37 protein-coding genes and 1 pseudogene are annotated in these 49,605 nt (G+C 43.0%); 31 read left to right on the top strand and 7 right to left on the bottom strand.

Annotated elements, in window-relative coordinates; all coding sequences use genetic code 11:
• A pseudogene (locus G630_RS0104880) lies at positions 1–281 on the top strand (IS1634 family transposase); the annotation flags it as partial.
• 137 nt (positions 282–418) lie between these two features.
• On the opposite strand, the gene rpsT reads toward G630_RS0104880, so the two are convergent.
• Positions 419–682 (bottom strand): 30S ribosomal protein S20, encoded by a 264-nt coding sequence (gene rpsT, locus G630_RS0104875; RefSeq protein WP_022760763.1) that lies wholly within the window; start codon positions 680–682, stop codon positions 419–421.
• 308 nt (positions 683–990) lie between these two features.
• On the opposite strand from rpsT, the gene G630_RS23370 reads away from it, so the two are divergent.
• The 4 genes from G630_RS23370 to G630_RS0104855 all read left to right on the top strand — a co-directional run bounded on the left by G630_RS23370 (position 991) and on the right by G630_RS0104855 (position 10,874).
• Entirely contained in the window at positions 991–3,906 is a 2,916-nt protein-coding gene (locus G630_RS23370; protein ID WP_049946094.1) for an InlB B-repeat-containing protein, read from the top strand.
• Between the two features lie 30 nt (positions 3,907–3,936).
• Positions 3,937–5,895, top strand: a complete 1,959-nt coding sequence (locus G630_RS0104865) for a leucine-rich repeat protein (protein WP_026497927.1) — start codon at positions 3,937–3,939, stop codon at positions 5,893–5,895.
• A gap of 44 nt (positions 5,896–5,939) precedes the next feature.
• Positions 5,940–9,710 carry an InlB B-repeat-containing protein gene (locus tag G630_RS0104860; RefSeq protein WP_026497926.1) on the top strand — a complete coding sequence of 1,257 codons (3,771 nt, stop codon included), beginning with the start codon at positions 5,940–5,942 and terminating at the stop codon, positions 9,708–9,710.
• A 138-nt stretch (positions 9,711–9,848) separates the two neighbouring features.
• Positions 9,849–10,874, top strand: a complete 1,026-nt coding sequence (locus tag G630_RS0104855) for a fibronectin type III domain-containing protein (RefSeq protein ID WP_026497925.1) — start codon at positions 9,849–9,851, stop codon at positions 10,872–10,874.
• Positions 10,875–11,020: 146 nt separating this feature from the next.
• Here the strand turns inward: G630_RS0104855 and G630_RS0104850 are convergent, their stop codons facing one another.
• Positions 11,021–11,869, bottom strand: coding sequence for an alpha/beta hydrolase (locus G630_RS0104850; protein ID WP_026497924.1), 849 nt, complete (start codon positions 11,867–11,869; stop codon positions 11,021–11,023).
• A gap of 156 nt (positions 11,870–12,025) precedes the next feature.
• Between G630_RS0104850 and G630_RS0104845 the strand changes: the two genes are divergently transcribed.
• The 10 genes from G630_RS0104845 to fucO all read left to right on the top strand — a co-directional run bounded on the left by G630_RS0104845 (position 12,026) and on the right by fucO (position 22,966).
• Positions 12,026–12,688, top strand: coding sequence for a DUF4230 domain-containing protein (locus G630_RS0104845; RefSeq protein ID WP_026497923.1), 663 nt, complete (start codon positions 12,026–12,028; stop codon positions 12,686–12,688).
• Between the two features lie 11 nt (positions 12,689–12,699).
• Positions 12,700–13,476, top strand: a complete 777-nt coding sequence (locus tag G630_RS0104840) for a hypothetical protein (RefSeq protein ID WP_026497922.1) — start codon at positions 12,700–12,702, stop codon at positions 13,474–13,476.
• A 71-nt stretch (positions 13,477–13,547) separates the two neighbouring features.
• A complete protein-coding gene (locus G630_RS0104835) occupies positions 13,548–14,615 on the top strand; it encodes an NAD(P)-dependent alcohol dehydrogenase (protein WP_022760755.1) in 1,068 nt (355 codons plus the stop codon).
• A gap of 75 nt (positions 14,616–14,690) precedes the next feature.
• The gene (locus tag G630_RS20740; protein WP_022760754.1) at positions 14,691–15,665 is read left to right on the top strand and encodes a CobW family GTP-binding protein; all 975 of its coding nucleotides are present in this window, start codon (positions 14,691–14,693) and stop codon (positions 15,663–15,665) included.
• 74 nt (positions 15,666–15,739) lie between these two features.
• Positions 15,740–17,557 carry a translation elongation factor 4 gene (gene lepA, locus G630_RS0104825; protein WP_022760753.1) on the top strand — a complete coding sequence of 606 codons (1,818 nt, stop codon included), beginning with the start codon at positions 15,740–15,742 and terminating at the stop codon, positions 17,555–17,557.
• Positions 17,557–18,780, top strand: coding sequence for a radical SAM family heme chaperone HemW (gene hemW / locus G630_RS0104820; protein WP_044958688.1), 1,224 nt, complete (start codon positions 17,557–17,559; stop codon positions 18,778–18,780). Before lepA ends, hemW begins: the two co-directional genes overlap by 1 nt.
• A 75-nt stretch (positions 18,781–18,855) precedes the next feature.
• A complete protein-coding gene (locus tag G630_RS0104815; protein WP_026497920.1) occupies positions 18,856–19,686 on the top strand; it encodes a metallophosphoesterase in 831 nt (276 codons plus the stop codon).
• Between the two features lie 59 nt (positions 19,687–19,745).
• Positions 19,746–21,122, top strand: coding sequence for an MATE family efflux transporter (locus G630_RS0104810; RefSeq protein WP_022760750.1), 1,377 nt, complete (start codon positions 19,746–19,748; stop codon positions 21,120–21,122).
• A 26-nt stretch (positions 21,123–21,148) separates the two neighbouring features.
• Complete coding sequence (locus G630_RS0104805; protein ID WP_026497919.1) at positions 21,149–21,721, top strand: TetR/AcrR family transcriptional regulator C-terminal domain-containing protein; 573 nt, start codon at positions 21,149–21,151, stop codon at positions 21,719–21,721.
• 96 nt (positions 21,722–21,817) lie between these two features.
• Entirely contained in the window at positions 21,818–22,966 is a 1,149-nt protein-coding gene (fucO, locus tag G630_RS0104800; RefSeq protein ID WP_026497918.1) for a lactaldehyde reductase, read from the top strand.
• Between the two features lie 229 nt (positions 22,967–23,195).
• Here the strand turns inward: fucO and dprA are convergent, their stop codons facing one another.
• Both dprA and G630_RS0104790 read right to left on the bottom strand, forming a co-directional pair.
• The gene (gene dprA, locus G630_RS0104795; RefSeq protein WP_049946093.1) at positions 23,196–24,344 is read right to left on the bottom strand and encodes a DNA-processing protein DprA; all 1,149 of its coding nucleotides are present in this window, start codon (positions 24,342–24,344) and stop codon (positions 23,196–23,198) included.
• A complete protein-coding gene (locus tag G630_RS0104790) occupies positions 24,341–25,930 on the bottom strand; it encodes a YifB family Mg chelatase-like AAA ATPase (protein ID WP_026497916.1) in 1,590 nt (529 codons plus the stop codon). Before G630_RS0104790 ends, dprA begins: the two co-directional genes overlap by 4 nt.
• Before the next feature lie 254 nt (positions 25,931–26,184).
• On the opposite strand from G630_RS0104790, the gene G630_RS0104785 reads away from it, so the two are divergent.
• From G630_RS0104785 to G630_RS0104740, 10 genes are all read left to right on the top strand, one after another.
• Positions 26,185–27,246 carry a type IV pilus twitching motility protein PilT gene (locus G630_RS0104785; RefSeq protein WP_022760745.1) on the top strand — a complete coding sequence of 354 codons (1,062 nt, stop codon included), beginning with the start codon at positions 26,185–26,187 and terminating at the stop codon, positions 27,244–27,246.
• Positions 27,247–27,656: 410 nt separating this feature from the next.
• Complete coding sequence (locus tag G630_RS0104780; protein ID WP_026497915.1) at positions 27,657–29,039, top strand: extracellular solute-binding protein; 1,383 nt, start codon at positions 27,657–27,659, stop codon at positions 29,037–29,039.
• Between the two features lie 115 nt (positions 29,040–29,154).
• Positions 29,155–30,552 carry a carbohydrate ABC transporter permease gene (locus G630_RS0104775; protein WP_022760743.1) on the top strand — a complete coding sequence of 466 codons (1,398 nt, stop codon included), beginning with the start codon at positions 29,155–29,157 and terminating at the stop codon, positions 30,550–30,552.
• Positions 30,552–31,412 (top strand): sugar ABC transporter permease, encoded by an 861-nt coding sequence (locus G630_RS0104770; RefSeq protein WP_022760742.1) that lies wholly within the window; start codon positions 30,552–30,554, stop codon positions 31,410–31,412. The genes G630_RS0104775 and G630_RS0104770 overlap by 1 nt, the downstream gene beginning before the upstream one ends.
• A gap of 39 nt (positions 31,413–31,451) precedes the next feature.
• Positions 31,452–32,453, top strand: a complete 1,002-nt coding sequence (locus tag G630_RS0104765) for a LacI family DNA-binding transcriptional regulator (RefSeq protein WP_242829904.1) — start codon at positions 31,452–31,454, stop codon at positions 32,451–32,453.
• 31 nt (positions 32,454–32,484) lie between these two features.
• Positions 32,485–34,779 (top strand): beta-galactosidase, encoded by a 2,295-nt coding sequence (locus tag G630_RS0104760; RefSeq protein ID WP_044958686.1) that lies wholly within the window; start codon positions 32,485–32,487, stop codon positions 34,777–34,779.
• 245 nt (positions 34,780–35,024) lie between these two features.
• Entirely contained in the window at positions 35,025–36,407 is a 1,383-nt protein-coding gene (locus G630_RS0104755) for a TldD/PmbA family protein (RefSeq protein WP_026497911.1), read from the top strand.
• Positions 36,407–37,705: a TldD/PmbA family protein gene (locus tag G630_RS23365; protein ID WP_049946092.1), complete on the top strand. Its 1,299-nt coding sequence runs from the start codon at positions 36,407–36,409 to the stop codon at positions 37,703–37,705. The genes G630_RS0104755 and G630_RS23365 overlap by 1 nt, the downstream gene beginning before the upstream one ends.
• Positions 37,706–37,748: 43 nt before the next feature.
• Positions 37,749–39,143 (top strand): sodium-dependent transporter, encoded by a 1,395-nt coding sequence (locus G630_RS0104745; RefSeq protein WP_044958685.1) that lies wholly within the window; start codon positions 37,749–37,751, stop codon positions 39,141–39,143.
• Between the two features lie 185 nt (positions 39,144–39,328).
• Positions 39,329–40,138, top strand: a complete 810-nt coding sequence (locus tag G630_RS0104740) for a YlmH/Sll1252 family protein (protein WP_044958682.1) — start codon at positions 39,329–39,331, stop codon at positions 40,136–40,138.
• Between the two features lie 72 nt (positions 40,139–40,210).
• On the opposite strand, the gene G630_RS0104735 is transcribed toward G630_RS0104740, so the two are convergent.
• Entirely contained in the window at positions 40,211–40,855 is a 645-nt protein-coding gene (locus tag G630_RS0104735; protein WP_022760735.1) for a YkgJ family cysteine cluster protein, read from the bottom strand.
• Positions 40,856–41,326: 471 nt separating this feature from the next.
• Between G630_RS0104735 and G630_RS0104730 the strand changes: the two genes are divergently transcribed.
• Positions 41,327–43,153, top strand: a complete 1,827-nt coding sequence (locus tag G630_RS0104730; RefSeq protein WP_026497908.1) for a carboxylesterase/lipase family protein — start codon at positions 41,327–41,329, stop codon at positions 43,151–43,153.
• 173 nt (positions 43,154–43,326) lie between these two features.
• Here G630_RS0104730 and G630_RS20730 read toward each other — a convergent pair whose 3' ends face one another.
• A complete protein-coding gene (locus tag G630_RS20730) occupies positions 43,327–43,674 on the bottom strand; it encodes a helix-turn-helix domain-containing protein (RefSeq protein WP_044958680.1) in 348 nt (115 codons plus the stop codon).
• A gap of 467 nt (positions 43,675–44,141) precedes the next feature.
• On the opposite strand from G630_RS20730, the gene G630_RS20725 reads away from it, so the two are divergent.
• From G630_RS20725 to G630_RS20715, 4 genes are all read left to right on the top strand, one after another.
• Positions 44,142–44,348, top strand: a complete 207-nt coding sequence (locus G630_RS20725) for an AAA family ATPase (protein WP_196805751.1) — start codon at positions 44,142–44,144, stop codon at positions 44,346–44,348.
• A gap of 253 nt (positions 44,349–44,601) precedes the next feature.
• Positions 44,602–47,067: an IS1096 element passenger TnpR family protein gene (locus tag G630_RS25665; protein WP_049946091.1), complete on the top strand. Its 2,466-nt coding sequence runs from the start codon at positions 44,602–44,604 to the stop codon at positions 47,065–47,067.
• The gene (locus G630_RS25660) at positions 46,988–47,260 is read left to right on the top strand and encodes a hypothetical protein (RefSeq protein WP_155831937.1); all 273 of its coding nucleotides are present in this window, start codon (positions 46,988–46,990) and stop codon (positions 47,258–47,260) included. Before G630_RS25665 ends, G630_RS25660 begins: the two co-directional genes overlap by 80 nt.
• Positions 47,261–47,491: 231 nt before the next feature.
• A complete protein-coding gene (locus G630_RS20715) occupies positions 47,492–48,229 on the top strand; it encodes an ion transporter (protein ID WP_049946090.1) in 738 nt (245 codons plus the stop codon).
• Positions 48,230–48,270: 41 nt separating this feature from the next.
• On the opposite strand, the gene G630_RS0104700 is transcribed toward G630_RS20715, so the two are convergent.
• Positions 48,271–48,690 (bottom strand): hypothetical protein, encoded by a 420-nt coding sequence (locus G630_RS0104700; protein ID WP_026497907.1) that lies wholly within the window; start codon positions 48,688–48,690, stop codon positions 48,271–48,273.
• A 42-nt stretch (positions 48,691–48,732) separates the two neighbouring features.
• Between G630_RS0104700 and G630_RS0104695 the strand changes: the two genes are divergently transcribed.
• A complete protein-coding gene (locus G630_RS0104695; RefSeq protein ID WP_026497906.1) occupies positions 48,733–49,500 on the top strand; it encodes a hypothetical protein in 768 nt (255 codons plus the stop codon).
• Positions 49,501–49,605: the final 105 nt, after the last annotated feature.

Genomic DNA, 49,605 nt, shown 5'->3' with positions numbered 1-49,605 from the left:
ACCTCAAGGAGAGGCTTTCAATGCGGCGGATGTCAGTCGCTTCCGAGGAAAACTTCGAAGGCAAGCTGTTTGTCCAGTTCATAGCGCTTCAGATGGTGTCTTATATCAAAAAGCAGATGGATGAGAACGGCCTGTTCAGCAACTATACAATACAGTCACTGCTGGACGAGCTAGATACAATTGAGTATTACCAGCAGCCTGGCAAGGCGCATCATCTGTCTGAGGTAACTGCAAAACAGCGTGAGCTCTATAAGCTCATTGGAGTCGATGCCCCGACATGATCAAACCTTGGTATAAAATGACGGGACTTTAGGTTTTTAGGGGGAAGGTGGCACGAAGTGCCGGATGAGGGAAAAAAATACCTCAGATATCGGTGAGAAGATATCTGAGGTATTTTTATTATTCATATAAATAAATCTTACTGAATCTTGTTAACAGCCTGAGCAAGACGTGAAACTTTTCTTGAAGCTGTGTTCTTCTTGAATACGCCCTTTGACTCAGCCTTGTCGATTGCTGATGTAGCAGCAAGAAGTGCCTTAGCAGCCTCTTCCTTGTTGCCAGCCTCGATTGCTGTTCTAACCTTCTTGATTGCTGTCTTAACGCCAGACTTTACAGCCTGATTTCTAGCAGCCTTCTTCTGATTTGTAAGAATTCTCTTCTTGGCAGATTTGATATTAGCCATAATTTCCTCCATATTGTTACTAAATTGAAAATTTGATACGTTATCATTAGGTAATATGGCTATGAAACCGGACACGGACAGTCAATGCCACATACACCCAAATATTTTAGCGATTAACTACCGCAATGTCAAGGGCAATTTATTATGTCCTTTACAGGGACTATGAAAAAATATATAATTGTAGTTGAAATAAATCACAAATAGGATTATAATTGCAAAATGTGCATAACATATGATTATACATGACGCTATGTTTTTGGGGTTCAAAAGACACTTAATTTGTTTTTTTTATGAGGTCGCATTATTATATGAAGCGCAAATTAAAGCTGGTCACAGAACTTTTCATATTTCTCTTTGCACTGACCTTTAATAGTAATTTAAAGGTTCAGGCAGAGAATTTCAACTACATATCTAATGATTACGTTACTCCGCCGTTACCTGAAGTTGGTGAGCTTGAGCCGATTATCTACAATGGGGTAGGGCTTAGGGTTCGAAATGCAGCTAATCTGAACATGGATGCTGACACAGGAATCCACTACAGATATCTCGATGATACTTCGAAGAAGATGTACAGGGCATTATACAAGGCGGCTCTTAATGTATATCCCCATGATACAGCAAGCTTTCTTATAACAGATTCCCATATGATTGGAGTCGCGTATGGTGATACTGAGGAGTTCGCATTCACAGCTGACCAGTATCAGGCTGCATACGAGGCTGTTAGATACGATCACCCTGATATGGTGCAGTTTAACGCATGCGTAGTTAAGATGTGGTCAGGCTATACCTCATATACTTCTTCTGATGTAAAGGTGTATAACACTTATTTGTGTCTTATTGCGAACGAAGGATATGACCAGGCCAAATTCGACGAGATTACAGCGGAGATTCAGCAGGGACGCACAAGGTTTCTTAATGATTCTTCCATAACAAATGCAACGGGCAAATATGCAAAGGAGCTTGCTATTCATGACTTGCTTCTTAATATAACAACCTACGACTATGATTGTTTTGCGGAAAACACTGTGTATAATATGGGACACAGTGTTTATGGCATTGTAAAAGACGGAAAAGCCGTATGTGACGGATATGCTATGGCATTTTCATATCTTCTTGAAGGCATCGGCATAAACTCTGTGATTGTATCAAGCCAGAGTCATGCCTGGAATGTTGTTCAGCTTGGATATGAATGGTATGAGGTTGATGTCACATGGGATGATGTTAATTCAACCGATGAAGGAACTCTGCACAAGTATTACAACTTGTCGACAGAGCAGATAAGCGATGGCTCGGCTACAAGGACAAGGACAGATGCTTCGGCAAAATTCCCTATAGCTTACGGAACTACATATAATTATACATATGTAAAAGAGCTTATTTTCAAAAACTCAGAAGCGGCGCTGGTTCCTGTTACGGGTCTTACATTGGCCCCGCAGCAGCTAACGGGAAAAACCGGAGACAGTGGGCGCTTTACACTGACCTATAGTCCTGAAAATGCTAACAATAGAAGTGTTTTATGGGAAAGTTCTAACACGGATGTAATTCTGGTAGACGATTATGGCTATTACATTCTTAAAGGCCCGGGAAGTGCTACTGTTACGGCTATGACAGCTAACGGTACAGTAAAAAGCAGTGCATCCGTATATGTCACAGATGAAAACGACAATATTTTCGTAGGAAATATTACTTTATCTGATACTTTGCTTGAATGTGAATACGGAGATACCGGAATCATAACTTACACAGTTGCTCCTGCTAATGCTACAAATAAGAATATCATCTGGGAAAGCAGTAACAAGTATGTTGTAACAGTAGAGGATAAAGGAACTGAGGGTATAGTATATACTGTTACAGGCCCCGGAAAAGCGATTATAACAGCTAAATCAGAAGATGGATCCTGCGAAACAGCATGCGAAATAAATGTACCTTATGTAAATATTAAGGTGACCTATGATCTGGCCGGAGGAACCGGTGATGTTGAGGATAATATCTGGCAGATATGCGGAAGAAGATACAGTCTTCCGACGGAAGTTACCAGAGAAGGATATGAGTTTGCCGGCTGGTATACAGCTAAAGAAGGCGGAGATAAAGTAAACTACTGGACTGTAGTTACTGCAAAAGAAGACCATACTCTCTATGCACATTGGAATGCTATAAAATACACGGTTACTTTTGATGCAAACGGTGGAAGTGTTGCATATGCCGATGCTCAAAGAGAAGTGGCTTATGGTGATGCTATAGGAGAACTCCCGGAGGCTGCATTTGAGGGATATACCTTTGACGGATGGTTTGATGCTGCTGAAGGCGGAAACGAAGTTACAGCTACGGCAATAGTGACCGGAGACATGACTCTCTATGCGCATTGGACAATTATACCGCCGGAAGATCCCGATCCTGAACCTGCAGATCCGGAACCTGAACAGCCCACAGATCCTGATCCGGAACCTGAACAGCCCACAGATCCTGATCCGGAACCTGAACAGCCTGCAGATCCGGAACCTGAACAGCCTGCAGATCCTGATCCGGAGCCTGAACAACCGGCAGATCCCGATCCGGAACCTGAACAGCCTGAGCAGCTCGTGAATCCTGAACCTGAACAGTCTGAGGAACTCGTGACTCCTGAGCCAGAACAGTCTGAGCAGATTGTGAATCCTGAAGCCGAACAGTCTGTGAATAATGAAGCAGAACAGCAGAAGGAGGAAGTCTCCGAGACCGAGACCGGTACTGCAATTTCTAAGAATGATGTAAATGATTCAGCACAGACAACAGCCAATGAGGCAGTGTTACCTGCAGACGGTAATATTGAGGTTGCGGGTAAGGAATATCACGTAGATGAGACCGGTAATGCAACTGTGATGGTGGCTGAGAATAAGGATGTCACATCAGTTAAAATAGGCGATACAATCAACTACAACGGTGAAAGCTACAAGGTTACCGTTGTTCAAAGCAAGGCCTACAAGAACTGTAAAAAGCTTAAGAGCCTTACACTTGGCTCCAATATCGAGAAGATAGGCTCGGGCGCTTTTAGCGGCTGTAAGAACCTCGGTAAGATAACAATCAAGGCAAACAATCTTAAAACTGTCGGTGGTGGCAGCTTTAAGGGCATAAAAAACGGCGCGAAGATTACCGTTGTATGTAAGGATAAAAAGACCTACGATAAGGTGGTTAAGAAGCTTAAGAAAGCCGGAGCAAAGACGGCAAAGTTTAAATTCAAAAAGGGTTAAGGTTTTTAGAAGTTAATGAGCGAAAAACAAATGAAAAGAATATATTCGCTTATGTTGTCTGTATTTGTGGCAGTGTCCATCCTGGGTGGAATACCGTTCACAAATATAGATGTTAATGCCGCGCCTAAAAATCAATATTTGAGGAAGACCAATGACCTTGTAAAGCTTCGCATGCCGGAAAGTGTAGAGTTGGCAGAACGAACTGTAACAGGGACGAAGTCGAATGTCCTTGGCAGTACCAATTACAATACCGGGGTCGCAACGGGCACACATTATAATTACCTGAGTGATAAGGCCAGGATTATCTACAGAGCCTTTATGGCAGCAAGCAGTCATGTCTTTGCTTTTGGAACAGATTTAGACAATGTAAGCTACACCGAGCTTGCGCCTCTTGCAAAAGATGAGACTTCTATTTTTTCAATCCCCGACCAGGATTTACAGGATGCATATGAAGCCGTCAGATATGATCATCCGGATTTGCTGCAGCTTACGATGTCTGATATTCAGCTAGCCTATGAGCCGGTTAATTACGGAAATGAAATAAGATATAACACATATCTTTTTTTGGTTTCTTCCGATCCTGCTTATAATCAGGCTTGGTTTGATCAGACTACAAGTTCAATGAAAGCTAAGAGAACAGAGTTTCTCTCTGATCAGAGCATAACAAGTGCGAGCGGAGTGTTGGGAAAAGAGCTTGCAATTCACGACAAGCTCATGTCAATCACTACATATGATTTTGCTTGTGCAAAAAACACAACTAATCCTGCTCAGTTAGGCCACACTGCTTATGGTGCGCTTTTTAGAGGCCTATCAGTTTGCGACGGATACTCCATGGCTTATGAATATTTGCTGGAAGGGGTGGGAATCCATTCTATGGTTATAGGCGGAATGGCTGATGGCGGCGGCCATGCCTGGAATATCGTCAAGCAGTCAGGCCAGTGGTACGAGGTTGATGTCACCTGGGATGACGACGATACGATCAGCGGAGTGTCTGCGGAAACAGAGTATGAGGAAAGGCATCGTTTTTATCATCTGACAACGGCTCAGATATCTAATTATTCATATACTAATGGTTCTACGCAGGTAACAATTACCAGATACAGGGATGGTTTTTCAACAAATTCTCCAAAAGCGACGTCAACACAGTATAGCTGGGAGAATGTTAAAACGCTGCTTGCTTCCGGTGGTGACGTTCAGTATGTGGAAGTTACAGGTATATCTGTTGATCCTCAGACTGTGAAAGCTACGGGAGCTGACATTGGCACCGAAGGGGCTCTTACAGTGACGATAACTCCTGCAAATGCAACGAATAAGACGCTTGTCTTTTCAAGTAAAAATGAACAGGTTGTCACGGTGGATGAAAACGGTCGCTACAGGATTGTAGGCACAGGCAGCGCATATGTCACGGTTTCGACTTACGATGGAGAATATGAGGCTTCCTGTCTGTTTACAGTAAGCGCTGATGATAATGCTGCAAAAGATGATAATATCGACTATACTGGGATTTTTGACGGCGATGGAGATAATGCCGAAAATAACGAGCAGGAGACTGCTATCGGAGATAATATCAGCAGTAGTGACAAGAACTATCTGGTAGTCTCTTCTGACAGTGTTGCTGTTACAAAGCAGAGCAACAAGAAGGTCAAGAAGGTGAAAATTGGCGATAGCATCACCTACAACGGCAAAACCTATAAAATCGTTGAAATCAAGGCGAATTCCTATAAAAAATGCAAGAAATTAAAGACTCTCAGCCTGGGTAGAAATATTACCAAAATTGGCAAGGGCGCCTTTAGGGGCTGCAAGAATCTCGATAAGATTACAGTAAGGGGCAACAGCCTAAGTACAATCGAGTCCGGCAGTTTTGCGGGCATAAAGGATGGAGCCAGGATCACAATTATTTGCAAGAACAGGAAGATGTTTGAAAAGCTTGTAAAGAAATTCAAACAGGCTGGAGCGAATAAGGCTGTTTTCATCTATAAAAAGGGATGATAAAAATAAAATTTTTGTATATGTTTCTGGAGGGTATTTAAGAAATGAACAAGAGATTTTCCAATGCTTTGACTGCGGTGGCAGGTTTGATGATTGGAAGTACTATATTAACAGCTTCTGGCATGGGTGTACATGCATCAGAGGCTGTTAATTTTATGCAGACAGAACCTGAAGAAGTTTTCATAACTGATAATGCGGGCGAATCTGAAGAACTTCTTGAAGGCTTCATGCATAAGCAGGCTTATTCGAAGTCTTCAGTAAAAACCAGAAACAGTAAGAGAAGATCAACGCTTAGCGGAGTGAATGTATATATTTACGATGAATTAAAGAAGTCAATTGAAAAAATAGCAAATGGTGAACTTGCTTCTTCTAAAATGACAGTGTCAATTTCTCTAAAAGATTACTTTGGAGATAACTGGAAAGACAAATATACTCCGGCGGACTTTGGCCTTTCGAGTTTTAGAGATAGCGATGGATATCTTTCAGCAGAAGTGACTAAGACTTTGACAGGGTATTTGGGGTATGAGCCTTCAAAAATAACGAAAGCGCTTCGCTTTGATTCACCTTATGAGATGTACTGGTTCGGAAACAGTACATCTCATTCTACGGGGTTTTCCTGTCAAATTTACGGAGATGGTACCACAACTTGGTTAGAGTTGGATGAGGTTCAGAATTATACATTTTCTTTTACTGTATCTGCTAATTATAGTGTATCCGGGGAAAAGGACACATTTGATGTAGATACTAATAAGTGTAAGGCAGTAAAGACTGCTGCAGCTAATGCTAATGCTATCATAAGAGCCAATGCAGCGAAGAATGACTACGAAAAGCTTAAGGCATATAACGATGCTATTTGTGAACTGAATACTTATAACAAGCAAGCTGCAAAAGATGACAGCACTCCCTATGGAAATCCCTGGCAAATGATATATGTTTTTGATGAAGATCCCACTACAAATGTTGTATGTGAAGGGTATGCGAAGGCCTTCAAGTATCTTTGTGATGGCAGTACATTTGAAAACAGTTTGATTGAATGCTACATCATAACGGGAACAATGAGTGATGGCAAGGAATCTGAAGGCCACATGTGGAATCATGTGCGTATGGATGATGGAAAAATCTATCTTGTTGATGTCACCAACTGTGATTCAAACAGTGTAGGATATCCTTATAAACTGTTCCTGGCGGGCGGAAAGAAGGTAGGCTCTACAACATGGCTTAAGCCCAATAAAGTAAATGTTTATTATACCTGCGATACGGATACTATAAGCACCTATTCTGTCACCGAAAGGACATGGTCTGAAACAGATTACAATGCTGCTGATGCCCAGGATGCCCAAAAGGTTACTGTAACTTTTGATCCCAACGGGGGACAACTGGAGACCAATACAAGAGTGGTAAGTGCCGGAATAAATATAGGCACATTACCTACTCCTACAAGGACTAATTATATTTTCGACGGATGGTATACCGAAAAAACCGGTGGAAGGCAGATTGGTACTGCCGAAACATTTGATGCGGATACGACTGTTTATGCGCATTGGACCGGAGTGAACGTAAGCGTAATATATAAAAATAATGATGGCACCAATAATAATACTCAGAAAATCGTAAGATATGGTGAAGCATACGGAACCATGCCGCAGATAACAAGAACAGGCTATACTCTTGATGGCTGGTATACAGAAAAAGACGGCGGAGTTAAGGTAACTGTGGATACTGTTATATCCAATCCCAATACGCATACACTCTATGCTCATTGGAATGCTAATGCTTGTACCATAATCTTCGATGCAAATGGTGGACAGGTAGGAGAAACTAGCAGAAACAGGAATTATGATGCGCAGTATGGCGAATTGCCTGTTCCTACACGTGCATACTATAGTTTTGACGGATGGTATGATGCACCTGAAGGTGGAAAAAATGTTTTGGATACATACGCTGTTAAGGGCGACATAACACTCTATGCTCATTGGAAAAAAATTGAGTTAACTGCCAGCTTCGACAGTAATGATGGAAGCGGAAAAATAACAAGAAAAGCAGTAACATATGGCGAAACCTACGGAGAATTATCCGTACCTTCCAGAACAGGATATGCCTTTGAGGGCTGGTATACTTCCGAACAGGGTGGAAGCCGAATCACAGCAGATACAATAGTTAGTTATTCATCAGATCATACACTTTACGCACATTGGAAAGTTAATACTTATACCGTAACCTTCGATGCAAATGGCGGACAGGCTGAAGAAGTAAGCAGAACCAGGAATTATGGTGAGGCATATGGAGCTTTCCCTGAAGCTACCAACGGATATTTGAAGCTTGAGGGATGGTATGATGCGCGTGAGGGCGGAAATCAGATAAATATCTCCGATAAGGTTAAGGGAGATATAACACTTTATGCTCACTGGTATGAACTTGGTTTGAACGCTACTTTTGTAAAAAATGATGGCTCAGGGAAGACAACTATCATAAGAGTAATATATGGAAAACCTTACGGGGAGCTTCCTATAGTTACGAATGAGGGCTATACATTTGAGGGCTGGTACATTGAGGACCAGGGAGAGCCTATCACTGCGGATACACTGGTATTAACAGATAAGTCGCACAAGATATATGCTCGCTGGGCTACTATCCAGGAACCACAGGATGAAAATGCCGAGTACAGCCTCAGTACTATTCCAAATAAAAGTATTCGCATCTTTGAGAAAAATACGGTTGAAGCTACACTGTTGAAAAACGGAAGCGTAGTTCAGGATCTGACTGATTATAGGTTTGAATGGGGAAATTATGCGAGTGATAGTGGGAACTATTGTGAAATAAAACCTTTATCTCAAAGACAGGATTCCGTGGTTATTGAGTTTTTTAACAAATATTCCAATGCGGATAAAGGACAATTTTATCTTAAGGTATATGAAGGAACTAATCCTGAACCGATTGCTACAACAAAATTTACATTCTTCTATAAGATATATAACATGACCGTGTCCTTCGACTATAACGGCGGAACAGGATCAGCGTCCCCTATTCATGTTACTGAGGGTAAGCCTTACGGTCCGCTTCCTACGAATGCGTACAGAGAAGGATGCAATTTTGATGGATGGTTCACAGCGCCAGACGGAGGATATGAAGTTACTGAAGACTATGTTGTTGGGGAAACTCAGGATCATACGCTCTATGCACATTGGTCATGGGATGTATCGAAGCAGCAGGGGCAGAACCAGAATCAGCAACAGGAACAGAATCGGCAGGCAGATGAACCTGATGCAAACGAAAATGGCGGACAGGCTCAGAATAACGAAAGCCAGGATAGAACACCTGAAGAACCTGTACAGGATACGATTGTTGCGATTGATAATAATGATCAAAACGCACAGCTGCCTGAAGGCGGAATGGTAGAGAACGGCGGAAATGAGTATCAGCTTTCTGAATCCGGCACTGCTTCTGTTGCTGCGGCAAATGATAAAAATGTTACTTCCGTAAATATCGGCAGCGAGGTTTCCTACGGCGGCCAGACTTACAAGGTAACTGAGATTAAGAGCAGCGCCTATAAGAACTGTAAAAAGCTAAAGAGTGTTACTATCGGTTCTAATATTGTGAAGATAGGCTCAAATGCGTTTAACGGCTGCAAGAACCTTAAGAATATTACTATTAAAGCAAATAACCTTAAGTCTGTCGGAGGAGGCAGCTTTAAGGGAATTAAGAACGGAGCGAAGATCACAGTAATCTGTAAGGATAAGAAGACTTATAACAAGATTGTGAAAAAGCTCAAGAAGGCCGGAGCCAAGAAGGCTAAGTTCAAATTTAAAAAAGGGTGAAAATTTTTTTCGGGGATAAAAGAAATACTTGAAATTAATAATGAAAAACTGTTATGATAAGGAACTGGTAACTTTCAGAGGGAACGTTATCATCGATACTATCAATTTTTGTTTTATATTTTAGGGAGGAAAAGGGGAATGAAAGAAAAGTTCTTCAAATTCTCGCAGATGCTTGTTGCAATGGCAGCATTTGCAATTGTATTCACCATGGGTGGGGATTCCACCAAGGCTGCTAGTTATGGCTATGTTAGTAATATAATGCAAACAGCCCAGACAGAGACTTCTGTTACAATATCATGGACTCATACAGGACCGGGTGTGGACTATATTGGTTATAGTACTGATCCTGATAGCGGTAATGCCGGAAAACAGGCCAAGGCTATGGCTGAAAGCAGACAGATAGCAGTTCCGAAGGGACAGACTTCATATACTATCAGTAATCTTGCGCCTCACAGCACAGTTTGTTTTGCTATAGGAACTCCCGGATATAAGAATAGCATGTACGCTTCAACAAAGCATTGCAAAACTCAGCCCGGAGTTGCAATACCCAGACAGAAAGAGTGGTATAGAGCAGCTCTTACATGTTGGATTGAGTGGGATAAGCAGGCTTGTGCAGATGGATATGAGTATATCTTCACAGATTCAAGAGGCAATGTTATCGACCAGGGAACTTGTACAGGTGGAACTTTCAGTGAGTCTGTAAAGAACAACAAGATTTATAAGGTACAGATAAGAGCTTATTCTGATATAAATAATAGACAGGAGCAGAGAGTTTATTCTGAATGGTCACCCTGGACTTACCTTATGACTCAGCCGGGCGCTAAGCCGAGGAGAGGACAGACTCAGCTTGGCCTTGATGTACATGTATCAGGCGGAAAGCTTATCGTTGACTGGGAAAAGGTTGATGATGTATCAGGATACTACATTTATATTGCAACCAAGAAGGGCGGCAAGTTTACAAAGGTTAAGACCTGTAAGGCAAGCACCGGCAGAGCAGTAATCAAGAAGTTTAAGAAAAAGAAGTTTAAGTCAAACAAAAAGTACTATGTATTTGTTCAGTCCTTCAAGGATGTAAACGGTCAGAGATATAATTCCGGTATGAACTACATCTCATATAATAATGGCAGATACAGTAGCTTCATATATGCTCAAAGTTGGAATTAAAAAAATATGAAACCTTTAGGAGGCTCATGCCACACCTGGGATTTTGAAAATAATAAGCAGCGGCTTTGTCTGCTAAAAGAACTTACAAATTAAAAAATAAGCGCTTCAGAGAAGTATATAAAACTCTCTGAGGCGCTTTAATATTTTTATTTAAAGAATACCTGAAGTGCGTGGTACAGGTGAAGCTGCCATGCCTTGATGTCATGAACTCCGCCGGGGATGATGTAGAAATCATAGTTCTGTCCCTGAATGAGAAGGTCTGACTTGGCGACAGCCTTTTCCATGATATCCTTGTGCTCTTCGAAGGCGATGTCCTTATCGCCGTTGCAGCAAAGCATGTATTTGAGATCGAAGCCGTTTGCCTTTCCGTCAGCCAGAGTCTTGCAGATTCTCTCTACCTCAACCGCGTGATCGCCGAATGGTCCGCAGCATCCGGAGAAGGGGCCATACCATGCAAACAGATCGAAGTTGTTATAAAAAGCAGCGCGATAGGTGGTCATGGAACCGAGGGAAAGACCAGCAAAAGCTCGGTGGTCTCTGGTTTTTATCAAGTTTTCTTCCGAAACATTTTTATCCGAAAAACAGGAATACTTACCCTCGACAGCAGGAATCAGATCATTTCTGATCTCATATCTGAAGTTCTCACATCTGGATTCATCATGCGTGTGCTGGTCCTCTTCATCATGGTAGAAAGTGGGAGTTACTATGATGCTGGGATCACATATTTTCTCTGCAAACATGTTATCCAGAATCGTAACCGTCTCAGGAAAATCCTTGAACCAGTAATTATGATTGCAGGCGCCGCCGTGCAGCAAGTAGAGAATGTTGTACTTCTTTGATTCATCATATCCGCAGGGCAGATATACAAGCGCTTTTTTGTGCAGAATGCGCGCCTCGTCATCATAGGTCTGCGAATCATATTCCAGAACTTCTATGCGTCCTTTGTTAGGTTGTTCAGAAAGCATTTTTGAGGGCATTTCGTATATAAAGTCCATTTGTCATCCTCCTTATAATTGTTAATACATATTATAGAGAAAGATAGAGGAATAAACCTATCGGAAATTGCGAAATCGGCAATATATTTTTGCAAAAAACCGTTTTACAATGATAATGTGAGATACCCCACATTCAGGAAAAACGGAGGGCAAAGTATGAACTTTTCAGATCAGACAAAGAAAAACATCTATTTGGTAATTATCGGTTTATCGGTTGTTGTAATGATCATACTGGTGTGCGGATATATCAGGGATAAAAAGACCTCCCCGGATGAGATTCAGGGGGGAACACCGATAGCACAGATGAAACCTCAAAAGGATAAGGTCCTGGTGTCAATAAGTACCGAGACGATACAGGACGGACTTTCAAATATGGGGATACTGCTGACGCAGGAGTACTATTTTACGCAGGTTGAGAAGTACACCAAGGAAAAGAAAATTCTGAGCGTGCTGCCTACATCCTCTGAGTTCATGTACAGCTATGATGGGGCGGTCATGGCGGGTATTGATTTTGAGAAAATCGAGATCACTAAGGATGAGAAAGAAAAGAAGCTCATGGTCCATATGCCGGAGTCTGAAATACAGACGGTGAACGTGAATAAGGATACATTCAAGATATACTCGGAGAAGGACTCCCTTTGGAATCCTCTTAAGCTTGAGGATTATAATATTTCTCTTGCTGAGTTTGAAAACACAGCGAAACAGAAGGCGCTTGACAGCGGAATTCTTGAAAGATCCGATGAGCAGGCAAAGAATTTGGTGATGAATTTTATAAAGAATTTCCCTTCTGCATCGGACTACGAAATTGTATTTGAATAAGGAGCGCGGCTATGACATTAAAGAAATTTACATGGATTGTTGTTCTTATACTTGTGGCAGTTATATCTTTTACAAAGGTTGCACCCTGGGCGGTGAAACCTGAAAATCATACGCATACGATGGAGCAGACAGAGGAAAAGATAAACACGGTTCTTACTCTTTCCGGCGGTGCAGCGGCAACAGCGGCGACTCTTTCTCTGCTTCCCGGGGATATGTGCACACCGATAGCAGAACAGCTTTCGGAACTTGCAAAGTATTTTCTGCTTATTCTTAGTGCCCTCTATCTGGAAAAATTTCTTATAAGCATCTCGGGATATATCGCGTTTTCAGTATTTATCCCACTAGCATGCCTCGTTTTATGCGGAGTGGTTATATTCGGAAAAAAGAGCTGGATAGCTGTTGCAGGCAAAATAGCCCTCATCGGGCTCGTAATTTATATGATTGTTCCCGCCAGTGTAAAACTCTCCGACATGGTGTATCAGACACAGGTTTCAAGGGTTAATGAGACAGTTGAAGAGTATAATGAGCTTGATATTGAGTCGGATTCCGAGGGCGGAATTTTGGATGAGCTCACGACACTTACAAGTGATACGGTGGACAGGGTGACGAAATTTTTAAGCGGCCTTTTGGAGTCTCTGGCGGTTATGATCGTTACGGCCTGCGTTATTCCTATACTTGTCTTTGTGTTCCTTGTACTCCTTGTGAAAATGATTTTTACATCAAATGTGATGACGCTTGATTCCGGAGTGATTGATTTAATTGCGGAAAAGGTTTCGAAGAAACGATAGATTTGTTATAATGGTTAAGTCACTAACTGTTTCGGGGGAAACAAAAAACTCATAAAGGAGGAGAAGGTATAATGAAAGGTTTTGCAATGCTCAAAATCGGCGAAGTGGGCTGGATCGAGAAGGAACGCCCTGCTTGCGGACCCATGGATGCTATCTGTCGTCCGCTCGCTATCGCTATCTGTACTTCAGACGTTCACACAGTCTGGGAAGGTGCGGTAGGTGATCGCCACAACATGATTCTCGGCCACGAGGGATGTGCTGAGGTCGTTGAAGTTGGTAGTATGGTTAAGGATTTCAAACCCGGTGACAAGGTTCTGGTACCTGCTATCACACCTGACTGGAATTCACTTGAAGCACAGGCAGGCTATTCCATGCACTCCGGCGGAATGCTGGCAGGATGGAAGTTCTCTAATTTCAAGGATGGTCTTGATTCCGAATTCTTCCATGTAAATGATGCTGACGGTAACCTTGCACACATGCCTGAAGGTATGTCACTTGAGGATGCCTGCATGCTTTCAGACATGGTTCCTACAGGATTCCACGGCGTTGAGCTGGCAGATATCCAGTTTGGTGATACTGTTCTTGTTATCGGTATCGGACCTGTTGGTCTTATGAGTGTTGCCGGTGCACACATGCGCGGCGCATCAAGAATCATCGCAGTAGGAACACGTCCGAAGTGCGTTGAAGTTGCTAAGGCTTATGGCGCTGATGAATTCATCAGCTACAAGAACGGCACAATCGAGGATCAGGTTCTTGCAATGACAGACGGACAGGGTGTTGACAGAGTCGTTGTAGCAGGCGGCGGTGTTCAGACCTTTGAATCAGCTGTTAAGTCACTCAAGCCCGGCGGAAAGATCGGTAATGTCAACTATCTTGGAAGCGGCGACTATATCACAATCCCCAGAGTAGAGTGGGGCGTAGGTATGGGACACAAGCAGCTTGCAGGCGGACTTATGCCCGGTGGAAGACTTCGTATGGAAAAACTCGGAGCTCTTGTTTCTTCAGGAAAACTTGATGTAAGCAAGCTTTCAACACATGTATTCCACGGCTGGGAGCATATTCCGGAGGCATTACAGCTTATGAAGGATAAGCCCGCCGAACTTATTAAACCTGTTGTAATTCTTGATAATCAGCCATAATAAAGGATTTTCCGGGGCGGTCATCTGACCGCCCTGTTTTTAAGTAGACTTTGAATTGTTAGGAGCATTAAAGATATGCAGATTTTACTTATATCCGGCTTTCTCGGAGCAGGTAAAACCACGTTTATAAAGGAACTGATTAAAAGGACGGATAAGCGCCCTGTCATAATGGAAAATGAATATGGTGCGAATAACCTGGATTCACTCGAACTTCAGAATGCATCATCAAAAGAATCAGATATAAAGGTATTGGAGTTTATGGAGGGATGCGTGTGCTGCACCATGAAGGACAGCTTCGTCAATTCGGTGCTTGCGATCTTTTCATCCCTTGATCCCGAGTACTTGATAATAGAGCCTACAGGTGTAGGAAAGCTTAGCAGCATTATTGAGAACCTGAAGCCGGTTCTGAACAAAGTGATATTCCTGCTTCAGCCGACGGTGGTGATTTCACCTCTTTCCTTCAGGCAGAATATGAAGGAGTGGCCGGAGCTTTATACAGATCAGATTGCTAATGCGGGCAGAGTTGTCTTTTCAAAATGCGAAAATGCGGATCCGGATGAAATAAAGAAGGTTACGGAAGAAATCAGGCAAATAAATCCCAAGGCTGAAATTATCAGTGAGCATTACTCGAAGATGGATGATAAATGGTGGGACAGCCTTTTTCAGACAGAACTGACAGGCGATGGGGCTGTGGGATTAACGCATGACAATGGTGACGGTACTAAAGCGATGACAGTCTCAGATGAAACTGAAAGCGGCAGTTCGGAAGTATTCTCACAAGTAAGCATACAGAAGGCAGGAGTACATAATCCCACACAGCTCGTTCAGCTCCTGGAGGACTGCCTTAGAGGTGAATTCGGACTTGTGAGCAGGGCTAAGGGTACGCTTTGGGTAGGCAGTGAAATACTTCGATTTGACCTGGCGGATAGAATGTATGCTGTAACAGACTCTCCGGATGATAACTGCCAGTGCGTTTTCATCGGGAAAAATCTGGATGAAAAGAAGCTAAAAGACAGGCTAGTCAGCAGCTCTAGAAGGACTTTGAAGTGAGCTGCATGTTATGGTATCATGTTTCAGGATGTATAGGCATCATTGAAACAAATTAGTAAGGAATGGATTTTTAAATGTCAGAATTTGATCAGAGTAAAATCAGGAATTTTTGCATAGTTGCTCATATTGATCACGGTAAGTCCACACTTGCCGATCGTATGATTGAGACCACAGGTGTTCTCACCAGCAGAGAGATGCAGAACCAGGTGCTGGATAACATGGACATCGAGCGAGAGAGAGGTATAACCATCAAATCTCAGGCTGTGCGAATGGTATATAAGGCTAAGGACGGCGAGGAGTATGTTTTCAATATGATTGATACTCCCGGTCACGTGGATTTCGGATATGAGGTTTCAAGAAGCCTTGCGGCCTGCGACGGCGCAATCCTTGTTGTTGATGCAACTCAGGGCGTAGAGGCGCAGACTCTTGCAAACGTTTATCTGGCCCTTGACCACGACCTGGATGTCTTTCCTGTGATAAATAAAATAGATCTTCCCAGTGCCAGACCGGACGAAGTAAAGGAAGAAATCGAGGATGTCATCGGTATTGAGGCCCATGATGCACCTCTTGTTTCCGCAAAACTTGGAACGGGAATCGAGGATGTGCTTGAGGCTGTTGTGCACAGAATTCCCGCACCTACAGGTGATGCGAATAAGCCTCTTAAGGCGCTCATTTTTGATTCGGTATATGATTCATACCGCGGAGTTATCGTTTTTGTAAGAGTAAGGGACGGTGTCCTGAAAAAAGGAATGACCGCTAAGTGCATGGCTTCAGGAGCTTCATGGGAAGTTGTTGAAGTAGGTTATTTCGGTCCGGGACAGTTTATCCCCTGCGATGAATTGTCAGCAGGAAGCGTAGGATACTTTACCGCTTCAATTAAAAATATCCAGGATGCGCGTGTCGGTGATACAGTTACGGATGCGTTAAATCCTTGCGAGGAAGCGCTGCCCGGTTATAAAAAGGTAATGCCCATGGTTTACTGCGGACTTTACCCGGCTGATACAGCAAGATATCCTGAGCTTCGTGATGCGCTTGAAAAGCTCCAGCTTAATGATGCTTCGCTTTTCTATGAACCTGAGACTTCACAGGCTCTGGGCTTTGGATTCCGTGCAGGTTTCCTTGGACTGTTACATCTTGAGGTAATTCAGGAGAGACTTGAGAGAGAGTACAATCTCGACCTTGTAACCACAGCACCGGGCGTTGTTTATAAGGTGCACAAGACCGACGGCACAGTGTTTGATTTGACAAACCCTGCAAATCTCCCTGATCCTGCGGAGATTGAATTTATGGAGGAGCCCATTGTAAACGGTGAGATCATGGTTACTACGGACTATGTCGGATCCATCATGCAGCTTTGTCAGGAGAGACGAGGCAGATACATCAGTACCGAATACATCGAGGCTACCAGAGCGGTTCTTAAGTACGAGCTTCCGCTTAATGAGATTATTTATGACTTCTTCGATGCTTTAAAATCACGTTCAAGAGGCTATGCATCCTTTGATTATGAGATAAAAGGCTACGAGCAGTCTACACTTGTTAAGCTTGATATTTTGATAAATCATGAGCAGGTTGATGCACTTTCATTCATCGTACACAAGGACGGAGCGTACGATCGCGGCCGTAAAATGTGCGAGAAGCTAAAGGGCGAAATCCCTAGACACCTCTTTGAGATTCCGATCCAGGCGGCAATCGGAGGAAAGGTTATCGCCAGAGAGACCGTCAAGGCTATGCGTAAGGACGTGCTTGCGAAGTGCTACGGCGGTGATATCAGCCGTAAGAGGAAGCTTCTTGAGAAACAAAAGGAAGGTAAAAAGAAGATGCGCCAGATCGGCAGCGTAGAGATACCTCAGCAGGCCTTCCTCAGCGTATTAAAACTGGATGAGGGAAATTGATGACTTCACTTGGTATCTACATCCACATACCTTTTTGTATCCAGAAGTGTCTGTACTGCGACTTTCTCTCCTTTCCGGAGGGGAGACAGCAGCAGGCACTTTATTTTGATGCTCTGAAAAAGGAAATGCAATCAGCGGCGGATGAATGCGGAGATTATGAAGTTGTATCTGTTTTCTTCGGCGGCGGAACACCTACCTCCGTGAAACCACAGTTTATCTCGGAAATAATGGACATATTGAAGGCGAAGTACAACCTCTCTGCGGATGCTGAAATAACTATCGAATGTAATCCCGGAACCGCTGATTTTAACGCCCTTAAGCTCTATCATGAATCGGGAATAAACAGACTGAGCATAGGGCTTCAGTCCGCAAAGGACGAAGAACTACAGCGCCTTGGAAGGATTCATAATCTGTCACAGTTTGAGGAATGCTATAAAAATGCCCGGGCAGCAGGTTTTGATAACGTAAATGTGGATCTCATGAGTGCCCTTCCGGGGCAGAGCCTCGAGGACTGGAAAAGTAATCTGGAGTTTGTCTGCAAACTTGATCCAAAGCCTGAACATATCTCTGCGTATAGTCTCATAATCGAGGAGGGGACCCCTTTCTATCAGATATATGGAGACGAGGCGGAGCAGCTTGAAAAAAGTGGTGATGCGACTAATGTTGCAAGCGAAAATGTGTATCTTCCGCTTCCCGATGAAGAAACAGAGCGCGTAATGTATCGGCTAACTAAGGCGATTCTCGCTGAAAACGGTTACCACAGATATGAGATATCAAATTATGCGACCGAAGGATTTGAGTGCCTTCACAATAAGCGTTATTGGCAGGGCGGTGATTACATCGGATTCGGCCTTGGAGCAGCGTCACTCATGAGAGCCGAGCGCTTCCATAATACCGCGGATTTTCAAAAATATCTGAAGTGCCTTTCTTTAGATAAAAATGTAAGTGATGATTTCAGACCGGAAAGCATACGGGAGGATATAGAAAAACTTGATACCACAGCCAGGATGGAGGAGTTCATGTTCCTTGGACTTCGCATGATATGCGGTGTTTCAGTGGAGGAATTCAAAAAAAGATTTGACCGTGAGATTGACGAAGTTTACGGCGATGTAATAAATGAGCTTGTATCTGACGGGCTCATGATTCGTGAAGGGGATAGTATTCGACTCACCGATAAGGGACTTGATATCAGCAATTACTGCATGGCGAAGTTTTTGCTATGAGCTTATGCAATGAAGCATATTTTGATGGGGGAAGACAAAAGAGAAAAATATATAAGACAAGGAAAATATAGTTAGATGAAAAAAGAAACACGAAGTAACAAAAAGCTTTTATGGATAATAATCATTCTTTTATTTATTATCCTTGCGCTTACCGCATGGTTTGAAATCCCTGTAACAGAGCATTTTAAGCTTGAAAGTGGCGGCAAAATTACCGGTCACGTGCGTTTTGCACTTATCACGGACCTCCATTCTTGTTATTACGGAAAAGACCAGGAAAAACTTAAAAATATGATCGATAAGGAAGAGGTGGATGCAGTACTTTTATCAGGAGATATTTTCGATGATAGATTTGATGATTCCAATTCGAAAATGATTATTGAAAAACTTGCTACCGAATATCCCTGCTATTATGTTGCCGGGAACCACGAGTTTTGGAGCGGCAGAGTACAGGAGATGAAGGAATATCTTAAAACTGTCGGAGTGACAGTGCTTGAAGGTGGCAACACTGAACTTGAAGTTCGTGGGAATACAATAGACATCTGCGGAGTTGATGATCCCACCTATATGTCCATGGATGAGTGGAGAAAGCAGCTTGAAAGCGCCATGACCACATCGGATAATTACAAGATTCTTTTGTCACACAGACCTGAAAAGGTAGATGTGTATAAGAATTATAATTTTGACCTTGTTGTAGCAGGACATGCTCACGGCGGACAGTGGAGAATTCCCTTTACAAAGTACGGAGTAGAAGCGCCGGATCAGGGCCTTTTCCCTAAATATGTCGATGGGCTTCATACTTTATCTGATAAAACCAAAATGATTGTAAGCAGAGGCCTTTCAAGGGAGAGAATACCGCTTCCAAGGTTTTTCAATCATCCGGAAGTGGTGATTATCGAGATTGATTAAATATCGCAGTTCGGATTTTGCTTTTGCAGACCGAATAAGATCCTGCGATAATAATATATATGAATAATAGATTATCTGATAAAACTAAAAAACAATATGACATGCTAAGTGGGAGTTTGCTGGATAAAATTGTTATCTTTGCACTTCCGCTTGCTATTTCCAGTATATTACAGCAGCTTTTTAATGCTGCTGACCTTGCTGTGGTCGGAAGATTCGCTTCTTCGGAGGCAATGGCAGCGGTAGGAAGCAACTCATCGGTAATCGGACTTCTTATCAGCTTTTTTATCGGCTTGTCCGTTGGTGCAAATGCTCTTATCGCCATGGAAATCGGAAGAGGAAGAAATGACCAGATAAAGGAGACTGTGCACACGGTAATTGCGGTTTCTCTCATCGCGGGTATTGCACTCGTTTTTATTGGCTTTTTTATATCAAAACCGATTCTGATACTTATGGGTGCGCCGCAGAATGTTATGTCTCTCGCAATCGTTTATCTTCGCATTTATTTCCTTGGAATGCCTGCAGTAATGATATACAACTATGGCTCGGCGATCCTTAGGAGTAAGGGAGATTCGAAGCGCCCTCTGTATGCCATGATGATTGCAGGAGTAATAAACATTCTTTTGAATCTTCTTTTTGTTGTGGTGTTCCATCTGCATGTAATCGGAGTTGCTTTGGCGACGGTGCTTTCAAATATGTTCAGTGCGGGGCTTGTTCTGAGCTTTCTGATGACGGAGGAAGAACCGTTCAGATTGGAGTTTAAAAAGCTTTCCATCAAAAAGAAGTACCTCATCCGTATGATGAAGATAGGCCTTCCGGCGGGGCTTCAAGGCGCAGTTTTTTCTCTTTCCAATGTTGTGATTCAGTCTGCTGTAAACAGCTTTGGAGCAGATGCGATTGCAGGTTCAACTGCCGCAACCAATTTTGATTTCATTTCGTATTGTGCAATGAGTGCTTTTGCACAGTCTGCAGTAACTTTCACCAGTCAGAACTACGGCGCCTGCAATTTCGATCGCTGCAAAAAAGTATTCAGGATTTGCATGCTGTGTGGAATCGGGGTGTCTGCTACGGTAGTATTTTTGCTGGTGACCTTCAGATATCAGGCAATTCAGCTATTTACAACCGATCAGGCGGTAACAGAGTTTGCCATGAAAAGAATAATGACAGCGTTCGTACTGCATTTCCTTATAGGATCTTATGAAATCAGTGGTGGCGCACTAAGAGGAATGAACCATTCTCTGGCGCCTGCGGTTATATCTATTTTTGGAACCTGCGTCTTCAGGCTGATTTATGTATTTACCTATATTCCGAGCCATCATACTTTTGAGGCACTTTTCCGCGTATATCCGATTTCCTGGGTTATAACAGGGACAGTAACTTTAAGTGTGTATTTTATTGTGAGGAACAAAGAGTTTAGAAAGATTGCTGATAGGAAATAAGAAAAATATAAGGAACGCAAATTATCATGAACAACGACAGTAAATACAGGCTTGCAGAGGCAATTAAGGAGTGCATGAAAACAACCTCTGTTGAGAATATTACGGTAAAACAAATTGTGGATATCTGTGGTGTTTCAAGGCAGACGTTCTACCGCAACTTTATAGATAAGTACGACCTCATAAACTGGTACTTCGACAGACTCCTTGAGCAGTCCTTTAAAGAAATGGGCAGTAAGGAAAATCTGAAAGAGGGACTTATAAAGAAATTCAAGTACATAAAGGCTGAGAGAGTATTCTTTTCTGCAGCCTTTCGCTTTGATGAGCAAAACAACCTCAAGGAACATGACTTTATCATGATTTATGAGTTTTACTGCAGACTCATAAGGGAAAAGACAGGGAAGCTTCCGGATAAGAAAACACGAAAGCTTCTGGAAATGTACTGTCAGGCCTCAATTTATATGACAGTTCAGTGGGTGCTTAAAGGCATGAAGGAATCAGAGTCAGAACTTGCTGATCTGATGATAGACGCCATGCCGGCTCCGATTGCAAAACTCTTTTCCGAGCTTGGAATATCATGGAACAAAATATCAAAAGTGTAACTTATATTTGTATCCCATAAATGCTAAGGTTTTAAGTGGTAGGTAATGTCTGTGTAACGCAGGCAAAATAATAATTTTTTATGGGAGGCATTTATAATGGCAAACAGAATTTCATTAAACGGCACATCCTATCATGGAGCAGGTGCCATCGCAGAAGTAGTTAACGAGATTAACAACAACGGATTCAAAAAAGCATTCGTGGCTTCTGATCCCGATCTTATAAAGTTCGGGGTAACATCAAAGGTTACAGATCTTCTCGACGGAGCTAAGATTCCTTACGAGATATATTCCGATATCAAACCCAATCCCACAATTGAGAACGTAAAGAACGGCGTTGAAGCCTTCAAAAAGTCAGGTGCTGACTGCATTGTTGCTGTTGGTGGCGGATCTTCAATGGATACCTCCAAGGCCATCGGTATAATCATCACAAACCCTGAGTTTGCTGATGTTCGTTCACTTGAAGGTATTGCACCCACAAAGAACCCTTGCGTTCCGATCATTGCAATTCCCACAACAGCAGGAACAGCTGCAGAGGTAACTATCAACTACGTTATCACGGATGTTGAAAAAGAGAGAAAGTTCGTATGTGTTGATACACACGATATGCCCATCGTTGCTATCGTTGATCCCGAGATGATGAGCTCGATGCCCAAGGGACTTACAGCAGCAACAGGTATGGATGCGCTTACACATGCAATCGAAGGTTATACAACAAGAGCAGCCTGGGAGATGACAGACATGTTCCATCTCGAGGCTATCAGACTTATCTCCAAGAATCTTCGCGGCGCTGTTGAAAATACCAAGGAAGGCCGTGAGGGAATGGCACTTGGTCAGTACATCGCAGGAATGGGCTTCTCCAACGTAGGCCTTGGAATTGACCACGCTATGGCTCATACACTTTCAGCTCACTATGATACTCCTCATGGTGTTGCCTGCGCTATGTTCCTTCCTATCTCCATGGAGTTCAACCGCGAGCACACCGGCGAGAGACTTCGCGAGGTTGCAAGAGCAATGGGTGTTGAGGGCGTAGATAACATGAGCCAGGAAGAGTACAGAGATGCTGCAATTGCCGCAGTTAAGAAGCTTTCTGAGGATGTTGGTATTCCGAAGACTCTTGATAAGATCAAGGAAGAAGATCTCGATACACTTGCAACAGATGCTCTTAACGATGCTTGCTATCCTGGCAATCCTCGTGAGGCAACCAAGGAGCAGGTAATCGAAATGTTCCGTATGCTTATGGCATAATGCGTAGATATTTTTGATTTGGATAGTAGTATTCGTGAAAATCACGGAAAATTAATATTGTCAAGTACGAATTATGCATCAATCTATTCATAATCCGTAGATTTTACGTCCCCCTTTTCAGCTATAATTTTGCTGGAGAGGGGGAAATTTTATATGTCTTGATTCAAAAATCATTCACTAATCCTCATGATGTAAGAACTGAAGTGGTAAGGGAGGAGGTAGGCAGAGATTAACCCCGCCTATAAAACCCGGTCCCGGTCTGGGATACGATACCCATAATGCATAATTCCACCAGGCAGTTCATGACTTGAGCGACCGATATTTCAATTCCACTTGACAACAGTTTTTCAAAAATAACGGATGTGGTCTGGGGATAAAAATCCAGTGAATTAAAAATGCATTCCTGTGTTTTATTGAGCCCAAATGTGGATGAGTCATTTATGAAATCATTTTTATCGGATGAAGAATTACCGCCAAGTGCAGCAGACTTTTTGCAAACATTCTTCCCAAGATTTCGCTTCAGATAATCCACGATATCTTCCGGACTTGATGCGATATTTGCACCTTGTCTGATCAGTGAATTACATCCGTAGCTCAGGCTGTCGCAGATCCTTCCGGGGAGTGCGAATACCTCACGGCCCTGTTCAAGGGCCATATCAACAGTGATAAGTGTGCCGCTTTTTTCTCTTGCCTCTATCACAAGGACAACATCGGACAAGCCACTTATTATCCTGTTTCTTGGCGGGAAAAACTGCGGCTTTGGCTGCGTTCCCGGAAGATATTCTGATATTACCCCTCCGGAGGATAGCAGTTCATCATAGAGACTTCGGTTTTCCTCGGGATAACAGATATCTACGCCGCAGCCCAGAACTCCGTAGGAGTCTCCTCCGGCATATACAGCTGCCTGCTGAGATATGCCGTCGATGCCACGAGCCATGCCGCTTATTATCTGGATTCCCATGGACGCCAGCTTTTCGCCGAAAAGTTTGGCGGCAAATTTTCCGTATTCGGAACTGTTTCTCGCACCTATAATCGACACGGAAGGCCTCCTCTCATCAGGAAGCTTGCCGACGCAGTATAGGGCAAAGGGCGGATCCGGGATATCAAGAAGTCGTATCGGATAGCCTGCTGATCCATAGTGATAAAAGTCGATTCCGGTATTGTATAGATGCTCATATTCAGCTTCAAGATTCCACTGCTTCTTTTTTAAGGCGAAGACCTTGAACTGCTTCACAGTCATGATTTTCTTTAGCAGACTTTCATCGGCTTCAAAGATATTCTTACAACTTCCAAATTCCTGAAGAAGCTTCATAAGAGTCTTATTTCCAAGCCCTGGAACATTATGGAGCATATATGCGTAAGCATTATCTGTTATCATGACACGCTCCTTTCTGAAACTCTTTTGCTGAAATATTTTGAATCCATCATTCTGTAGCAGGCAGCTTCTGTCAGATGCCGGGCCTCGATATTTTCAGAGCACTCAAGATCCGCAATTGTACGCGCTACTCGCAGAACCTTGTGATATGCGCGGGCGGAGAGATCCATTGTGTTGAAAATCTGCTCCATGAGGCGCTGTTCCTTTGTTCCGAGCTTGCAGTATTTTTGAATCTGCTTTGGACTCATCTCAGAATTGAAACGTATACCTTCGTTCGCAAATCTTTTTCTTTGTATCTCGACAGTTCTCATCACACGTTTTCTTATCTCTGCACTTGTTTCGTTGCAAGTGGTTCCGTGACTTAGCTCGCTGACATCCACTTTGGCGGCTTCTATGCTGATGTCGATTCGATCCAGTATAGGACCCGATATTCTGCCCAGATACTTGCGTATCTCTGACTCCGAGCATTTACATTTGTTGAGATCCGGGTAATAACCGCAGGGGCAGGGATTCATCGCACCAACCAGAAGCAGATCGGCAGGATAGGAAAAGTTGCCACCGCTTCGTGCTATATGAACCTCGCGATCCTCGAGAGGCTGCCTTAAGAGATTCAAGGTATTGCGTTTAAATTCTGCCATTTCATCAAGAAACATTACACCTCTGTGGGAGAGAGAAATAACGCCGGGATGAGGATATAATCCACCTCCGGCAAGGGCAGACTCGGTTATCGAGTGATGCGGACTCATGAAGGGGCGTCGGGTTATAAGAGTTTCGCCCTTTTTCAGCATTCCTGCAACACTGTAAATTGATGATACTTCCAGCGCTTCGTCCCTCGAAAGAGGAGGCATGATGGAAGGAATTCTCTTTGCCACCATGCTTTTTCCCGAACCCGGAGGGCCTATCAGAAGAATATGGTGATATCCTGCAGTCGCAATTTCCACAGCTCTCTTAACCGCGGATTGACCGTTGATCTCTGCAAAATCCATGCCCTTTAGATAGTCATCACGGCATTCTGCATTTTTGAAAAGCGCATCGACATCGACTAATGTGGGCATGATCAGCGAATTTCGTTCTTCTTTATCGGTTTTGAGATATGCCACAACTTCGGAAAGGGAGCTTACACCAATTACCTTCATTCCCTGAACAACCGCTCCCTCACGGGCATTGTCCGCAGGCAGGATACATGTTTTAAAACCGCAGGAATAGGCGTGAGTCACCATCGGAAGAATTCCGCTGACCGCCTTTACCTCGCCGTCTAGTCCGAGCTCGCCGATGACAATTGTATCTTCGAGCGCATCTGCCTGAATCTCGCCGACTGCTGAAAGGATACCCACTGCCACCGGCAAATCCACGGCGATACCGGACTTTCTGATATCAGCGGGAGAGAGGTTGACCGTAATCCTCATGGGAGGAAGCGGATAGCCAGCATTTTTCAAGGCGACTTTGACTCTCTCTGCAGCCTCCCTGACATCGCTGCTCATGAAGCCCACCATATTGAACATGGGAATGCCGTCAGAGGTGTCAACCTCTACCTGCATCAGATACGGCATAATCCCTTTTACCGCACCTGAAATTACTGTACTGAACATAAAAAACTCCTTTCGGGCGCAAAAATAGCGCATCAAAGGATCTCTTCGAAATCAAATACAGGAAAATACGGAGAAACTCCGTGTGGAAAAAATAAGCGCGTTTACGCGCAAAGACAATTATATACAAACGAGACCTTTTTGCAAGAGGAAAATCCTAAAGTTACAAAAATTCATCTAAATTTTAGCTTTATTTCATTCTATGTTCGTTGACTTTTACTTCTCACATCTACAAGATAAAGATAGGAGGAAATGTCATGTCAAGGATTGATGATATTCTGAAAACAGCAAAGGAACATGGTGCATCTGATGTGCATATTACGGTTGGCATTCCGCCCAAGATGCGTGTGAACGGCAAGCTCATCGCGCTGGAGGGCTATAACAAAATGCTGCCGGATGATACCAGGGAAATAGCAGATACCATCATGAGCGTAAAGCAAAAGGAGCTTCTGGAAGCAAACGGACAGCACGATATGTCCTTTTCAATTATGGGACTGGGGCGTTTCAGGCTAAACGTTTTTAAACAAAGAGGCTCAATTGCCATGGCAATCCGCCTTGTTGAGACGACAATTCCGGATGCGGAAACTTTGGGTATCCCCTCATCTGTCATTAATCTGTATCAGAGGCAGAGAGGCCTTGTGCTTGTAACAGGTCCCACGGGATCAGGAAAATCCACAACGCTTGCCTCCATAATCGATATGATAAACAGCAACAGGGAAGCGCATATCATTACCCTGGAGGACCCTATTGAATTTCTGTATCACCATGATAAATCCATTGTAAACCAGCGCGAGGTTGGACTGGACAGTGACAATTATGCGAATGCGCTGCGCGCAGCCCTGCGCGAGGACCCCGATGTTATCCTTGTGGGAGAGATGCGTGATCTTGAGACCATAAGCACTGCGATTACCGCAGCGGAGACAGGCCACCTTGTTTTATCAACGCTTCACACGATCGGTGCCGCAAGCACAGTGGACAGAATTATTGATGTATTTCCTCCGCATCAGCAGCAACAGATCAGAATTCAGCTGGCGAACGTTCTTGAAGCTGTTATCTCGCAGCAGCTTATACCAACAATCGATGAGGAGGCGAGGGTAGCAGCTTTCGAAGTCATGCACGTCAATTCTGCGGTAAGAAACATGATTCGAGAAGGAAAAACACACCAGCTCATCACTATTATGCAGACAAACAGAAAGCTTGGCATGGTCACTATGGATGAAGCCATCATTGATCTGTGCAGAGCCGGAAAGATTTCAAGAGACAAGGCGATTCAGTACGCGCAGGATCCCGAAGTCATGCAGAATAAGATTTTGAGATAAGATCAAAATATTTGATATAAGGATAATTTGTTTAGGAAAAATACGGACGAAAACACTTTTAGAAAGCGTTTTCGCCCTTATTTTATGCGGTTTTTGCAAAACAGAGGGAACGAAAAGCCAGGATTTTAGGGGTAAAATGGCACTTCTGTACAAGCTTCATCCGTAAACTAAAAGAGGACATAAAGCTAATACTTATCAATGGTTTAGCGGTTGCGCAAAGCGCGCACCCTAAAACCACGACTTAATAATCGATTGTGCAAATTGTATAAGGAAAACGTTTTACGTTTGTTAAAAAATCCCCATTGACCACAACAATATACAGGATTACAATTACTTTCAGAACAACCGATTGCGCATATTGTTGCGCAATAGAAACCAAAACCATAGTTTCGGTAAATGGAGGAGAAGAAATGAAAAAGAAATTGGTATCAGTTATGTTGTCTACAGCAGTTGCTGCTACAATGCTTGCAGGATGCGGCGGCAGCGGTGCGGATTCAGCAGCAGACACAGCACAGAGTGTTGAAGATGCAGCCACGGAAACAGCAGATGCGGTTGAGGAAGCTGCAGGAGATGTTGCAGATGCAGCAGAGGACGTTGCAGAGGATGTTGCGGATGCAGTCGAGGAAGCAGCAGACGACACAGACTACGGCACAGGCGAGATCAAGGTATGGGTTGCTGATAACGTAGTTGATTTCACAAATGAGCAGATCGCAACTTTCCAGAGCGAGCATCCTGAATTCTCAGGCTACACATTTACAGTTGAGCCTGTAGGTGAAGGCGATGCAGCAGGTAACATGATCACAGACGTTGAGGCAGGTGCCGATGTTTATGCATTTGCTCAGGATCAGATCGCAAGACTTGTTACTGCAGGTGCTCTTGAAGAGGTTGAGGAGAGCAATGCAGAGGCAGTAAAGGCTGAGAACGATGCCGGTGCTGTTTCAGCAGCTACAGTAGGTGGCACACTTTATGCATATCCTATTACATCTGACAATGGTTATTTCCTTTACTATGATAAGAGCGTTGTAAGCGATCCTTCCACACTTGAAGGCATCGTTGCTGATTGTGAAGCAGCTGGCAAGAACTTCTACTGCGAGATCAACTCCGGATGGTATCAGACAGCATTCTTCTTCGGTGCAGGTGCTGAGCTTACATACGATACAGATGATGAAGGTAACTTTACAAAATGTAATTCTACATACGCTTCCGATGCAGGTGTTGTTGCACTTAAGGAGATCGCAGAGCTTGCTTCTTCCAAGTCCTTCCAGAATGGATCAGCAGCAGGTGAGGCTACAAACGTTGGTGCTATCATCGATGGTACATGGGATGCAGGAACAGTTAAGGATCTTTTCGGCGACAACTATGCATGCGCTAAGCTTCCTACATTTGAAGGCGCTGATGGCAAGAGCTATCAGATGAGCGGTTTCGGTGGCTTCAAGCTCCTTGGTGTTAAGCCTCAGCAGGACGACAACAAGCTTGCAGTATGTGATGCTCTTGCAGCATTTCTTTCAAGCGAAGACGTTCAGCTTGCAAGATACAATGCAGTAGGTTGGGGCCCTTCAAACCTCAATGCTCAGCAGTCTGATGAGGTTAAGGCAGACGAAGCACTTTCAGCTCTTGCAGAACAGCTGCAGTACACAATTCCTCAGGGACAGTATCCCGGCGAGTATTGGTCACTTGCTACATCACTCGGTGATTCAGTTATCTCCGGTGAGATCACAAAGGATTCTTCTGACGATGACTTCATGAAGGCTCTTGAGGATTTCCAGGCAACATGTGAAGGCTATGCTCAGTAATTTTTCATAAAACTGATATAAGATCCTAACTTCAGGCTCGGAATCACTATTGTTTCCGAGCCTGTCTTAGGATTTGGGAAGACTAGTTTGTTCTATAGATAAGGAGGCCGAAGGTATGGGAGGAGACGCGAATAATAAGAAAAAAAGCGGAGCGTCTTTGTTCTTTGAGGCTATCGGGAATGGCTTTAAGGAGATCGGAGTAACATTTGCACAGGGAGATATAAAGACAAAGCTCTCATTTATAATTCTCGGACTTGGTCCTATTTTAAGAGGACAATTTGTTATAGGAATTGCGCTTCTTCTGTGTGAAGTGCTTTTCTTCTGGTTTATGTTTGGATTCGGATGGCAATATCTGTCCAAGATAACAACTCTTGGTACAATCGCCACCAAAAAAGTTAAGAGAAAGACGGTTTATGGCGACAACAGCTTTCTTATTCTGCTGTTTGGAATACTCTGTGTTTTCGCTATAATCGCTCTGATTACAATCTGGTACATCAATATTAAGGAAAATCGTAAGGAAGAGCTGGCACTTAAGTCAGGGAAAAAACTTCCCACCAACGGCGATGCCCTTCGTTCCTTACTTGATAAGAATTTTGATAAAACACTTCTGGCACTTCCGGTAACGGGTGTGTTTGTATTCACTGTGCTGCCTATTGTTTTCATGATTCTGGTAGCCTTCACCAACTATGATAAAAATCACCAGTCACCTACCAATCTTTTCACCTGGGTGGGACTGGAGAACTTTAAAAACCTTGTTTCATTTTCAAAGAACGGACTTGGCCCCACATTCGTACAGGTTCTTCTTTGGACACTTATATGGGCTTTTCTTGCAACGTTCATTGATTACTTCCTTGGACTTGCTGTTGCAATTTTGATTAATAAAAAGGGCATAAAATTTAAAAAGCTCTGGAGAACAATTCTTGTCATGACAATTGCGGTACCTCAGTTTGTATCACTTTTGTATGTCATGAAAATGTTCGCGAACGATGGTCTTATCAACGGTTATCTGAAGAAGTGGGGATTTATACAATCCTACATCCCGTTCTGGACGGATCCCATGCTCGCCAGAATTACAATTATTGTGGTTAATATCTGGATAGGTATTCCGTACATGATGCTTATAGCTACGGGACTTTTGATGAATATTCCTGAGGATCTGTATGAGAGTGCGAAGATCGACGGTGCCAACGGATGGCAGATGTTCAGAAGTATCACACTTCCCTACATGCTGTTTGTAACAGGACCTTTCCTTCTTACACAGTACACAGGTAACCTCAATAACTTCAACGTCATCTACCTTCTTACTCAGGGAAAACCGCAGTCCATGAATCTTGCTGAGAGAGCAGGTAATACAGACCTTCTGGTAACCTGGCTCTATAAGATGACGGTTACGGATACCAACTATAAGATGGCAGCTGTTCTCGGAATCGTAGTATTTATTGTTACTGCAGTTGTCTCCCTTGTGGTTTACAACATGCTTCCGTCAGTAAGAGATGAGGAGGGCTTCCAGTGATGAAATCATATAAAACAAAAAGAACCGTAAGTAACGTTATCGGATATATCGTTCTTATTTTAATAAGTATTATCTGGCTGTTCCCCTTTGTGGGACTGGTGCTTCAGAGTTTCAGATCCTATTCGAACGAGTACGGCGGAATGGTTGATTATCTGGTGCCTCATACTTTTTCACTGGATAACTACAGATTCCTGTTCTCAGGGGAGACTAACTTTGTAAAATGGTATGCAAACACACTTATCATAGCTGTTTGTGTCACTATTTTTCAGACGATAATCATCCTCTGCGTAAGCTATGCGCTCTCAAGAATGAGATTTAAGGGCAGAACACTGCTCATGCGCTTCTGGCTGATTCTGGGAATGTTTCCGGGATTCCTCACAATGATCTGTCTGTACTTCCTTTTGAAGCAGTTCGGACTTACTCAGGCAGGTGCGGTACCCGGACTTATCCTTGTTTCTGTTGCCAGCTCAGGTATGGGTTACTACGTATGTAAAGGTTACTTTGACACAATTCCGAAAGCTCTTGATGAGGCTGCAAGAATTGACGGTGCTACAAGAGCAAGAATATTCTTTACAATGATTATTCCTATGTCAAAGCCAATCATTATCTACACCGCGCTGGTTGCATTCATGGCTCCCTGGTGTGATTACGTATTTGCATCCTATGTTGCTTTCGGTCATGACACCAGTTACAACGTTGCGGTAGCTATGACAAGATGGGTTTGGACCAACGACTATCAGGGATATTTCACAAGATTCTGCGCAGGCGGAGTACTTATTGCAATCCCTGTATTACTTCTGTTTATGTTTCTTCAGAAATACTATGTTGAAGGTGTAACCGGCGGTGCTGTTAAAGGTTAAGCAGAACTTTCTTATGAAAAATGGCAAGAACATATGACTATGAATAATGCAAAAAAAACAACCTTAGAGGATGTAGCGGCTGCCCTTGGAGTTTCCAAAACCACCGTTTCCAGGGCTATTTCGGGAAAAGGGCGTATAGGTGAAGCTACAAGGACCCGCATTCTTGAATACATTGATCAAAATAATTTCAGACCGAATGTCGTAGCAAAGAGCCTTGCTGAGAGCCGAACCTTCAGTATTGCTGTAGTCTGGCCGGGGGATTATTCTCTTGTGGATCTTTCGTTTTTTCAGAAGTGTCTTGTCGGAATGAGTGAAGTGACCAGCGGACACGGATATGATATTATCGTGTCAGTGGTCAGCGGCGATGACATGAGCAGCCTTAAGAGAATTATTGAAAATCGCAAGGTTGACGGTGTTGTTCTGACGAGAACTCTGATCTATGACAAGCCCGCAGAATACTTGCTAAAAAGCGGTGTTCCTTTCGTTGCAATAGGTGAATCACCGAATGAGAGAATCATCACGGTTGATAACGATCACTTTGATGCATGCAAGGAGCTCACCTCGATTATGATAGGAAAAGGGCACACTAAACTTGCTCTCCTCGGAGGATCAAGAAATCTTGTGATCACGAAGAAGAGATATGAAGGGTTTGCAGCAGCCTTTGCACAGACAGGGAAAAAGCTTGATGAGTCGCTGGTTTTCCTTGATCAGGGAAATGAACAGAAGATGACTGAGATAGTAAAGCGCCTGGCAGCCGAGAAGGTCGACGGTGTAATCTGTATGGATGATATGCTTGCTGCTTATGTGATAAGAATCTGCAGAACAGCAAATATCAAAATACCCGAGGACCTTAGACTCGCATCTTTCTACAACAGTACAACGCTTGAAAACTCTGTGGTTCCAGTTACGTCACTAAATTTTGACGACAGAAACCTGGGCGCTGTTGCAACAAGAATGCTACTGCGACTTATCGACGGCGAGAATGTCGAGAACCAGAAACTCAAGACCTACGAAGTAATAATGAAAGAGAGCACGAAGTAGTGCTCTCTTTACCTTACCCTAGGAGAATATTATGCTATTAAAAGATTCACAATTATCATTTAATACCATGTCACTTACCCTTGACGGAAAGGGCTTCTATCCCGTAATGGGTGAAATGCACTTTTCCAGATACAGGAACAGATATTGGGAGGAAGAACTCTGCAAAATGAAGAGCGGCGGTGTCTCTATCGTATCGCTCTACACAATATGGATTCATCACGAGGAAATTCGCGGTGAGTTCGATTTTAGCGGTGACAGGAATCTCCGAAAATTCCTTGGCACTGTTAAAAACGTAGGACTTAACTGCATCCTTAGAATAGGACCCTGGGCACACGGCGAAGCAAGAAATGGTGGTTTCCCGGACTGGCTTCTTGAGGATGCTAAAGAAAAAGGATACGAACTTAGAAGCAATGCGCCTGAATATCTTGAGCATGCGAGAAATTTTTATGAGCACATCTATGAGCAGGCAAAGGGATTTTTTCTGAAGGATGGCGGTCCTATCATCGGAGTGCAGATTGAAAATGAGTACGGACACTGCGGCGGTTTTGGCGGCGAGGAGGGTGAAAAGCACATGCGAACCCTTCGCGACATGGCTGTGGAAATTGGATTTGATGTTCCGATTTATACAGCAACCGGTTGGGGCGGCGCTGTTACAGGGGGCATGCTTCCTGTTATGGGCGGCTACTGTGAAGCACCCTGGGATCAGAGAACCACTGAAATCGAACCAAGCGGCAACTACATTTTTACCAAGGAAAGAAACGACCACAACATCGGGTCCGACCACGGACTTGGTGTCGGGATCACTTTTGATATGGATAAATTCCCCTATCTTACAGCTGAGCTCGGAGGCGGACTTCAGGTTACTCACCACAGAAGATGCATAGCGACCGGAACTGATACCGAGGCCATGAGCATGGTGAAGATGGGCAGTGGTGCTAATCTTCTTGGCTATTATATGTACCACGGCGGAACGAATCCTGAGGGAAAACTTACTACTCTTCAGGAGAGCAGGGAGACAGGATATCCCAATGATCTTCCGGTTTTGTCCTATGATTTTAATGCTCCTATTAAAGAGTACGGGCAGATGTCCGAGACCTACAGAAGGGTCAGAAGACTTTCCATGTTTACCGCGGATTTTGGAGAGGCACTTTGCGACATGCCATATATCCCGCAGCCCGGAAACCCGGATAAGCCGGATAACTCATCTGACCTTAGAACTGCTGTAAGGGCTGTGAAAAAGGACATAAACGGCGAAGAGCTGATGAGCGGATTTTTATTTGTGAACAACTATCAAAGAAGATATGAGCTCGAAGCTCATGACGCTATTACATTGAAAGCTCATGATGAAAACGGAAATGTGATAGCTGAGTTTGAAGAGCGGGATGTGAAAAACGGTGATTATTTCTTCTATCCCTTTAACATGCCGATTGGCTTTGATGCAGTTCTGAAGAAGGCCAACATGATTCCTCTTTGCATTCTTCATGATGAGAGAGGAAGAGAAAATGCATACGTTTTCTATGCGGATGAAAGAGACTCAGCTACAGCTGAGATAGAGGGTGACCTTGGAAGCATCAAAATCGTGACCTTAAGTAGCTATGAGGCTGAGCACGCAGTTAAGATAACCGATGAGCGAGGAGCCGAGCACCTGGTAATCTGCGAGTACGATGTTGTCGACAGGATTATCGGAAGCAACCGGAGAAGAAGCGGAGTGCTTGAAAACGGCAATCCGAACGGTTATGAGATTTATGCTGAGATTCCGTCTGATGGAAAAGAGCACACTGTTTCTTTCAGAGTGTGGCCGGATCTCGATGAGACACCTTCGGGATTTATCCATGACGATGCAGAGAATGTGTCAGATACCTACATGGTGGACAGCATGGATTTTGCGGATTACAGATATGTGGATTCGCTGCTTAATCCGGTAAAGGCTGAGATAAAAGAAGACGAAAAGGCATACCAGCTGAATGTTACCAGCATAGACGAAGAGATTGATGAAGTTTATCTTCATATAAAATATGCCGGAGATCGAGGAGAACTCTTTTCAAAAAGTGACATCGATATTTTCCACGAGGGAGAGCTGATCGCCGACAGTTTTTACACCGGACAGGACTGGGAGATAGGCTTAAAGCGCTTTATCGGTTCTGAAGGAAAAACTGAGCTGGAGGAGAGCTTTGAAGGCGAAGTGGTAATTCATCCGCTTTTCGAAGATCAGGAGATTTATCTTCAGGAATGGCCGCAGCTATCTGAAGAAGCAGAAGGTAAGAAGTGTGCCTGCAGAATTGATGCAGTAGGGAGCGTTGCACAGTTCAAGATAAAACTATGGTGATATGACAACAAAGACCGGATTATTTTATTATTTGTTGTTACTTGTAATAGCCATGCATGGTGGATTTTACCCACTGTGCATGGCACTTTTTTATGAAGGTGTTATTAGTCTTTGAGTCTTGTTCATTTTTTCCTATGCAGATTACTTTTATAATAGTAAAATAGTAATGCTGTGTTTAGCATTTTTTAATCTGTAAAAAACGCGGCACAAATTTGGGGGAAAAACAAAAAAACGGAGGAGAGTATATGCTAGAAGACATCTTATTGGGACAAAAAAGTCTCTTTGAGACCGGGGTTCAGACTGTTCTGAGAGGACAGGAAAACAGGTACAGAAAAATCGTTATACAAAACGGTAATCTTGTGGCAAATGAACGCTCAGAGGAGAGCGGAATCTGTGCCAGAGTATATTGTAACGGGGCTTACGGCTTTGCATCTACTGCGGAGTATTCTAAGGACGCTGCGGCAAAGACCATTAAGGCTGCAACTGAAAATGCAAAATATCTTGATAAGTTTAATTCCGAAAAGAAGAAAGCTTATCCCGAAGTTATCAGTTCTCATATAACATCACCCAGAATGATAATTGATTATGAGCAGAAAAAACTGGTGGACATCTGCAAGGAAATCGATGCATACATCGAGAAGACCTACTCGGATCTGCTTAGCAGAAGTGTAATTTATACGGAAGATACGATGGAGAAGATAATCGTTACTTCCGATGCATCGGACGGACATGTGGCTTATCCCAGATGTAGGATAATGGTCGAGTTCAGCATGAATTCAAGAGAAGGAAAACCGGTTGAACTTTTCAGAATGTTCTTTGGCTGCGGCCATGCAGGTGAGCATTTTGCAGATCTTAATCCTATATATGAAGGACTTGAGGATTTATATAAGAATATTAAAGCAAAGGCTGACGGTGTCTATGCCGAGGCCGGAGTTAAAACCGTAATTCTTCATCCTGATGTTGCAGGAATGATCGCACATGAAGCTGTGGGACATACTGTTGAGGCAGACCTTGTTGACGGCGGTTCGGTAGCCGGACCGAATTTCGGAAAACAGGTGGCATCAGAGCTTGTCAGCATTGTTGACTACGCTCATACAGCTTTTGGAGTGGACGCGCCCTTCCCGGTTTATCTTGACGACGAAGGCGTACCTGCAAAGGATGCGGTACTTGTTAAGGACGGAATACTTACAGGCTATATGCATGATCGTGAGAGCGCTCTTAAATATGGAGTTGAGCCCTGCGGTAATTCAAGGGGTTACACCTTTTCTGACGAGCCGCTTATCCGCATGAGAAATACGACTGTTCTTCCCGGAAAAGATAAGCTTGAAGACATGATTGCGTCTGTAGATGATGGTTATTATCTCGTGGGAACCGGTAACGGACAGGCTGACCTTACAGGTGAGTTCATGTTCGGAATAACCTGCGGCTATGAGATTAAAAACGGAAAGCTTGGAAGAGCTATCCTTGATACTACTGTTTCCGGTGTTGCTTTTGATATGCTGAAAACCGTTGATATGGTATCCGATTCCGTAATCTGGTGGAGCGGAACCTGCGGCAAAAAGCAGGCTATGCCTGTTTCAACCGGCGGACCGGCAATTAAGTGCAAAATAACGATCGGAGGTAGATAATGGCTAACTTATACGAAGTGTCGGATATAATTGCCGATTACATAAAGACTAAAGGTGACCTTAAAGCAGATTTCACTATCTATGAGACAGAGACAAATGAGATCACAATGAAAGACGGAAAGTTCACACTTTTCAGAACCATGTTTGATAACAATGTGTCTATCAAGGTAATCAAGGACCATAAGAAGGCATCCACAAGTATCAACAAGTGTGATAAGGAGAGCATTGAAAAGGCGATTGATGAAGTAATCGCATCAGCTGAAGCCGGAAGCCCCGATGAGGCATTCGACATTGCTCCTGGACTTGAACCTGCTTCGTTTACAAAAGGCGCACTTACTCCGGACATTGAGAAACTGATGGAGAGAACAAAGGAGCTTTCCGATGATATTGCCAGAGAGCATAAGAACATTATGCTTATCGAGATGTTTGCAAAGTATATCAGAGGGAAATCTATTTTCATAAATACGAACGGAACAAAAGATGATGTGGATTTCGGTTACTATATGATTGCTACCGAGTTCGCAGGAAATGATGGTGAGAACACCACAGGTGTTGCTGTTTCATATGCAGTGTTCGATAATCTGGACAGCAAACTTATCACTCTCGGAAGCATAGAGAAGGATCTGCAGGATGCAGAGAATTCACTTAATCCTATGAAAATCAGCGATAAGTTTGAAGGCGATGTAATACTCACACCCGGATGCGCATCTCAGATGCTTGGTGCTATAATCGGCAATACGGTTGTTGACCATACTCTTATTACAAAGACAAGTGTATGGCTTGATAAGCTCGGAGAGCAGGTTGCTTCGCCGCTTCTAACAGTTCGCTTCAATCCGTGGGATGAAAGAATTCTTGTCACAGAGGTTCATACATCTGATGGTTTCAGGTCAGAGGACTATAACCTTATTGAAAAAGGTGTTCTCAAAAGCTTTGCCGCAAGTCTGTATGCTGCAAACAAGTGTGGCGTAAAACGTGCGCCGAATTCATCCTTTAATACGGTGGTTGATGCCGGTGATACACCCTATGAAGATATGGTGAAGAGCATTAAGAGAGGCCTTATTGTGGGCTCTGTTTCTGCCGGATCACCGGGGGCAAATGGAGAAATGTCCGGTGTTGCCAAGAACGCTTTCTATGTAGAAAACGGTGAAATAAAAGGAGCTGTCATTGAGACCATGATAAGTGCTAATCTCTTTGAAATGCTTAAAAATATTCGTGCGATTTCGAAAGAACAGCTCTGCGACGGAAATATGGTTATGCCGAGCATTCTCGTCAAGAACGTGACGATATCCGGAAATTAATAAGCCTTCCCCCACTGGGGGAAGGTGTCAGCGTAGCTGACGGATGAGGGGATTTTTTGTTATTTTGGAGGTTGTTTTGAAGAAAAGGAGTTCATTTTCAGGTAAAGTTGGTTTTGTTTTGTCCGCTGCGGGCGCATCAGTAGGACTCGGAAATATATGGAGGTTCCCATATCTTTGTGCAAAATTTGGTGGAGGTATTTTCCTTCTCGTATATGTAATTCTGGCGCTGACCTTTGGTTACACCATGATCATGGCAGAGACTGCCATAGGAAGAGCTACGAAGAAGAGCCCCGTTGGTGCATTTGAAGCCTTGGGACATAACAAGCTGATGGATATCGGTGGCTGGATCAACGCTATCATTCCGATGCTGATCGTTCCCTATTATTCGGTTATCGGTGGCTGGGTATGCAAGTATCTGTTTGAATACTTTGTGAAAAGTCCTGCTGAAATCGCAGGTGATGATTTTTTTGTTAATTTCATTTCCAACGGAGTATCGGCAGAATTCTGGTTCATAGTTTTCTCGGTGCTGGTACTTGGCGTAATTTTTATGGGAGTTCGTAACGGAATAGAGAGAGTATCCAAAATAGTGATGCCTATTCTTGTTGTGCTTGCTGTAATTATCTGCGCATATTCTGTTACAAGACCGGGAGCAATAGAGGGTGTTAAATATCTGTTCATTCCCAATTTTGCGCAGTTTTCACTTATGACAGTGGTTACCGCGATGGGCCAGATGTTCTACTCACTTTCAATTGCTATGGGTATCCTCATCACTTTCGGATCCTATGTTAAAAAGGAAGTCAGCATCGACGAGTCCACAAGACAGGTTGAATTCTTTGACACCGCTATCGCAATCCTTGCCAGCCTGATGATCATCCCCGCTGTCTTTGCTTTTTCAGGCGGAGATCCGGAACACCTTAATAAGGGACCTTCGCTTATGTTTATCACCATGCCTAAGATTTTTGCGAGCATGGGAGTAGGTCGTCTCATCGGAATATTGTTCTTTGCACTCGTTCTTTTTGCAGCTGTAACAAGTGCAATTGCTCTTACAGAGAGTGCGGTTTCAACCTTCTCTGATGAGTTTAAATGGAGCCGTAAAAAGGGCACCGTAATTATGGCATTTATCATGCTTGTTCTCGGAAGCCTTTCATCACTCGGTAACGGCCCTCTTGCAGGTGTCACAATATTAAAAATGCAGTTCCTTGATTTCTTCGACTTCATTACCAATTCCGTAATGATGCCGATAGCTGCACTTGCAACCTGCATCCTTATCACAAAGTTTGCAGGCATCGAGCGCATCGAGGAGGAAGTAGAGCAGGACGGACATCCATTCAAGAGAAAGAAGACCTTCTCCTTTATGATCAAGTTCCTCTGCCCTGTTTTTGTAATCGTTATCCTCATTAGCGCCATCTTAAACGTATTTGGAATTATTCAGATGTAATTATGCCTTCCCCTTGGGAAGATGAATATTTATATGTAATTAAGCCTTCCCCCTTGGGAAGATGAATATTTATATGTAATTAAGCCTTCCCCTTTGGGGCGCACGACATCCGGGGGATGTCGGTTCTGCGCGGACCGGAGCGGAGCGGAGACAGGTGGCACGAAGTGCCGGATGAGGGGAACCGTATGGAAGAAAAATCAAAAGACTTCCTCGCAGGACGTCTTAAAGATCTCGCGACAAAAGCATATCAGAACAGTTTTCTCACCCACACAGATTTTTTATCGGTCTCCGAGCTGGCCAGCGTCTACCGTATATTTGCTTCGGAAGGCGTGCCCGCAAATGTGCATGAATATTGCGGATCAAAATATGTGGTATACGGCGGCTTCGAGGATGCCGAGAGAGCGATGGTTTGTTTTCTTCCGGACTATCTCGATGAAGAAAGCTTTCTGGCCGCAGAAAATGCAGAGCCCTCTGTTCTGAAATGCATTCACATAACACCGGTAAATAACAGGTTTTCGGACGATCTTACTCATAGGGACTATCTCGGATCACTGATGAATCTTGGTATCGAGAGGGACCAGATAGGAGATATTCTTACGGGAGAAAAAGAAGCCTACGTCTTTTCAACACCTGAAATCGGCGAGCTTATTTGTAAGGAACTGATCAGAATCAGACACACCTCAGTGAAATGTACGATGGTCAATCCTTCCGAATGTGAGATCAGACCGGCTTTTGAGGAGATAAGCGGAAGCGTGGCTTCGGAGAGAACAGACGCTATCGTAGCTTTTGTATATCATCTCTCAAGAGCCGAGGCGCAGAAGCTGATAGAAAGTGAGTCGGTTTTCATAGACGGGCGAACAGCCTACAGTGGTGGCTACGACCTCAAGGCAGGCTCAAGAGTTTCAGTCAGCGGCCACGGTAAGTTTATTTACCTGGGGCAGAGTGGCACCACCAGAAAAGGGCGATGCTACGTAAATGTGAAGTTGTTCGTTTAAATGTAAAATTAAAGCATCTGTTCTTAGCTTTTTGCTAAAGACAGATGCTTTTTTGAAATTCTACTCTTTTTATCAGGTTAATGCAGACAGTCTTTTCTCAAATTGTTCATAGAAATCCGAAGCTGTATCATAATCAGTCAGGAAGAAAATTTTAAGAAGTCCCATATTAACGGCTTTTAACTGTTCTTCCGGCATTTCGGGAGCTCTGTCGCCAATCCCTTTTATGAAGAAATGCCACTTATCAATATAGGCTTCATACTTTGAAAATTCCGGAGTATCTATCCATTTTTTTATCTTGATTTTAGACTGGCGCTCTTTTTTACATTCATTCACCTGAAGAAAATACCTGTGAGTTTCATTTTCATATATTCTTCCAAGTGGAAAAAGTCTGCATATTCCGGGACGGTGCGGATGTATACTGCATCGTCCTTCCGCATTCAGGAAAGAGCACGCATCATTTTCTCCCATTTTAAGGCAAGGGAGTATTATGCCATCAGCCACTCGAAGCTCGAGATTTTCTGCAAGCAGTTGCTCAAAAGACTTCCCAAGCCCTTTTTCCAATCTATACGCATCATAAGGATCCAGCGTTATGGAATCACCCATTCCGATGCAGCAGGCATGGCAGCCTTTGCAGTCACCGACATCAAGCTTAGCCATATCACCGGCGTCATAGATTTTTCCGTCTGAGATTTCTTTTATATCAACATTTCTTTTCATTACTAAGTACCTGTGGATTTCAGTTTTTATCTTATTATACAAGATTATATCTTTGATTTAAAAAGTCCTTTTCGCAAAATGCTTCGTTTTCCATGATTTGTTACCCTTTTTGCTTTGAATATGGCCTTCTTAAGGATGGATATTTCGCAAAATATTTAAATCCAACAGTTTGTTACTCTTTATCTTGGAAAATAGGAGTAACAAAATAATAAAAATGTCTTGATTGCGAAGAATATCCTTAAGAATTTCTTGAAAACAGGCTAAAAAGAGTAACAAAATGATATAAAGAGTATAATTGCGAAAAGAAGTATATGAAATTGACAAATAGGGGAAATTCATGTAAGGTATAGAAATAGATTGTGCGCAATCTAAATGCAAAATAGTAAAAAGAACTAATTTACAATCAGGATAATAGGGATATGGCAATAATTGGCCAGGTTCATTTAAATATTATTGAAAGGCAATTGAAATATGGCATACAGCATACTAATTGTAATAATCACAATACTTTATATACTTCTGCTTGAGCTCTCAAAGAACACCCTTCTTGGCTGGGCTGTTGGAATAATACTGGCAGCGGCATTGTTCTGCATCAGAATGTTCATGAAAAAGAGTGGCAAGTGGGATGTTCGCACTGCGATAGGAGCAGTAGTAATACTTCTTATGCTTTTTGCAGTAAACTATAAACTTACTTCACCCCCTGTAAAAAGAATTTCCGCAGTTACCTACAAAAATCCCGAGCAGACAGCGGTGATTCATGTGGCTCAGGGAGATATTTCAGGTGTTTATAATGAGGATCACAGTGCAGAGATTTTCGCCGGAATTCCCTATGCCAAGCCGCCTGTGGGAGACCTTAGGTGGAAGGAGCCGCAGGATCCGGATAGCTGGGCAGGGGTGAGGATTTGTGACACCTACGGCCCCATGGCAATGCAGCCAAGTTCTTCTGAACTTTACTCATCCTTGTCGCAGATACTTGGAACTAACGATTACAGATTTTCATTAACAGATCAGTACAGGGATGCTATGAGTGAGGACTGTCTGTACTTGAATGTATTCAGACCTGCGGATTATAGCGGTGAGCCGCTGCCGGTAGTTTTCTTTATTCATGGCGGTTCGCTCACAACAGGTCAGTCCTACTACACTGAATACCGCGGAGAGAGCTTTGCAAAGAAAGGGGTTATCCTTGTAAACTTCGCTTATCGTCTGGGTATATTGGGCTACATGGCAAATGATGAGTTGGCTGCGGAATCAGTGAACCATACGACAGGCGATTACGGACTCCTTGATCAGATAAAGGCACTGGAGTGGGTTCATGAAAACATCGGATCCTTTGGTGGTGACCCTGATAACATAACCATTGCCGGAGAATCTGCGGGATCTTCTTCAGTTCAGGCGCTGTGCGCATCACCGCTTACAAAAGGATTATTTGTAAGAGCTATTGCTGAGAGCAGCGGAATAGCAGCTAAGAAGCCCTACCACACCTTCAGAGATATGTCCGAGGCTCTGGAAACAGGAGATGAAATCTTGAAGGAGTTCGGCGCGAAAAATGTTGCAGAACTCAGGAAAATAGATGCGGAAAAACTTATTACGACAAAGACTCAGAACAGTGATATGTGTGTGGACGGATATGCGATTGCCGAGCAACCATACCTTACTTATGAAAAGGGCGAAAACCACGAGCAGGCGCTTTTAAACGGATCGAATCTAAAAGAGGCTGACGCATTTTTGCTTTCGACAAAGGCAACCTCTGAAAATTACGAGGAGATTCTGACGGATATACTTGGAGACTACGCAGGAGAGGCAGCAGAGCTTATTCCGCCCGGAGCCGTAGAAAGAGATAAGTATTTCATCATTGATCCCAAAGGGGATGCGAAGGGCAGCCTTAATTTCATATACAGTGATGCATGGTTTTCCTACAGCCACAATGTATGGAGCAGATACATGGAAGCACAGGGCAGGGATGTATACCAGTATTTCTTCACTAAGACGAATCCCTACCTTAGTAATAACCATGCGGGTGAGATGCCCTACGCTTATGGCAACCTGTTCTACCATCCGGGGATGTATAATGATAGTGACTACGAACTTTCAGAGATCATGCAGACCTACTGGACCAATTTCGCCAAGACAGGAGACCCTAATAAGGGAAGTGATTCTTCTGGAACAATAAACATACCCGAATGGCCAAAGTGGAATTCAGAGGAAGATAAACTCCTGGAATTTAATGATGAGATAAAGCTCATTGATAATCCATATCACGAGCTTAATAAGATTATTGATAAGTATCAGAATGAATGACTAAAGCCCTCCCCCTTTGGGGGCGCTCGACGTCCGGGGGACGTCGGCTTAGCGCGGACCGAAGCGGAGCGTAGACAGGTGTCTGCGCAGCAGACGGATGAGGGGACAAAAAAGCTCCTGCCGATATTCATCAGTGGCAGGAGTTTTTTCAGCTGCATACGCAGTTTATATAGTTACTGATTTGGTTTCTTTGGTCTCATGGACAATATTTTTTCAACAATCTCAAAAATCGCTCTCTGATCGTGAGCAGCTTCCTGCTCGATAAGCAAATAGGATTTCATAGCGTAGGAATCCTCTGCTGTATCAATTGTCTCTATATTCTTCATGAAATCAGACATTGAAATATCAAGAGCTTTTGTGATTTTATAAATAGTGTTGACGGAGGGAGTTTTTACACCCCTCTCAAGCTGACCGATATATGAAGGATGAAGATCGCTTTGCAATGCAAGCTCCTCCTGGCTAAGGTTCTTCTCTTTTCTGTAAAATCGAACACGGTTTCCAATCTCTTCGGTAATATTCATTCGAGTTCTCCTTTAAAATAGTATGTCGCATGCAGCCAATCTAATTACATACTAATAATACACATTTTCCTGAAATATATACTAGAGATTCATAAAAAACGGCTCAAATTACGATTGTGCCAATTATTGAACTATATATACAATGGATGCCATACTAGCGGAAGTTTTATTTGATGATTTAAGGAAGAAAGGCTATAATTTCCTTGTAAGATTTTATTTAGTAGCATAAATATATTTTACAGCAAAGACCAGGCTTTTCGAAGCCTGGTCTTTGTGTTAATCAAGACTTTTAGCACTACAAAGGGTCACCTCACTTAGTGCGACAGCCCCATTTTTCTTTACTACATTTTTTATATACTCAAAAAAATCATTTCACTAATCGTGCCGATTGCAGTAGTTATGCCTGTTTTGTATAATATTAGTGATTGCAGAAAAATGTGGATTATTACACCTGGAGGATAAAAACTGTGATTAGAAAATTGCCTGTTGGAATACAGGGATTTGTTAAATTAAGAACAGATAATTTCTTGTATGTTGATAAAACAGAATTAGTATATAAACTGGTGCATAATAATGTCCCTTACTTTTTGAGCAGACCCAGGCGCTTTAGAAAGGGCAATATCTTTTTTGCTGACAGGATGGGAAGAAACATACTGCATTTCAAAAGGAGATAATACCTTGTCCCAAAGGTTTAATAACCTTTTGAAAACAGCTGATGAAGGAAGAGGAGTGCCTTGCGGCTCTTAAGAAGAACTATGATGGATACCATTTTCATCAGGGAGGCGAGGGAGTATACACTAGCTTTTCCAAATGAGGAAGTTAAATATGGATTCATGCAGAGCTTGATGCCGGAGTATGTGAGATGCATACCTTTACAGGACGAATAGATTGCGTTCTTGAATTAACAGATCGGAGAAATAAATCTTAATGAAAGCATATCAGCTTAAAATCACAATCAAAAATTCAAAACCGCCAATCTGGCGCAGATGTATAGTACCAGCAGGACTTAGCTTTTCACAGCTGACGGTGGTTATACATAAAGTAATGGGATGGTGGGAAGGACACCTTAGTGAGTATACATTTGGCAATCAGGGAGTAAGGCTCCTTGAGCAGGCTGATGAATTTGATGGCGGATGGGATATGGATGTTTTGGACTCATCAGAATATATCATTGATGAGTTTTTTGAAGATACAAAGTCTTTTACATATCTATATGATTTTGGAGATGACTGGTATCATACTGTTCAAATCGAGAAGATTATCAAAGATTATGAGTATGACTATCCGATGGTAATTAAATTTAAGGGAGATACTCCTCCCGAAGACTGCGGCGGTATATGGGGCTATTATCAGATGCTTGAGACTCTCGATGACCCCAAAGATCCTGAGCATGATGAAATTAAGGAATGGTTCAATGAACAGAGTAACGGACCATACGATATGGAACTGGTCAATCAGGAATTATCAAGATACAAAAAAACAAAAAAGAAAATAAAGCCTGTTAGTGAAGAGAATCTCCTATACAAAACTATGAGTTCCCGCGGAAATATAAATCTTGATCAGGTAAGCGCTCCCAAAAACAGAGATTACATTGTGAGTAAAGAACAGCAGAAGAAACTTGAGAAGGCTATTAAGGATATTGGAAATACATTGAAAGCCGTTGCTGATGCCAAGGAGACTTTTGACAAAACTCTTCGCCACACTTATGGCGATGAAAATGTGGACAACTACTACGAATTCATGGACCAGACAAACAACGGCGACAAGAAGGTTAAGACTCTTTTTGATTATGACAAATGGACAGATGTGACAATAGAAAAATCCAGGCATCAGATTCAGGATCTGATGCTTAATCTGCGTGACATAGATATCAAGAACTACATCAAATACATGCAGATTCCCGATAAGAGCGGTACTACAAAGCTCGAGAGAATAAGAAAAATCGTTAATGAATTAAAAGAGCATCCGGAATATTTTATGTACCTGTACCACCAGGATGAGCTGGAAACACTTTTTGACATATATGATAGTAAAACAGACATTTTTAAATTCGATGGCTTTGCACCTGATGAAATAATGGATACTATCATGATCAGCATCCTTATGGGGATTCTTGAAGTCAAGGAGAAAGGTAACAAGGCACAAATTAAGCTTGCAGAGGATGCGGGTGAGATCATTGAGCCTGTAAGGGAGCTTTATAAGAAATCCGGGAGAAAGATATATAGAGAGCTTGGCGATTTTGATAGACGAATGGGCGGAATTATCATGGCTTATGGCATATTTGAGATAGACAAAATCGCGCCGACAATGAACCAAATTTATGGGATAAAGGCAGATGAAAAAGACGTTACCGTAAAAACCTATCTTCATCTTACCATGCCCACAGTGCTTCAGACTTGCACAGATTATCTTAGCGGTGAATCCCACGTTGTAATGCCGGGGCTTGATGCGCAGTCTATCATTGAATATCGGAAACTGAAACTTGGAAGCGACATTGATTACAAGACTTTTACAAGTACAGACGCTCAGATAGTATCTCGGGATATGGCAGACATCTATTATGCATGGGCTGATATGGGTATGCTGTTTGAACATGCCTTTGAACTTGAAGACAGAGAAACAAGTGAGCATATGGATTATCTCTATCGCTGCGTACTTAATGGCTGTGATGCGGGATTTCTATTTGAGGAACTGTGTGAGATATATCCGATCAATAATTATTTCATGCTTTCGGAGTACTGGCATAAGAGTATAGCCTGCGTGATGGATACCGGACTTCCTCACTTAAAGGGTTATTCAAGATATGAGTATTACAAGCTCACAGGGCAGCGCCCGCAGGAACTTCCGGTGTCATCCTTTGCAACAACCGGTAAAAAGAGTAAGGGTGCGAAGGCACATCTTATGTACCTTCCGGAGGACATACAATGGGAATTATATGAGCTTCGTGTTACGGATGAGATGAAGACGCACAAGGAAGAATTTGCAGAGCGGGCAGAAAAAATACTTGCAAAGTACCCGGACAATCTGGAAGTTATGGCGAGCTTCGTGGATTTCTTTATGGCAGTTGGCAAAAAGGAACGCACCGAATTTCTTCTTGGAAGAATAAAGAAACTGGCGCCTGAACTATCTACGGAAGTCAACAGAATGCAGAACATGATAAAGAAGGGGAGAGTACCGGATTACTTTGAATCAGACTTGCCCTTTCATGATGACGATGATTTATTCATTCATGGAATTGATGACGATCCATTACGTGACTGGGATGATGACCTCTTCATTCCTCAAAAGCCGATAGTCCGTGATAAGCCCAAGATTGGAAGAAATGATCCCTGTCCATGCGGGAGCGGCAAGAAATTCAAGAAATGCTGCATGGGGAAAGGGATATACGATTAAATTCTATCCCGGCTATGCGGATATTGCATATATTCCATCGCCTAAATATCCGGATAAACCTGCGATGTTAATAGAACTAAAATACAACAAGAGTGCAGATACCGCTCTTTCACAGATATTAAAGCAAAACTATCCTGAAAGGCTTGAACACTATAAAAAAATATGCTTCTTCCGAAAAATAAGTAATAGATAAATGAAAAGTAAAAAGGATAAATCCTGATGTAAAGTATGAAAATGCTTTATGTCAGGAGTTTTTTATGCCCTTTTTACGAATTTTGTACTGCCTCAGGAAATGACTCCGGAAATGCACTATTGTGTCAAAAACACCATTTGACGGTTCTATAGTATAGTTATATACTAAATAGGTACATTAGTGCATAATTGCATCATTAAAGTACTATAGAAAGTTTTTTGTGAGGAAAGTATGGGAGATTTAAAGCAGTACTGGTTTGTAATCAGGGAGCTTACGGGGAGAGAAATCAAGAGAAAATATGCCAGATCTTATCTGGGAATCTTGTGGAGCGTCCTTAGCCCACTTCTGTATATGCTTGTCATGACACTGGTATTCTCAACAATGTTCAAGAGAAGCATAGTCTTTATCATTGATTATATTCTTAGGTGGATTACTGCTGATTACAAATTGGGGAAGAAAAGTGTTACATCTTTTATCAAATATCCATTTACACCGATGGCCATTATTGACCTTCTTTCAATTCTTCCATTTATTACATATTTGGATAAGAGCCTGAGAATTCTTCGCATTTTCCGATTTATTAAAACCCTGAGAATGTTTAGGATTTTTCGTACGATCAGGTATTCAGGTAGTATGGAGATCCTGGTAGCTGTTATGAAGGAGTCAAAGAGGGCATTACTTGAAGTGGCATCCTTGGCGGTGGGGTACGTGTTTGTTTCTGTATTGGTGGTTTTCAGTGTGGAGCCTGAATCTTTCAAGACTTTTTTTGATGCTATATATTGGGCAACAGTCTCTTTGACAACAGTGGGATATGGAGATATTTATCCGGTGACTACTGTGGGTAGGACTGTGGCGATGTTTTCGTCTGTGTTTGGAATAGCTATTGTAGCGCTGCCTTCCGGTATTGTGACGGCGGGGTATTTGAATGCGCTGTCTAAAAGGAGTGGGGAGAATACAGAGGAAAAGTAGAAACACCTCACATTTTACAAGGTGAGGTGTAAAGAAAATGCTTATTGTTTGTTCTTTAAATCTTCAATCTGCTTTTTTAGGGCTTCGATTTCAGCATCTTTTTGACTCATGATATCTTTGATGGCAGAATCTTTTTGCTGTCGAAGGGCTTCGATTTCAGCATCTTTTTCATCAAGCTGTTTTTGATAGAAGATACGAACATCGTTCTGAGTGCGATAGTAATCCTCGCGCGCAAGGCATTGCAGCCGGATTTTTTCTTCTTGGGAAAGAGAATAAACTGTTTCAGAGGCCTCTTTTAATATATCTTTTTCGGAAGCTAACATATTCAGTTCCTCCCATGTTTTGGCGGTGAAGAGTCTGGCCCAATAATCGATGTTGTAGGCTTTGTCTTCTTTGGTTGCTAACTCTATCTGAGTTAAGTCTAGCACGCGGAGTTGGAGCTTGTCACTATAAATTTCCATAAAGTAAATCAGGGGTATTCGATTAAGGACATCCTGGGCTCGATGGAACTTGATGAGCTTGCAGGAGAGTTGCCGCCTTCTATTAATGCCGGCGATGAGCTTACTGATAAGAATAGCTCTATTTTGCGCAGTTTTATCGAATCAAAATGGGATGAGGTCAGAGCTGTTTATGATTCTCAGGTAAGGGCAGCAGGATGTTACTATAAGACTAAGCTCTTAGGATGCTCGCGGGCAGCAGCAGTTGATATAGGCTGGGCAGGCAGCGGTACCATGGCTTTATACAGGCTATCAGGTGAAGCGTGGAATCTGGGATGTGATGTCAGAGGTATTGTTGCCGGGACGAATACTGTATACAATGCAGAGCCTGACGCTGCGGAGCCGTTCCTTCAATCAGGTCGTATGGTGGCGTACCTGTACTCGCAGTCCCATAACCGAGATCTTCTTAAGAAGCATGATCCGGACAAGGGCTACAATGTGTTCTGGGAGCTTCTTTTGTCATCGGATAATCCGCAGTTTGTGGGATTCTATGAAGGAGATGAGAGGAAGGGCGTCGATGATATTTATGATGCGGCGCTGGATATTACCATGCGCTTTGGCAAAAGGGATGTAGATCCTGACGGCGTTGCGGAGATTCAACGAGGTATTCTTGATTTTGTAACGCAGTATAAAGAACATTTTGAAGAGTATCCTTATATGTTCAATATCAGCGGAAGAGATGTGTACGCGCCTCTTCTGGCAGTTGCCTGCAAAAATGAGAGATATCTTCACGAGATTGAAAAGAAATTCAAGCTTGAGATAAATGTGGTTTGATGATGGAGAGGCATGTATGTGATGTCGGATTAACAAATATTCTCTGCTATGGTAGGATTATTATATACTTAACAATATTAAACAGAAACAGGAATGTTTTGGAGG

It is taken from the genome of Butyrivibrio sp. WCD2001 (assembly GCF_000424485.1).
Lineage (GTDB): Bacteria > Bacillota > Clostridia > Lachnospirales > Lachnospiraceae > Butyrivibrio.
The sequence above is the reverse complement of the archived record's forward strand: the minus strand, read 5'-3'. Positions and strand labels throughout refer to the sequence as shown.

Excerpts from the sequence above, each read along its gene's own strand:
- rpsT (WP_022760763.1), bottom strand. The coding sequence starts at position 682 with ATGGCTAATATCAAATCTGCCAAGAAGAGAATTCTTACAAATCAGAAG.
- G630_RS23370 (WP_049946094.1), top strand. The coding sequence starts at position 991 with ATGAAGCGCAAATTAAAGCTGGTCACAGAACTTTTCATATTTCTCTTT.
- G630_RS0104865 (WP_026497927.1), top strand. The coding sequence starts at position 3,937 with ATGAAAAGAATATATTCGCTTATGTTGTCTGTATTTGTGGCAGTGTCC.
- G630_RS0104860 (WP_026497926.1), top strand. The coding sequence starts at position 5,940 with ATGAACAAGAGATTTTCCAATGCTTTGACTGCGGTGGCAGGTTTGATG.
- G630_RS0104855 (WP_026497925.1), top strand. The coding sequence starts at position 9,849 with ATGAAAGAAAAGTTCTTCAAATTCTCGCAGATGCTTGTTGCAATGGCA.
- G630_RS0104850 (WP_026497924.1), bottom strand. The coding sequence starts at position 11,869 with ATGGACTTTATATACGAAATGCCCTCAAAAATGCTTTCTGAACAACCT.
- G630_RS0104845 (WP_026497923.1), top strand. The coding sequence starts at position 12,026 with ATGAACTTTTCAGATCAGACAAAGAAAAACATCTATTTGGTAATTATC.
- G630_RS0104840 (WP_026497922.1), top strand. The coding sequence starts at position 12,700 with ATGACATTAAAGAAATTTACATGGATTGTTGTTCTTATACTTGTGGCA.
- G630_RS0104835 (WP_022760755.1), top strand. The coding sequence starts at position 13,548 with ATGAAAGGTTTTGCAATGCTCAAAATCGGCGAAGTGGGCTGGATCGAG.
- G630_RS20740 (WP_022760754.1), top strand. The coding sequence starts at position 14,691 with ATGCAGATTTTACTTATATCCGGCTTTCTCGGAGCAGGTAAAACCACG.
- lepA (WP_022760753.1), top strand. The coding sequence starts at position 15,740 with ATGTCAGAATTTGATCAGAGTAAAATCAGGAATTTTTGCATAGTTGCT.
- hemW (WP_044958688.1), top strand. The coding sequence starts at position 17,557 with ATGACTTCACTTGGTATCTACATCCACATACCTTTTTGTATCCAGAAG.
- G630_RS0104815 (WP_026497920.1), top strand. The coding sequence starts at position 18,856 with ATGAAAAAAGAAACACGAAGTAACAAAAAGCTTTTATGGATAATAATC.
- G630_RS0104810 (WP_022760750.1), top strand. The coding sequence starts at position 19,746 with ATGAATAATAGATTATCTGATAAAACTAAAAAACAATATGACATGCTA.
- G630_RS0104805 (WP_026497919.1), top strand. The coding sequence starts at position 21,149 with ATGAACAACGACAGTAAATACAGGCTTGCAGAGGCAATTAAGGAGTGC.
- fucO (WP_026497918.1), top strand. The coding sequence starts at position 21,818 with ATGGCAAACAGAATTTCATTAAACGGCACATCCTATCATGGAGCAGGT.
- dprA (WP_049946093.1), bottom strand. The coding sequence starts at position 24,344 with ATGATAACAGATAATGCTTACGCATATATGCTCCATAATGTTCCAGGG.
- G630_RS0104790 (WP_026497916.1), bottom strand. The coding sequence starts at position 25,930 with ATGTTCAGTACAGTAATTTCAGGTGCGGTAAAAGGGATTATGCCGTAT.
- G630_RS0104785 (WP_022760745.1), top strand. The coding sequence starts at position 26,185 with ATGTCAAGGATTGATGATATTCTGAAAACAGCAAAGGAACATGGTGCA.
- G630_RS0104780 (WP_026497915.1), top strand. The coding sequence starts at position 27,657 with ATGAAAAAGAAATTGGTATCAGTTATGTTGTCTACAGCAGTTGCTGCT.
- G630_RS0104775 (WP_022760743.1), top strand. The coding sequence starts at position 29,155 with ATGGGAGGAGACGCGAATAATAAGAAAAAAAGCGGAGCGTCTTTGTTC.
- G630_RS0104770 (WP_022760742.1), top strand. The coding sequence starts at position 30,552 with ATGAAATCATATAAAACAAAAAGAACCGTAAGTAACGTTATCGGATAT.
- G630_RS0104765 (WP_242829904.1), top strand. The coding sequence starts at position 31,452 with ATGAATAATGCAAAAAAAACAACCTTAGAGGATGTAGCGGCTGCCCTT.
- G630_RS0104760 (WP_044958686.1), top strand. The coding sequence starts at position 32,485 with ATGCTATTAAAAGATTCACAATTATCATTTAATACCATGTCACTTACC.
- G630_RS0104755 (WP_026497911.1), top strand. The coding sequence starts at position 35,025 with ATGCTAGAAGACATCTTATTGGGACAAAAAAGTCTCTTTGAGACCGGG.
- G630_RS23365 (WP_049946092.1), top strand. The coding sequence starts at position 36,407 with ATGGCTAACTTATACGAAGTGTCGGATATAATTGCCGATTACATAAAG.
- G630_RS0104745 (WP_044958685.1), top strand. The coding sequence starts at position 37,749 with ATGAGGGGATTTTTTGTTATTTTGGAGGTTGTTTTGAAGAAAAGGAGT.
- G630_RS0104740 (WP_044958682.1), top strand. The coding sequence starts at position 39,329 with ATGGAAGAAAAATCAAAAGACTTCCTCGCAGGACGTCTTAAAGATCTC.
- G630_RS0104735 (WP_022760735.1), bottom strand. The coding sequence starts at position 40,855 with ATGAAAAGAAATGTTGATATAAAAGAAATCTCAGACGGAAAAATCTAT.
- G630_RS0104730 (WP_026497908.1), top strand. The coding sequence starts at position 41,327 with ATGGCATACAGCATACTAATTGTAATAATCACAATACTTTATATACTT.
- G630_RS20730 (WP_044958680.1), bottom strand. The coding sequence starts at position 43,674 with ATGAATATTACCGAAGAGATTGGAAACCGTGTTCGATTTTACAGAAAA.
- G630_RS25665 (WP_049946091.1), top strand. The coding sequence starts at position 44,602 with ATGAAAGCATATCAGCTTAAAATCACAATCAAAAATTCAAAACCGCCA.
- G630_RS20715 (WP_049946090.1), top strand. The coding sequence starts at position 47,492 with ATGGGAGATTTAAAGCAGTACTGGTTTGTAATCAGGGAGCTTACGGGG.
- G630_RS0104700 (WP_026497907.1), bottom strand. The coding sequence starts at position 48,690 with ATGGAAATTTATAGTGACAAGCTCCAACTCCGCGTGCTAGACTTAACT.
- G630_RS0104695 (WP_026497906.1), top strand. The coding sequence starts at position 48,733 with ATGGAACTTGATGAGCTTGCAGGAGAGTTGCCGCCTTCTATTAATGCC.